Source organism: Amycolatopsis sp. TNS106, from assembly GCF_019330265.1.
GTDB classification, from domain to species: domain Bacteria; phylum Actinomycetota; class Actinomycetes; order Mycobacteriales; family Pseudonocardiaceae; genus Amycolatopsis; species Amycolatopsis lurida.
Genome location: NZ_CP024972.1, coordinates 6,957,448 through 7,014,301, shown reverse-complemented (window position 1 = coordinate 7,014,301; position 56,854 = coordinate 6,957,448). Strand labels below are relative to the sequence as shown.

Sequence of the window (56,854 nt, the reverse complement as noted above, 5' to 3'; positions counted from 1 at the left end):
TCGACCGACGTACCGCGCTCAAGGGCGGCCTGACGGCAAGCGCCGTCGGGCTACTGGGGACAGCAACGATTTCCGCCGCCGACGCGGCGTCCGGGGTGACAGAACCGAAGATCCACGGCACGGCCGCGTGGAGCGCGCGGCCGCCGAACGGCGCGATCGAGGTGCAGAACCACAAACCGACGTACATCGTCGTGCACCACACGGTCGAGCCGGGGAACGTCACCGACTACACACTCGAACACGCCTTCTGGGCGTCGCGCTCCATCCAGAACTTCCATATGGACACCCGTGGCTGGATCGACACCGGCCAGCAGTTCACGAACAGCCGCGGCGGGCACATCACCGAAGGACGGCATCGCAGCCTGGAAATCCTGCGTGGCGGGACCCAGCACGTGCTGGGCGCGAACGTGGGCAACAACAACAGCACCTGCATCGGGATCGAGAACGAAGGCCTCTACAGCACAGAGGACGTCACGCCCGCGCTCTGGGACTCGCTGGTGAAGCTGGTCGCGTACATGGCTTCGCAGTACGGGATCTCGCCGGAATTCATCAAGGGCCACCGCGACTTCAACTCCACCGAATGCCCGGGCACCGTGCTGTACAACCGGCTTCCGGAGCTGCGCACCGAGGTCGGCAAGCTGCTGGGGACCTCGTCGCCGAAGGCTGATCTGCCGGAGTGGCCGCTGCTCAAACCCGGCGACAGCGGGCCGCGAGTGCGGATGGCACAGGAACTCCTGCGGGCACGCGGTTTCGCCGTGCCGACCGACGGCCTGTTCGGACAGTCCACAAAGGACGCGGTCGCCGCCGTGGCGGCACGGCACGGGCTGGAGCGCGACACCTGCGGCGCGACCGCGGCGACCGACGAGACCGGTTTCCTCGGCTCCGACGTCTGGCCGCTCATCGTCGGGTCCGGCACCGATCTCCGGGCGCTGAAAGCACGACTCGCCGGCTGAACAGCAGCGGCGACAAGATCACCAAGGCGGCACACCAAGGGAGCAGCCCTGTTCCCAGCGGCAGCAGCAGGCCGCCGATGAGCGCGCCACCGGCGACGGCGCCGTTCCAGGCCGCGATCGTGAGCGACTGGGCGGCGTCGGCCGTGGGGCCCGCGAGCAAGGCGGTGACGGCCTGGAAAGCGGTCGGCGCGCCGCCGAACCCCAGGCCCCACAGTCCGGCGGCCATCAGCACCAGACCGTGGACACCGTCGCTGATCCCCAGCAGGACGACGGCGGCGGCGGTGACGGCGGTGCAGGACAGCAGTACCGCGCGCGGATGGCTGTCGAGGGCGGAGCCGACCGCGGCCATCCCGCCCACCGCGGCACAGCCGAACACCAGCAACACCGCGCCCAGCAACGATTCCGCGTCCAGACCGGCGAGCACCGGTCCGACGTAGGTGTAGGCCACGTTGTGCCCGAACGAGAACAGCGCCACCGTCGCGAGCACGGGACGCATTCCCGGCAGCCGTGACGCGGCCAGCGGGCGGGTGGGACCTGCCGGATCGGCGGGCACAGCGGGCACCGCGACGAGCACCCAGACCAGCAGCGGCACGGTGATCAGCGCCATCACGGCGAACGCCCAGCGCCAGTCGGCGAGTTCGCCGAGCGCGGTACCGGCGGGCACACCCAGGGCGAAGCCGACCGGCGTGCCGGACATGGCCACGGCCAGCGCCCGTCCGGTGAGTCCCGGCGGGGCGAGACGCATCGCGTAACCGGCCACGAGGGACCACATCACCCCGGTCAGCGCCCCGGACACGACCCGCGCCGCGAGGATCACCGGGTACGACGAGGACACGGCGATCACCAGGTTGGTGACCAGGAAGCCTGTGATCAGCGCCAGTAGCAGGCGTTTGCGCGGTACCCGGAGGGTCGCGCCGGTGAGCGGAACGGCGGTGAGCGCGGTGGTGATCGCGTAGACCGTCACCAGCTGCCCGGTGGCCGACGGGGAAACACCCAGATCCTCGGACATGCCCAGCAGCAACCCGGCGGGCAGCACTTCGGTGAGGCAGCCGAGGAAGACCGTCGTCGTCAGCGCGAGCAGCGCCGGGAGGGGCAGCATGCCTCGACGATCTCCTCCCTCTCGCGGCACGCGATAGTCCCTGGCGGGTATGCCGAGGGGTTATCGGCCGGGATAACCCGGCGGCATGACCGGCTGGCAGTGCCGCGCGCGGCGGGCACGTACGCACGATGACCGGACATCCTCCCCCTGAGAGAGAAGGCTCGTTCATGACAGTGCGGCTTCGGTGGCAGGAGCCACTGTGCACCGCGTTGCTCGCCACCACGATGATCGGCGCCTGCCCGGCTTCCGCGGCGGCCGAGCCGGCACCCGGCAGCGACGGATACGTGCACGTCTCGCCCGACGGGACCGTCCTCGGCCCCGATCCTTACTACCCGGAGGACGGCAACGGCGGTTACGACGTCGGAAAGTACTCACTCGCGCTGCAGTACGCGCCGTACTCGATGCTGCTGAGCGGCAGGGCGACGATCACCGCGACGGCTACTCAGGACCTCAGCCGGTTCGACCTCGATCTGCGCGGGCTCACCGTCCGATCGGTCACCGTCGACGGCGTGGCCGCCACGTTCCGGCGGGCGGGCGAGCACGAGCTGGTGATCACCCCGCGGACCCCGGTGGCCGAAGGCAGGCCGTTCACCGTGGTGGTCGAGTACGACGGCCGGCCGGAACCGATCCCCACCGCGCGTGGCCGGGTCGGCTGGCTCGCCGCTTACGGCGATTCCGCCGTGGCCACCGGGCAGCCGCGTTCGGCGATGACCTGGTTCCCCGTCAACAACACCGAAGCCGACAAGGCGGCCCTGCACGTCTCCGTCACCGTCCTGAACGAATTCTCCGTACTGGGCAACGGTTCCCAGGTCTCCGACGTACCCGCGGGCCCGGGACGGCACACCGTCACCTGGTCGGAGGAGACCGCCCTCGCGCCGAGCACGGCGATGCTCGGCATCGGGCGCTGGGAGGTCGAGCGGATCACTCTTCCCGGTGGCCGGACGGCGGTCAACGCCTACCACCCCTGCGCCGTGGACAAACGGCAGATCGGCGGGCGGCTGCCCGAGGTCCTGGAATTCCTCACCGGGAAGTTCGGCGACTACCCGCAATCGGCGGCGGGCGGGCTGTTCCTCGACCGCTCCCTCGGCTACACGCACGGCGCGCAGACCCGGCCGGTGTACGGCCGCACGGCCACCATCGCCGATCTGGTGTACGCCGTCGCGTACCAATGGTGGGGAGCCGGGGTGAGCGGCAAGATGTGGCGCGACGCACTGATGCCCGAATCCGTCGCGCGGTACGCCGTCTGGCTGTGGGACGAGGCCAAGAACGGTGCCGACCTGGATCGCCGCTACCGGGAGAGGGTGGCCGAGGTGCGCGACGACCCGGCCTTCTGGGCGCCCAAGCTCACCGATCCCGGCAAGGGTGCCGAATTCGCGCCGACGGCCAAGGCGGTGCTGATGGTGCACGCGCTGCGCCGTCACATCGGCGACGACGCGTTCTTCCAGATCATGGCGGGCTTCCCGATGATCAATCCGCAGGGAAACCAGAACTGGCACGACTTCGAGCTCTACGTCTCCGCGATGACGCAGCGCGAGCTCGGCGAGTTCAACCAGGCCTGGCTGGACGGCACGGTGCGGCCGCCGGACGAACTCCTGTTTCCCGGGATGTAAGGCCTCGTGAGTGGTAAGGACGGTTCTAACCGTCCTTACCACTCACGAGTCTTCGTGGCTCTGCCGGTCCGTTCGCCCAGCAGGTCACGCGTTTCCGTCCAGGTACTCGGCGTAGACGGGCGCGGTCCTCGCTTCGGCCCAGTACGCTTCGACCACGGCGGAGAGCAGTTCCTCCCGCCGTCCCGCTACGAAGGTCTCCCTGTTCCACGCGAGAATGTGCCTGCGCGGCAACACGTCCCCGCGCAGCGGCCGGGGCACGATGCCGTGGTTCCCCGGATCGCAGATCGGTTGTGACAGCCCGATCGCGCCCGCCTTGACCACCAGCAGCGCCACCTGCTGCGAAGTCACCTGATGGGTGAACGACGGGCTGAAGCCGTGCCGCGCGCAGGTGTCGGCGAAGTACTTGGTGAACGTGGCCGCCGACGAATCGGACACCGTCACCCACGCTTCGTCCCGCAGGTCACGCAGGTCGACGACCTTCTCGCGCGCCAGCGGATGGAACTCCGGCAGCAGGACGAAGGTCGGCTCCGTCACCACCACCGCGGTGTCCACGTTCGCGGGGATTTCGAGCTCGTATCCCGGATAATCCTTGACCAGCCCCAATTCCGCGCGCCGTTGCGCCAGCAGCGGCAGCAGTCGTTCGGGGTGGTCGTCGTGCACGACCTGCACCTCGGAGACCTCGGGCCACAATCCGGTCACCAGCGAGGGCAGACGCGCCACCAGCGCGCTGGCCACCGCCACCACCCGGACCACGTCGGGCGGACCGCTGGGGCAGACGCGCTGCTCGATGTCTTCGAGCAGTTTGTCCAGCTGTGGCAGCAAAGCGGCGGTGCGGCGTAACAACAGTTCGCCCATCGGCGTCGGGGTCACGCCGCCCTCGCACCGGTCGAACAACCGGTAGCCCAGCATGTTCTCCAGCCGTTTGAGCTGCGCGGAAACCGCGGGCTGGGTGACACCGAGCGCGATCGCGGCCCGGGAAAGGCTTCCCGTGTCCGCGATCGCCCTGATCACCCGCAGGTGGTGGACATCCAGCTGTACGACGTCGAACTCCTTGGTCACGAACGGGTTTTCGACCCGCCGGAAGAAGTCATGGCCGTGGAGGACACCGCGGCCGCGGTCCGTCTGCCGAGCAGAATATACAGGAGGAAAGCACCCAAAACGGAGTTCACGGTGGGGATTCCCCACGGCAGCCAGGCCCCCACCGCCGCCCCGGCCACCCAGCAGATCAGCGCGGACGGAACCCAGGACGGGCAGGTGGACGGCAGCTCTCCGGACGCGCGGGTGGCGTCCAGCTCCGGTTTCCAGCGACGGACCACGTAGTACTCGGCGATCACCACCCCGGCCACCGGTGGCGTGAGCACGCCGACCCACGTCAGGAAGGTGGTGAAGTGGTCGAGGATGCCGATCGCGGAGAGCACCGTGCCGAGACCGCCGAGCAGCAGGGTCGCGGTGGTGCGGTCCAGCCGCCGGGACAGCAGCACCTGCACGGTGTTCACCAGCCCGAGCGAGGACGAATAGAGGTTCCAGTCGTTGATCTTCAGGATCGCGGTGACCAGGATCAGCGTGCCGAGCACACCGGACGACGAGGTGATGATCCCGACCACGTCGGCGCTTTTCGCCGCGTGCGCGAGCAGGACCCCGATCAGGCCGATGAGGTACTGGCCGAGGGTGACGCTGACCAGGGTCTGCTTCACCACGTCGGACGCGGTCCGGTTGAACCGGGTCATGTCCGGCGTCATGATCGCGCCCATGATGAACGCCCCCGCCACCAGCGTGGTGCCCTGTGCCAGCGACATCGACGGTCCCGGCGGTGGCTCGGCCATCAGCGCGGGCAGCGAATGATCACCGAGGGCCGAGACGATCGAAAACCCCGCCAGCGCGAGGAAAGCGGGCACCGTCAGATAGGCCGTCCAGGCCATCGCGTGAAAGCCGAACACGACGATCGCGGTGACCAGCGCGCCGCCCGCGAGCGCCCACACCCACACCGGCGGGCCGCCCATCAAGGCATGGAGACCGTGGGCGAAAACGTCGTTCTGCACGCCGAACCAGCCGGCCAGGCTCAGTGTCATCAGGAGACCGACGAGCGAGGACCCGCCGGTGCCGAATCCGGTCCAGCGCGCGAGTACCGACGTCGAAAGCCCCTCCCGGGTGCCCGCGACGCCCATCAGGATGGTGATGATCTCCAGCAGCACCGAACCGATCGTGATGGCCAGTACCGCTTCCCAGAAGGTCATGCCGAAGCCGAGCACCGCGCCGAGCAGGAACTGGTGGAACGAGGACACCTGCCCGAATCGCTGCAACGCGACGGAAATCCAGGAGTAGCGGCGGTCGGCGGGTACCCGGCGGAGGGAGAAGTCGTCGTGTTCCACGGTCACTCCACTCGTTCCGGGACGGCTTGTTCGAGGACGACGAAACCTTGGCCGGGCAGCGGCCGCCACGAGAGTTCGCCGCGGTAGAGCCGTTCGAGGAAGGCGACCCGCTGGTGATAGGCGAACACGGAGCTGCCGACCCCGGCCACGGCGACGGTGCCGACGAACATCGGCAACTCGGCGAGGAAGTACCGGACCGCGCTGCGCAACTGGTCGCGCGTGGGATGTTCGCCCTCGGGCAGCCGCCGGTCCAGCACCCAGCCCGTGGCGCCGAGGCACTGCTCGGCGAACTCCGGGTCGGTGGCGAATCGGTGGTGTGCCTCGGAAAGCAGGCCGAGGTACGCGCTGTCGGCTTCGAGCGCCGCTGCGTCCAGGATCAAGGCGTGCGGATCCGGCACGCAGATCTGCCCCAGCGCGCGGACGATCTTGTTCCGGGTGTAATTGCCCTGTCGCTGTGCCTTTTGCGCGGCGCGCACCGGGTCGTAGCCGAGCGCTTCGAGGGTGAAGGCGGACGGGCCGTCGGGGACGAAGAAATGGAAACCGCGAAAGGCCGACATGGCCCAGCGGGCGAGATCGGCGATACGGTCCACCGTGAAATGGCTGTTGAACGGGCTGACACCCAGGCAAACGTGTTCGGCTCGCGCCAGCGGATCAGCGCAATGCTCCGTGAGCGGCAATGGTCGCGGCAAGACGGCTCCTGATTCGCGTGATATGCGGGGCGTCGACCGAACGTAGCCACGGCCGGCTGGCACGGGTATTGCCACCGAATGTTGTCACCGGGTTATGAGAAATCGGGTGTCTCGACTTTCGGGGGTGCCGGGCGCGAACGGGTCGCGGTATACGAAGTCATGGAGATTCAGGTTCGGCATCTTCGCGTGATCTGTGAGATAGCCGCCTCCGGCAGCCTCAACCGGGCCGCGGCCGGGCTGGGGCTCGGGCAGCCCGCGCTCAGCCACCAGCTGCGCCGGATCGAGCGCATGGTCGGCGGCCCGCTGTTCCACCGCGACCAGCACGGGGTGCGGCCCACCGAACTCGGCGCCCTGATCCTGCGGCGGGCGCGGGCGATCGTGCTCACCTTCGACGAACTGGAGCACGACTTCCACCGGCAGGAACCCGAGACGGGCGAATCGATCAGGATCGGCTGGAACGACAGCGCCATCACGGGTTCGCTGCTCGGCGGACTGCGCGACCTGCGCCCGGGCGAGCCGTTCCGCACGCGCGCGGACACCTCCCGCACGCGGCTGCTCGCGCAGGTCGCGAACCGCGGCATCGACCTCGCGCTGATCATGATCTGCGGCGGACGCGGCCTTCCGGTGCCGCCGGAAGTGCGGACCATGACGCTGGTGGAGGAGCCGTCGTTCGTGGCGATCCCCGCGGAGCACCCGCTCGCCGCCGAAGAGGAGATCGAACTCGCCGAGCTGGCAGGCGAGGACTGGATCGTGTCGAGCGGCGGCGACGGCTGCCGGGTGGTCTTCCGCGAAATGTGCCTGGCGCACGGTTTCGACCCCCGGATCACCCACGACGCCGACATCGACACCACACGGGAGGACCTGGTCAGCGGCGGATACGGCGTCGGGCTGATCCAGCCGACCCGGCCGTCGGCGGACGGGCTGGCCATCCGGCCGCTCGTGGGCGCGCCGATGAGCGTGCGGCATGTGCTGGCCTGGCGGGAGGACGGCCGGTGCGCGCCCGGTGTCCCGGAACTCGCCGCTTCGGCGAGGGCCGGATATTGGCGGCTCGCCGGGCGGACGGCGCCGTACCGAGCCTGGTTGCACCGCCACGGCAGGCTGACCGCCGGATAACCCTTCGGCATGCCGATGCGGCACTAGAGCGTGTCCCGCGAGCGCCCCGACGATGGGAATCGTCAATCACGGTCGCCGAAAGAAGGGGCACCATGCTGCCGTTGATCACCCGTACGGAACTGCTCTCCCGGATGGAGTCCGGATCGGTGGTCGTGGTGGACACGATGCCGGTCGCCTATTTCTCGAAGGAACATCTTCCGGAGGCACGCAACATTCCGGGTTTCCCGTACGAACGGGCGGCCGAATTCACCGATCGGCTGGCACCGGAAGTGCTGCCGGACAAGGCCGCCGAGATCGTCGTCTATTGCGCGAACACGCCGTGCCGCAACAGTGAATTCGTCGGGCGGCGGCTGCTGGAGCTCGGGTACACGAACGTCCGCAAATACCGCGAAGGCATCGAAGACTGGGTCGCGAACGGCTTGCCGACCTGGTCTTCGTCCTGAAAGGAGATCGTCTTGTCCAAGTGCAAACGGTTCGTCTGCGTGCTGGCCGGCGTGCTGGCGCTCATCACCGGTTTCGGCAATGGCGTGGCTTCGGCCGCGCCGGCGGCGGAAAACGTGATGACGGTGACGTCGGCCAACTACGCCGAGGTCATGAACATCTCGCGGCAGAAACTGGTCATCATGGACTTCGGCGCGACCTGGTGCCCGCCGTGCCGCCAGATGAAGCCGGTGATCGAACGGCTCGCCGGTGAATACGGCGGCCGGTTCCTGCTCGGTGAGGTCGACGTCGACCAGAGCCGGGACCTGTCCACCCGGTACAACATCCGCTACCTCCCGACGCTGGTCGGAGTCCGCAACGCCGCCGAGCTGCCGTCCTCGCGGAACATCGGCTACCCGGGCGAGGCGCGGCTGCGCGCCTGGATCGACGCTCAGCTCGCGAAGGGCTGACCGAGGACGTCGGAGAGGAACGCTTCGACCGCACCGAGGTAGGTCTCCGGCGCTTCGTCGTGCACCACGTGCCCGGCGCCTTGGACGACGATGTGCCGTCCGAGGCCGCCGGGCACGCGTGCGGCCAGCTCGGCCTGCTGGCCGTGGGGCATCGCGGTCCGTTCGCCTTCGATCGCGAGCAGCGGGCATTTCACGCGTTCGACGAATTCCCAGAAGTCGCGCCTGCCCCATTCGGCCGCGATCTCGTACAGGTCCGGGAGGGACGCGATCAGGTGGTAGCCGTCTTCGCGCTCCTCGACGCATTCGATGAAGTAGTCGCCGGTGTCGCCGAAGAACTCGCGAACGTGGGCCAATGAGCGGAACGGGACCGGCCACGATTCGAAATACCCGCGCCAGGTGTCCACGGTCCGGCCGCGCTGGTCCGGCGCGAAATCCTCGCAGACCACGGCGCGGACGAGCTCGGGATACGTGGCCGCGGTGACCCAGGCGTGCAGGCCACCCATCGAATGTCCGATCAGGACGGCGGGTTCGCCGAAGGTCCGCAGCACCGCGGCGACGTCGTCGGCGAACCGCTCGGTGCGCCATGGCCCGCCGCGCGGACCGCGCCCGTGACCTCGCGCGTCGAGACCGTGGACACGCCCGTACGGCTCGAGCCTTCGCGCGACCCGCCACCACGTCGTCGCCCTGCCCATCAACCCGTGCAGAAGGACGATCGGCGGCCCGTCACCGCCGAAAGTGATCAACCCGTCGCGCTGGATCACCACTAAGCTCCCCTCCATGCGCAGCCGTGTCCCCGCCGCCGGTCTGGTACTGGGGGCCGTCTGCGCCCTGATTATCGGCTGCACCGCCGATCCGCCGCCGGCCACGCCCCCACCGCCGCCGCCGATGAACCCGGCTCCCGGCGCTTCCGGCGCGGGCGACCCGTACTACCCGATGGACGGGAACGGCGGTTACGACGCGACCGAATACCAAGTGGGGATCACGTACGACCCCGCGAAAGGGCGGCTCGACGGCGACACCACGGTGATCGCGAACGCGACCCAGGACCTCGATCGGTACAACCTGGACTTACGCGGCTTGACCGTGCAATCCGTCGAAGTGGACGGGAAACCGGCGAAGTTCGCGCGCGAGGGCGAATTCGAACTGGTGGTGACGCCCGCCGAGCCGATCCGGAACGGGACCGTCTTCCGCACGAAGATCGTCTACGGCGGCGACCCGTCGGCGACGCCCAAGGCGGGCGGCAGCGAGAACGGCTGGCAGAAGTCGAAGGACGGCGGCGCGTTCATCGTCGGCGAGCCGCATTCGGCGTCGTTCTGGTATCCGGTCAACGAGACCCCGCGCGACAAGGCGATGTTCACCCTCACCGCACGGGTGCCGGACGGCTGGACCGTCATCTCGAACGGGCGTGAGATCCAGAAGACCGCGGCCAACGGCTGGACCACGACGTCCTGGCAGGAGCGCACGCCCGTGGCCTCCTATCTGACCACGGTGGCGATCGACAAGTTCACCGTCGACCGGATGGCGCTCCCGGACGGGACCCCGGTGGTCAACGCGTACGCGCCGGGCGCCGAGGACCGGCGCGACACCGGCAGGCGGCTGCCGGAGATCATCGGTTTCCTGAGCTCGAAGTTCGGGCCGTATCCGGTGGACGCGGCGGGCGGCATCTATCTCGACGAGGACATCCATTTCTCGCTGGAGACCCAGACCAGGCCGACCTACGCGAAATGGGCCGACCTGATCACCGTGGTGCACGAAACCGCGCACCAGTGGTTCGGCGATTCGGTGACGCTGAAATCGTGGTCCGACATCTGCCTCAACGAATGCCTCGCGTCGTACGCGCAATGGCTGTGGCAGGAGTCGCGGGACAACGAGAACCTGGACGACCGCTACCGCGCCGCCCTCGAGATCATGCGCGGCAGCCAGGATTTCTGGACCCCGAAACTGGTCGGCATGGGGGCCGGGCAGGAGTTCCATGGCGTCTACGACAAGGGGATCCTGGCCATCCACGCGCTGCGGCGGAAGATCGGCGAAGGAGCGTTCACGCGCCTGCTGAAGGAATGGCCGGCGGCGTACCGCAACGCCAACGCCTCCTGGGCGGACTTCGAGGCGTTCACGATCAAGCTTTCGGAGCAGAACCTGCGGCCGTTCTTCGACGCGTGGTTCCACGGCACGACGATCCCGCCGGACGCCGAGCTGCTGCCGGGGACCCTGCGAGGCTGACCCCCACGCATTTAGTCACCTAAATGCGTCCGGCGCGGTCGCTCCCGACGCGAGAGCGTTGCGAAAGCCACTTTCGCAACGCTCAAGGTTGCGAAAGTGGCTTTCGCAACCCTTCCCGGTTCGCACGCTGGGGGCGGGACACTGGATGTCGCGAAAGCCACTTTCGGGACATCCAGCGTCTCGAAAGTGGCTTTCGCGACACGGCCCGCGGGGCGATCGTGTGCCCGGCCCCGCGTTTAGTCACCTAAATGCGAGAGGCGGGGTAGTCCGGCAGGTCGATGCCGTTCACCACGTCCCGCATCTTCCGCGACGCCAGCGCGGCGAACGGCTTGAGCCGCATGACCCGCATCATCACGTAGCGCATGCGCAGCGCGGTACGCGATTTCGCGAAAATCGACTCCGCGTTCTCCCGCCCCATCTCCTGCGTCTTCTCGACGAACTCGCGCATGACCGCCTCGTAGCGCTTGAGCCCGGTGTCGAGACCGGCGGCGAGTTCCCCGGCGAGGACGTACGCGCCGACGAACGCCAGGCTCGTGCCCTGCCCGGAAAGCGGCGAGGGGCAGAAAGCGGCGTCGCCCAGCAGCCCGACGCGGCCACGCGACCAGGACTCCATGATCACCTGGGCGCACGAATCGAAGTAGAAGTCGGGGGCCTCGTCCATCCGGTCCAGCAGCCAGGGCGCCTCCCACTCCATCCCGGCCGCGAACTCGCGCACCAGCGCCTTCTGCGCCTCGACGTCGCGATAGTCGTAGTCCACCTTCTCCGCGGCGAACCCGAAGTAGGCCATCGCCTCGTCGCCGTCGCGGATGGCGCGGATCCCGGCGGACCGGCCGACGTCGTCGTAACCGACGGCCCAGTTCCGCAGGCCCAGCCGGTTCGGCACGGTGAAGAACGCCAGGTAGGAGCCCAGATGCCGGACGAACCTGGACTCTTCGCCGAAGGCCAGCGCCCGCACTCCCGAATGCAGCCCGTCCGCCCCGATGACCATGTCGTAGGTCCGCCGGGCACCGACGGCGAAGGTGACGTCGACGCCGTCGGCCCGCTCGTCCAGCGCGGTGATCCGGTCGCCGAAGACGTACTCCGTCGTCTCCTTGGTCGCCTCGTAGAGCACTTCGGTCAGGTCGCCGCGCAGGATCTCGATCTCGGCGACGACGCCGTCACCGTCGAAGTCGTCGGCGCGGATCGTGGCCCTCGTGCGGTTCTTCCGGTCGACGAGCGTCTCGCCCTTCGTGTCCGTGCAGGCGGCGCGGATGCGTTCGTCCAGGCCCATCCGGCGCGCGACCTCCTTGGCCGTTCCGCGCAGGTCGACGGCCTGGCCGCCGGGGCGCAGCGAAGGCGCGCGCTCCACGACGGTCACCTGGAAGCCGTACCGGGCTAGCCAGAAGGCCAGTGCGGGCCCGGCGACGCTCGCCCCGGAGATGAGGATCTTGGTGTCAGCCATCCTCTGGAAGGTCCCACGCATCACATCGCGGCGCAAAAGAGTTTCGTCGTAGGCTGGCGGCATGGCTGTCGTGAAGATCAACGCGATCGAGGTCCCCGAAGGCGCAGGCCCCGAGCTGGAGAAGCGGTTCGCCGCGCGGCTGCACGCCGTCGACAATCAGCCCGGCTTTCTCGGCTTCGAGCTGCTCCGCCCGGTCTCCGGCGAGTCGCGCTACTTCGTCTACACCAAGTGGGAGTCCGAAGAGGCGTACCAGGCGTGGGCGTCCGGCCCGGCGCGTGAGGCGCACGCGGGCGAGCGCGCGAAGCCGGTCTCCACCGGCGCGAATCTGCTGGAATTCGAGGTCGTCCAGGCTTCGAAGCCGGGTGAGTGAGCTCGAACGAGCCGCGGAACTGATCGACGGCGCCGGCGCGCTGCTCGTCTGCGCCGGTGCCGGGATGGGTGTCGACTCCGGCCTGCCCGATTTCCGGGGCGACGAAGGTTTCTGGAAGGCGTATCCGCCGTACGAGCGGCTGGGCATCAGCTTCGTCGAACTGGCCGACCCGCGGCATTTCGCCGAAGACCCCGAGCTGGCCTGGGGTTTCTACGGGCACCGGCTCGCGCTGTACCGCGCCACCGTCCCGCACGACGGGTTCCGTCTCCTGCGGTCCTGGGGAGCGCGCACACCGGGCGGCACGCGCGCGTTCACGTCCAATGTGGACGGACAGTTCCAGAAGGCGGGCTACTCCCGGGTCGCCGAGGCGCACGGGTCCATCCACCACCTGCAGTGCCTCGCCAGGTGCACCAAGGAGATCTGGCCCGCGGACGACATCGACGTCCCGATCGACGAGGACACGATGCGCGCGCCGGAGCCGTTGCCGTCCTGTCCACGCTGTGGCGGCCTCGCCCGGCCCAACATCCTGATGTTCGGCGACTACGACTGGCTCGGTCAGCGCAGCCAAGCCCAGCTCGACGAGCTGAACGCGTGGCGTCGCGAGCATCGCGACCTCGTGGTGGTGGAACTCGGCGCCGGACAGGCCGTGCCGACGGTGCGGCGGTACTCGGAGCTGGCCAGCGCCGCGACCGGCGCGCTGGTCCGGATCAACCCGCGCGAGCCAAAGGTCCGGCACGGCCGCGGCGTTTCACTGGCAGGCAACGGCCTGGAAACGCTCAGGGCGCTGGACGCGCTGCTCAGCTAGGGCGGATCCACAGGTCGCGGTCGCCTTTCAGCATCACCCGCCCGTCGTCGAGGGTCGCCGCGGCGATGAGCCGATCCGCCGGGCAGCCCAGCTCACCCCGCTGCCAGCCGCCGTCGGCGACCCACACCACCAGGCACGACCGGTTCGAGGTCCGGGCCCGGTCCCACTCGGTGCGGTCGCCGAACAACACCGGCTCACCCGCCTTGTCGACGGTTCCGCCGAGGATCCGGCCGTCCCCGAGGGAAACGGTCTCCCAGGCGCCGGGCTCGCCGGTCACGATCAGCGCCCCGGCCGCGGAACCCCCGGCCAGCAGCCATTTCCCGCCTGTCCGGAGCACCGTGGAAAACCAGAGGTCGCTTCCCCGCACGTGCACCGGCGACACCGTCCAGGAAGTGCCCGCGTCGCCGGAGGCCCATACCCGTACGTCGCCGCCGAGGGCTCCGGCCACGAGAACCCGATCGCCGTCGGCCGCGATCGCCGCCGGCGCCCAATGCCCCGGCCTGTCCTGCGGCAGCACGATCTCCCGCACACTGCGGCCTTCGTCCCCGGACACCCAGGCGATCGGTTCCCACCGGCTTTCCCCGGGGAACTCCCGGAAGCCGACGCCGATCACGTTCCCGCCCGCGCGGGCCAGCGCCACTCCGGTCCGGCCGGGCCCCGGCCGGAACAGCCGCTGGATCTCGGTGACCGGGTCCTGGAGGCCGAGGGACCGTGCCTCACCGGGCCGGGCGGCGAAACCCAGCGCGCTCTTCGCCTCGGACGGTGGCAACTGCCCCGGGACGCACGCCGCGACCAGGGAAAGCGCGAGCACTCCCCAGAGCTTCTTCATGAGCGGGAAGCCTGCCAGCGGAAGGTCACTTTCCGGGCAGGACGATTTCCGCGTAGACGGCGTCGTGATCGCTGCCCGGCGTCTCCAGCACCTTGAAGTCCGCGATGGCCGTCCGTTTGTCCGCCAGCACGTGGTCGATCGGCACCGGCGGCACCAGCCCGTTCGTCCAGGTCCCCGCCAACGCCTTCCCCAGCTGATCGGCCGCGTCCACGTATCCCCTGGTCAGCAGCTCGCGGAAGAGCGCGTGGTCGAGGCTCGCGTTGAAGTCGCCCGCCAGGATCCGGATGTCGTGCTCGGCGTCGGCGTACGGCAGGTCCTTGGCCTCGCCGACCCACGCGTGCCGATCCCACATCGGCGCCGCCGGATGGACCGCGACGACCTCGATCCGGACGCCGTCCCCGAGGTCCACGCTCGCGCTGGGCTGCTTGTAGTCCGAATTGCCGCTCAGCTTCAGCGGTGTGAGGGGATACCTCGACACCAGCCCGGAGCCCGACGCCCACTCGGCCGGGTGCAGCACGTGGTAGGGCAGGACCTGGAACAGCCCGGCCCGTTCGAGCCCGGTGATCGCCTCGGGCGTCATCTCGGTCAGGCTCAGGACGTCGACCCGGTGCTCCTTCACGTAGCCGACGATCCGGTCCGGGTCCGCCTGCCCGCCGAGCATGTTCGACGCCAGCACGCGCACGTGTTTCCCGTCGAGCGCCTTCTGTTCGTTCGCGAACGCGCGGGGAAGGACCAGGGCCGCGATCGTGCAGGTCAGCACCAGCGCGACCACTCCGGTCCACCAGCGGCGGAGTCCCAGCGCGAGGACGCCGAGGATCAGCGTCGCGATCCCGGCGTACGGCGTGAGCGCGAGCGCCGCGATCGTGTACGTGTTGCCGTCGTAGCCCACCAGCCGCAACGCCGTCAGCACCGCGAACGGCACGACCGCCCCGATGAGCAGCCCGCTGACCAGCTTTCGCCCGGCGCCTCGGGGCACCACGCGTTCTTCGATCACCATGCCGTCGAGTATGCCGATCAAGAGCGTCTTGGCGGCCGTCTCCACAACACCTTCACAACCTCCTCACACCGCGTCTACCAGCGCTTATCAGGTCCTGTCAGCCGCTGCCAGCGCACTGTGCGCGGTCTGCCAGGCACCGGGTGCACCTTGGTCGGCGGGGCGAGATCCACAGGAGGAAACGATGACTCACGCGATCAGGGCCGAGGGCCTGGTCAAACACTATGGGGAGACGAAGGCGCTCGACGGGGTCGATCTGGAGGTCCCGGCGGGCAAGGTGGTCGGGGTGCTGGGGCCGAACGGCGCGGGGAAGACGACCGCCGTCCGGATCCTGGCCACCTTGATCCGGCCGGACCGCGGCCACGCGAGCGTCTTCGGGTACGACGTCGTGAAGAACCCGATGGCGGTCCGGAGCATGATCGGGCTGACCGGGCAGTACGCGTCGGTCGACGAGGACCTTTCCGGTACGGAGAACCTCGTCCTGCTCGGCAGGCTCCTGGAGTTCTCGCGAGCGGACGCGAAGAAGCGCGCGGCCGACCTGCTGGAGCGGTTCGAGCTGACCGGCGCCGCCGGCCGCGCGATCAAGACCTACTCGGGCGGGATGCGGCGGCGGCTCGACCTCGCCGCGAGCCTGGTCGGGCGTCCCAAGGTGCTGTACCTGGACGAGCCGACCACCGGGCTCGACCCGCACGCCCGCAACGAGGTCTGGGCCGTGGTCCGGACGCTGGTCGCCGACGGCACGACGGTGCTGCTCACCACCCAGTACCTGGAGGAGGCCGACCAGCTGGCCGACACGATCACCGTGTTCGACCACGGGCACGTCGTGGCGAACGGGCGCGCCGACGAGCTCAAGCGGCGGACCGGCGGCCAGACGCTGCAGGTCCGGCCGTCCGCGCTCGCCGACCTCGACGCCGTCGAGCGCATCCTGGCCGGGCTCACCGGCGTCCGGCCGAACCGGGACGACGACACCGGGCTGCTCACCGCGCCCGTCGCCGACCCGGTCCTGCTGTCCACTTTGGTCCGCAAGCTGGACGAGGCCGGGATCACCGCGGACGAGCTGGCGCTGCGGCTGCCCAGCCTCGACGAGGTGTTCCTCGCGCTGACCGGCAAGAAGACCGACGAGTCCACAAAGGACACCACTCCGGAAGGGAGCCTGGTATGACGACCATCGCGATGCCCGCGCCACCACGGCGCGTTTCCCCGTCGAGCAGCGTGCGGCACGGGCTTTCCCTTGCCTGGCGCGGTGTCCTGAAGATCCGCAAGAACCCGGAACAGCTGGCCGACGTCACCATCGCGCCGATCATCTTCCTGGTCATGTTCGTCTATCTGTTCGGCGGCGCGCTCGCCCCGAGCATCGACGACTACCTCCAGATGATCGTGCCCGGCATCATGGTGTTCAACATCCTGCAGGCCAGCATGACCGTCGGCGTTCAGCTGAACACCGACGTCACGAAGGGCGTGTTCGACCGGTTCCGCGCCATGCCGATCGCGCGGTCCGCACCGCTGATCGGCGCCGTACTGGCCGACATCGTGCGGTACCTGGTGTGCCTGGTCGTCCTGATGGTCGTCGCGACGATCATGGGCTACCGGATCCAGACCGGACCGGCCGAGTTCGCGCTGGCGATCGTGCTCGTCATCGCGTTCGCGCTCGCGTTCTGCTGGGCTTCGGTGTTCGTCGGGATGCTGGTGAAAAGCCCCGGCGCGGTGCAGGGCCTGATGTTCGTGGTGCTGATGCCGCTGACCTTCGGCAGCAACGTGTTCGTGGGGACGAGCACCATGCCGGGCTGGCTGAAGGCGTGGGCGGACATCAGCCCGGTGACGCAGATGTCCGACGTCCTGCGCGGGCTGATGAACGGCGGACCGGTCGCCGGGCCGCTGACCGGGGCGCTGATCTGGATGGCGGCCGCGGTCGCGGTCTTCTTCCCGCTCGCCACTTGGGCTTACCGGAAGCGCGTCTGACGGGGGTCAGGGGAACGCGCGTGAAGGCCCCCTTCCCTCGGCTGAGCCGAGGGAAGGGGGCCTTCACGCGCTCGCTTCCTGGCGGATCCAGGCGACCAGGTCCGGTCGCGACAGGCCGGCGTCCTGGACGAGGAGTTCTTCGTAACGCTGCTCGCCGAAATGCTCGCGAAGGTCGTCGATGAGCTGGCGGATGCCGGGTTCGCCGAGGTCCAGCCTGCCGCGCAGCAGCTTCGCCGCGCCGAGCAGCCGGACCGCCGTCTCCGGCTTTCCCTGCCGGAATCGGATCAGGCCGCAGACCTCGACGATCCGGCCCAGATCGGGCATGTCGCCGCGTTCCGCGGTGGACTTCACGACGATCGCGGCACCGCGCTCCGCCCCGTCCAGATCTCCGGCGGCCAGCGCGATCTCCGTGTCGATGTACCCACCGAACTCGTCGCCGAACATCCCCGGCATCGGCACCGTCGCCATGAGCTCACGGAACCGGGCGCCGACCGCGCGTGCCTCGTCGATCCGTCCGGCGCGGCTGAGCAGATCCGCCTTGCCCACCAGCACCATCACCGCGAGCTGGTCGTTGCCCGTGTCGATCGCGTAGCGCTCCGCGTCGCGCATCTCGCGCATCGCCGTCTCGAGGTCCCCGGCCCGCGCGTACTCCGTCGCGAGCCGCCAGCGCTGCTGGATCACGTCGTCCTGCGACCCCAGTTCGAGCGCGAGGGCCAGGCCTCGCCGGTACAGCGCGAGCGCGGCGTCGTGATCGCCCGACATCGAGATGTCGCTCGCCTTCATGCCCACGGCCATCGCGGTGCCCCAGCGGTCGCCCACGGCCGTGAACCCCTCGTAGGCCTTGTCCCTGGCCCGGTCCGCGCCGTCGAGGTCGCCGTCGTCGGCGAGGATGAAACTGTGCGCCCACGACCCCGCCGACCTGGCCCACGGGTCCGGGCTCGCCAGCGCCCGTTCCGCCTCCCGGTGCGCCAGTTCCTTGTTCTGGCTGAAGAAGGCCAGCATGGGCAGGCCGATCGCCAGCCCGGCGAACCGAGTGTGCGCGTTCGTCCGCACACAGTCGTCGACGAGCTCCCGCACGGCGTCGGGATCGCCGACGCCCGGCACGATGCCGGTGATCGCCCGCATCGCCCGGAACGCGGCCGCGAAGTCGTCGTCCAGGCGGTCCCCGAAGGTGAGCACTTCGTCGACGAAGGACTCGCCCCGGTCGCTGTCGCCCTTGACCAGCCAGTACCAGAAGGTGCTGCCGAACAGTCGCGACGCCATTTCCACGTCGTCGCCGTCGATGGCCTGCCGGAGCGCTGTCACGATGTTGCCGTGTTCCGCGTCGTAGCGTGAGATGGCGACGAGCTGCTCCGCCGTCCGCAGCATCGGCTCCAGCCGTTCGACGAGCTGGGCGTAATAGCGGTGGTAGGCCTTCGTCAGCGGTTCCCGCTCCCCGGCCTCGTCGAGACGTTCCGCCGCGTAGGCGCGGATGGTCTCCAGCATGCGGTACCGCGGCTCGCCGTGGTCTCCGGCGACGGCGTCCACAATGGACTTCTCGACGAGCGAGCCGAGCACGTACAGGACGTCTTCGGCGGGCAGGGCGTCACCGGCGCAGACGCTTTCGACCGCTTCCACCTCGGCACCGGCCCCGAAGACCGAGAGCCGCCTGGCGAGCACGCGTTCGGCGTCGTCGAGCAGGTCCCAGCTCCACTCGACGACGGCCCGCAGCGTGCGCTGCCTCGGCAACGCGGTCCGGCTGCCGGAGGTCAGCAGGCGGAACCGGTCGTCCAGGCGCTGCGAGATCTGCGCGACGGTCATCGACCGCAGCCGCGCGGCGGCCAGTTCCAGCGCCAGCGGCATCCCGTCCAGCCTGCGGCAGATCTGCGCGACGCCGTCCACAGTGGACTCGTCCAGCACGAAGTCCGGGCGGACGGCCACCGCCCGGTCGACGAACAGCCGGATCGCGCCGGCCTCGGCCGCCTGGGAAACGGTCGGGGTGCCTTCCGGGACGGACAGCGGCCCGAGCGGGCACAGCGTCTCGCCGTCGATGGCCAGCGCTTCACGGCTCGTCGCGAGGATGCGCAGAGCCGGCACGCGGCGCAGCAGGGTGTTCGCCAGCTCCGCGGCCGCGTCGACCAGATGCTCGCAGTTGTCCAGCAGCAGCACCGATTCACCGGCGCCGAGCGTCTCCACGGCCCTGGCCAGCGCGTCCACCGGGCGGCGCATCGGATCTCCGCCGTGCGAAAGACCGAGATCCCACAGCTCCAGCGCGGCGAAGACCGCGCCGGGCAGGTCGCCCGGGTCGCGCACGCCGGCGAGCGGCACGAACCAGACGCGACCGCGCGCGTGCGCCGGATGCCGCGTCGCGACCTCGGTGGCCAGCCGCGTCTTCCCGGCGCCGCCGGGCCCGACGAGCGTCACCAGCCGCGCCCCCGCGAGAAGTTCGGCGACCAGCTTCAGCTCGTCGTCGCGGCCGACGAAACTCGTCAGCCGGACCGGGAGATGATCGGCGACCGCGGGCGGCGGGCCGAGTTCACCGCGCAACGCGGCGAGATGGATCTCCCGGAGCTCGGCCGACGGGTCGACGCCGAGCTGATCGGCCAGCGCCGCCCGGACGTCCTCGTAGACGGCGAGGGCGTCGGACTGCCGGTCCGCCGCGCACAACGCCCGGATCCACAGCCCGGCGAGCCGTTCACGCAGCGGGTGCCGCGTGGCCGCCTCCTTGAGATCCGCGAGCACCCGGTCGTGCCCGCCCGACCGGATCTCCGCCTCGAAACGGTCTTCGGCGGCTTCCAGGCGCAGATCCTCCAGCCGGGTCGCCGGCGCCTGCGCGAAAGGGGCTTCGAGCACGTCGGACAGCGCCTGACCACGCCAGAGACCGAGAGCTTCGGTGAGAATGGCGGCCGCACCGGCGTCCCGTCCGGCCGCCAGTTCCGCGCGGCCCTCGGCCGCCAGCCGCTCGAAACGGAACACGTCGACGTCCTCGCGAACGAGGTCCAGGCGGTAACCACCAGGCCCGGAGCCGAGGGCGACGTCGTCGGCACGCAGGACCTTGCGCAACCGCGAGACCAGGGACTGCAGCGCGTTCGCCGCGTCGGCGGGCGGCTCCGCGCCCCAAAGACCGTCGATGAGGGCCGTCGCCGGGACGGCGCGGCCGGGCTCCAGCGCGAGCCTGGCCAAGAGCATGCGGAGGCGGGCACCGCCGATGTCGACCGGGGTGCCGTCACCGGCCTCCGCTCCGACCGGGCCCAGCAGCGTCACACGCACGACCCCCAGCTTTCCAGAAGCCACGAACGGATAGCCCGTCCAGGCTGTGTCTCTCAGAGCGTGCTCTCGGACTCCGGACCCCGTTCAGGCGACGGAAGTGGGGATTATCCGGGCACGAAGGATCTTTCCGGGCGGACGGCCCAGGTCACGGCGCTACGTTCGTGACCGAGTCACCGCCGATCGACTGGGAGCGTGAATGAGGTACCGGAGTACGGCCGTCATCGCCGCCGTTCTGGCCGCGAGTGTCCTCGGGGGCGGGACCGCCCTCGCCGGCACCGGGACACCCGGCGCCGACGGCGCGGGCGACAGCTACTACCCGCAGGACGGCAACGGCGGCTACGACGTCGCCGACTACAACCTGAAAATCGGCTACGCGCCCGCCACCAAACAGCTCACCGGCCTCCAGACGATCACCGGCCGGGCCACCCAGGCGCTGAGCTCGTTCAACCTCGACCTGCACGGGCTGACCGTCGACTCGGTCAAGGTCGGCGGGCGGAAGGCGACCTTCACCCGCACCGGTGACCACGAACTCGTGATCACCCCGGCGCGTCCGCTGCGGAACCACGAGCGGTTCACCGCCGAGATCGCCTATCACGGTGTCCCGCAGCCGATCGAGGATCCGGCGCTGGGCGAGAACGGCTGGCAGTACGCGAAATCCGGCGGCGCGTTCGTCGCGGGCGAGCCGAGGTCCGCGACCACCTGGTATCCGGTCAACGACACCCCGCGGGACAAGGCGACCTTCCATCTCGCCGTCACCGTCCCCTCGGAATGGGGCGTCATCTCGAACGGCCGCGAGCGCGGGAAGTTCGCTTCGGGGAAGGACACCACCTACGTCTGGGCCGAAGAGACCCCGGCCGTGCCGTACATGACGACGGTCGCGATCGACAAATGGGAGTTCGAGCGGACGAAACTGTCCGACGGCACCCCGGTCGTCAACGCCTACGCCCCCGGCACCCCCGCGTCGACCAAGCAGGCCGAGGCGCGGCTGCCGGAGATCACCGACTTCCTGGCGTCGAAGTTCGGGCGCTACCCGGTGGACGCGGCGGGCGGCATCTTCCTCGCCGAGCCGATCGGGTTCTCGCTGGAGACGCTGAGCAGGCCGATCTACTCGGGCGCGGCGGGCAACGTCCCGACGATCGTGCACGAGAACGCCCACCAGTGGTGGGGCGACTCGGTCGCCGTCGACAAATGGAAGGACGTCTGCCTCAACGAATGCTTCGCCTCGTACGCGGAATGGCTGTGGTCGGAGGCGAAGTCGGGCCAGGACCTCAAGGCGCGTTACCTGAACGCCGTGCAGAAGGCGACGGACCGCTTCTGGGCCGGGAAGCTGTACGACATGGGGCCCGGCAACGAGTTCACCTACGTGTACTCGAAGGGCCCGGTGGCGCTGCACGCGCTGAAGAACTACATCGGCGCGGCGGCGTTCGACCGCATTCTGAAGACGTGGCCCGCCCTCCACCGCGACGGCAACGCGAGCCTGCCGGAGTTCCAGAAGTTCGCCGAACGCGTCGCGCACAAGAACCTCCAGGGCTTCTTCGACGCGTGGTTCTACGGCAACACCAAACCGGCGCCCGAGTTCCTCTACCCGGGGGACCTCAAGCCGGCCGCCTGAAGCGCGTCACACGTTAGGGTGAGGGCATGACGTCAGTGCTCCTCACCGGTTTCGAACCGTTCGGCGGTGAGCGGGTGAACCCGTCGTGGCAGGCGGTTTCCCTGCTCACCGGCCGTCGGCACGACACCGTCGCCGTCGAACTGCCGTGCGTTTTCTCGCGTTCGCTGGTCACCCTGCGCGACGCGATCGACGAATACCGGCCGGAACTGGTGATCTGTGTCGGGCAGGCGGGCGGGCGTCCCGACGTCACCCCGGAGCGGGTCGCGATCAACCTGATCGACGCCCGGATCCCGGACAACGCGGGCTCGCAGCCCGTCGACGTCCCGGTGATCCCCGGCGGGCCCAACGCGTACTTCACCACGCTGCCGGTGAAGGCGTGTGTCACGGGGATCAAGGCCGCAGGGCTTCCGGCGTCCGTCTCGCACACCGCCGGGACCTACGTGTGCAACCAGGTCTTCTACGGGCTGATGCACTTGCTGGACAACGACTTCCCGGGCGTGCGCGGCGGTTTCGTGCACGTGCCGTACACGCCCGAGCAGGCCGCGCGGACGACCTCGCCGAGCCTGGCCGTGCACCGCGCGGCCGAGGCGCTGGAGATCATCGTGGAGACCGCGCTTTCGGTGACCGAGGATCTCTCGACCCCGGCGGGCACCCTGCACTGATCAAGGCTTGAGCTGCGCCGTGAAGAACTCGACCATCTCCGCGGTCGTCCGTGCGGAGCCGTCGCTGCGGGTCGAGACGAGCATCGCGCTCAACGGCGCGTCTTCGGTGCCGAAGAGCACGATGCCGCTTCGCGTGCCCACCCCCGCCAAGTAGCGCCCCCGGAGCCCGTCGGCCGCCCAAGTGCCCTCTACGGGCTTGCCCCTGGTCATGCGCTGCCGGACGCCGTCCTCCAGGCCGGTCATCGCGACACCCTGGTAGTAGTTGATCGCGTTCGACCCCTTGCCGTCCTTGAAGACGCAGGTGACCGCCGAAGCCGCGCCCACCGTGGCGGCCGCGTCCGGTGCGTCCCGGCAATCGTCCCGCTGCGGGATGACGGCAGCGATCCGGCGGAGACAGTCCGTGAACCCCTGCGCGTCCTTCGCTCCCGGCTGAGCGCAGCCGCCCGGTTTCGCCGGCGCCGGTCCGGCGACCGGCTCGTCTCCGCCGCCGCTGAGCAGGACGATCGTCGTCACGATCGCCGCGAGAGCGAGCACGACGACGCCGTAGGCCGTGGGCTTCTGCCAGTTCCGGCCCGGCGGTGGCGGTGGCGGTGTCCAACGCGGTGGTTGCGGGCGGCGCGGCGGCTGTTGTTGCACCGGTTGTTGGGCCGGCTGTTGGTGCACCGGCGGCGCGACCGGCGCGAAGGCGGGCACCGTCAGCTGGGAATCCTCGCCACCGGCCGGCACGTGGAGCAGCCCGAACGCGACCGCCGTCTCCGGCTGGTCCTGCGTCGTCGGCGCGATCCTGAGCTGATTCGCCAGCAGGCTCGCCAGCAACGGCATCCGGCTCGGCCCGCCGACGAGGTAGACGCCGCCGAGGCGGTCCGGGGACAGCCCGGCACGGCGGATCGTGGTGGCCAGAAGCTCGGCACTGCGCAGGAAACTCGGCCGGACGAGCGCCTCGAGCTCCATCCGCGTCACCCGCACGTCGCCGAACGGCTCCGGCATCGGGATCTCGGTCTGCTGGTGGCGGGACAGGCTTTCCTTGGCGTCACGGACGTCCTGCAGCAACGACCGGCGCGTCCGGCGGTCGCTGACCGACTGCGGGCGCAGGATCCGTTGCCAGCGCGCGGGTTCGGAATGCGAAACCTCGCGGCCGATGTGCACCAGGAGTGCCTGGTCGATGTCGAGACTGCCGAGATCGGGCAGGCCGTCCTCGGCCAGCACGGCGAACCCCTGCGCGCTGACACCGACCACCGCGCAGTCGAAGGTGCCCGCCCCGAGGTCGTACACCGCGATCGGGCCGGGCGGCCGGTGACCGTTGCCGAGGGAGGCGTAATGCGCGGCGGCGGCGACCGGCTCGGGAATGAGCGTCGCCGTACCGAAACCGGCCTTGAGCGCGGCGTCGCGGAGGATCTGCTTGCGATCGGGGCCCCAGCCCGCGGGATGCGAGATGCGCACCTGGGCGGGCGGACGCTGCAGGAGCAGCTCGGCCTCTTCGCCGACCCGGCGCAGGACCGCGGCGAAGGCGTCGGCGATCGGAAGCGAGACGTCACCGAGCTGGAGGGCGCCCTCGTCGATGCGCCGCTTCGGATTCGCCTCGAACCGGCTCGGATCCAGCCGGGCCCGGCGCTCGGCGTCACGGCCGACGAAGACCGTGCCGTCCTTGTCGGCGTAGATCGCGGACGACATCGTCACCGACCCGTCGATCTCGACGACCTGCGTCCCCCTGCCGTGGATCGAAAGCACCCCCACCGTGCTGGAGGTACCGAAATCGATCGCCAGAACGTCCACCTGACCCCCTCCCGGACCCGAACGCATCGTCTCACGCCCCCGATCACGCGAGTTCCGCGCCCAATCACGCGAGTTACGTCCCCAGCCACGCGAGTTACGCCCCCGATCACACGAGTTCGCCGTGCAATCACGCGTGCCGTCCGTCTGAGCACGCGAGTCGTCCGTCCAGTCACGCGAGTTCGCCATCCACGCACACTGGCTCCCTGTGCGGAAACGGCGCCCTCGCGTGGTCAGGGCCGGAACTCGCGTGATCGGGGACGTAACTCGCGTGATCGAACGCGTAACTCGCGTGATTGAACGCGTAACTCGCGTGATCGGAAGGCGAACTCGCGTGATCAGACGGACGACTCGCGTGATTGGACGGACGACACGGTGCCCGGACGCGAAAGTGCCCGCCGCGGGCGAACCGCGACGGGCACTTTCGGAACCGAGAGGGACTTACTCGCCCTCGGCTTCACCGTTCTCTTCGGTCGAGCCGGCGCCGATGCTGACCGGCGGGGCGTCCGGGACCGACGAGGGCCGGGCTTCGCCGCGGAAGACGAAGTGCGCCTTGTCGTCCTTCTCGCCCTCTTCGTCGTTCCAGCCTTCGACGTCGACCAGGATGATCTGGCCGGGCTGGACCTCGCCGAACAGGATCTTCTCCGACAGCTGGTCCTCGATCTCGCGCTGGATCGTGCGACGCAGCGGCCGCGCGCCCAGCACCGGGTCGAAGCCGCGCTTGGCGAGCAGCGACTTGGCCTTGGGCGTGAGCTCGAGCTCCATGTCCTTGGCCTTGAGCTGCGTCTCGACCCGGGCGATCATCAGATCGACCATCTGGATGATCTGGTCCTTGGTCAGCTGGTGGAAGACGATGATGTCGTCGATCCGGTTCAGGAACTCGGGCCGGAAATGCTTCTTCATTTCCTCGTTGACCTTTTGCTTCATCTTCTCGTACCGGTTGGCGGTGTCGCCGCCGGACGAGAACCCGAGCGAGACGGACTTGGAGATGTCCGAGGTACCCAGGTTCGAGGTGAAGATGAGCACGGTGTTCTTGAAGTCGACCGTACGACCCTGGCCGTCGGTGAGACGGCCGTCTTCGAGGACCTGCAGGAGCGTGTTGTAGATCTCCTGGTGGGCCTTCTCGATCTCGTCGAACAGCACCACCGAGAACGGCTTGCGCCGCACCTTCTCGGTCAGCTGGCCGCCCTCTTCGTAGCCGACGTAGCCCGGAGGGGCACCGAAGAGCCGCGAAGCGGTGTAGCGGTCGTGGAACTCGCCCATGTCGATCTGGATGAGCGCGTCGTCCTCGCCGAACAGGAACGCCGCGAGCGCCTTGGACAGCTCGGTCTTACCGACACCGGACGGGCCGGCGAAGATGAACGAGCCGGAGGGGCGCTTCGGATCCTTCAGGCCGGCCCGGGTACGGCGGATCGCCTGGGAGACGGCCTTGACCGCGTCCTCCTGGCCGATGATCCGCTTGTGCAGCTCGTCCTCCATGCGGAGCAGACGCGTGGTCTCCTCCTCGGTGAGCTTGAACACCGGGATACCGGTCCAGTTGGCGAGGACCTCGGCGATCTGCTCCTCGTCGACCTCGGCGACGACGTCGAGGTCGCCGTCCTTCCACTGCTTCTCCCGCTCGCCCTTCTGGCCGAGGAGGGTCTTCTCCTCGTCGCGGAGGCGGGCGGCGCGCTCGAAGTCCTGCGCGTCTATCGCGGACTCCTTGTCCCTGCGCACGTCGGCGATCTTCTCGTCGAACTCGCGCAGGTCCGGCGGCGCGGTCATGCGGCGGATGCGCATCCGGGCGCCGGCCTCGTCGATCAGGTCGATCGCCTTGTCCGGGAGGAAGCGGTCGTTGATGTAGCGGTCCGCGAGGGTCGCCGCCTGCACCAGCGCGCCGTCGGTGATCGAGACGCGGTGGTGCGCCTCGTACCGGTCACGGAGACCCTTGAGGATCTCGATCGTGTGCTCGAGCGACGGCTCGCCGACCTGGATTGGCTGGAAGCGGCGCTCCAGCGCAGCGTCCTTCTCGATGTACTTGCGGTACTCCTCGAGCGTGGTCGCGCCGATCGTCTGCAGCTCACCACGGGCCAGCATCGGCTTCAGGATCGACGCGGCGTCGATCGCGCCCTCGGCGGCACCCGCGCCGACGAGCGTGTGCAGCTCGTCGATGAACAGGATGATGTCGCCGCGGGTCTTGATCTCCTTGAGCACCTTCTTGAGGCGCTCTTCGAAGTCACCGCGGTACCGGGAACCGGCGACCAGGGAGCCGAGGTCGAGGGTGTAGAGCTGCTTGTCCTTCAGCGTCTCGGGCACCTCGCCCTTGACGATGTTCTGCGCGAGCCCTTCGACGACGGCGGTCTTGCCGACGCCGGGCTCGCCGATCAGGACCGGGTTGTTCTTGGTGCGCCGCGACAGCACCTGCATGACCCGCTCGATCTCTTTGCCCCGGCCGATGACCGGGTCGAGCTTGCCTTCGCGGGCCTGCACGGTCAGGTTGCGGCCGAACTGGTCGAGCACCAGCGACGACGACGGGGTGCCTTCACCGCGTCCGGAGCCGGTCTCGGTCGACTCCTTGCCACCCTGGTAGCCCGACAGCAGCTGCAGGACCTGCTGACGCACCCGGTTGAGGTCCGCGCCGAGCTTGACGAGCACCTGTGCGGCGACGCCCTCACCCTCGCGGATCAGCCCGAGCAGGATGTGCTCGGTGCCGATGTAGTTGTGGCCGAGCTGCAGCGCTTCGCGCAGGGACAGCTCAAGCACCTTCTTGGCCCGCGGGGTGAAGGGGATGTGCCCGCTCGGGGCCTGCTGCCCCTGGCCGATGATCTCCTCGACCTGCTGGCGGACGCCCTCCAGCGCGATGCCCAGCGATTCCAGCGCCTTGGCGGCGACACCTTCACCCTCGTGGATCAGACCCAGGAGGATGTGCTCGGTGCCGATGTAGTTGTGGTTGAGCATCCTGGCCTCTTCTTGGGCCAGGACGACCACCCGCCTCGCGCGGTCGGTGAACCTCTCAAACATGTGCACTCCCTCGACTGCTGCGACGGCGGCCCGTTTCCATCGTGCTTTCACCGCGATGGATTCAGCACCGTGAGACCACTCTAGTAGCCATGCGGTCGCGCTGGCGTACCACTACGGCTGATTGCGGCCCGTTCGCGCCCGGTCCGTTCTCCGGCCGTGCGCTCTTTCATCTTCCGGTTGCCCTGCACCTTTACGTCAAGCCCAACGTGCGAACGCGCGCTCGGATTCCGCCGGACGAGGGTTGTCCGCTGAGCGCGAACACGGGTCTGCCCAGTGGTTGGACACCCGTCCGGAGTAGTCACGGATCGTATGTAAGGTAAGGCGTACCTAATGACGGGAGGTCGGCGTGTCGCATCCTCGGACGCTCGCGTCACCCGAAGGCGGACTCGGGGCCTCCCTCTCCAGGATGCCCGAGGACGCGCGGCTCCGCTCCGACGTCCCGGCGGACGAGCCGGGCTGGGTCCGCTGCGGCGACCTGCTCGGTGAACCGGCCCGGCTCGTGCGGTGGCGGGAGCGGCTCACCGGCTGGCTGGCCGAGACGTATCCGGAGGCGCCCGTGATCCCCGAGCGGACTCCGGCGAGCTGGATCCTGTCCTGGTACCTGCACGTCCCGGCCCTCGCCGGCGCGATGCTGCTCCATCACGCACGCCGGGTCCCGTCACTGGCGCCGTCCGCGCTGGCGTTCCGGATCGGCGCCGACCGGCCCCATCCCGACTCCGTCGCCGTCCTCGACCCGGATCTCCGCGGTTTCCACTGCCTGCCGACCGATCCGGGCTCGGCCCATCCGCGAGCCTTCGTGGTCCCGGACGAGCGGGCGCTGGCGACGGTGCTGCGGGGCAGGTTCGTCGCCCACGCGAGCCGGTTCATCGACGTCTACGGGCCGCTGACGAGGCTCGGGCGACGGCAGTTGTGGGCGGCCGCCACGGACGCGCTCGACAACGCGCTGTGGTCGGCGGGGCGGCTGGGCGGGACGCCGGAATCCGAGGGCGCCGGCGTGGCGGACGCCGCCTTGGTCCTCGAAGCCCGGTTCCCGCCGCTGACATCGCCGTCGAAGCTGACACTGGCCACGGGAGCCGACGGCCGCCGCGAATGGACGAGAAACCGCGAAGGCTGCTGCTTCAACTATCTGCTTCCCGCGGAATCGGAATGCGGAGGTTGCCCGAGAGTGCGCTAAGGCGTCCAGCCGGGATCACGTCCCGAGGCGCCCAAAGCGCGCTCGAACGGCGTCGCGTCGTCCGCGACGGCCACCTCTTCGCCGTACACCTTCATCGCGCGCGCCTGATCACCGATCTCCAGCGCGATGGCGTACACGGCGTCGGCGACTTCGGGGAGAACGGCGAACTCGGCGCCGGTCGCCCTCGCGAGGTCCCAGCCGTGGAAGACGAACTCGTCCAGCACCATGTACCCCGCCATCGACGCGGGCATCGGGTTGCCGCCGAAGGTCGTCTGCCCCTGCCACGCCTCCGGCGCCCCGAAGACGTCCACGAGCCGCGCGGTCTGCTTTTCGATGTCGGCGAGCCATTCGCCGCCGACGAGATCCGCCTCGGTCTCGCCGGTGGACACCTCGGGCGGCGCCGTCTTGCGCCCGGCGGCTTCGAGCCACGGGCCCCAGTAGAGAAGGTGGTTCAGCAACGCGCGGACGTCGTATTCGGCGCACGGGGTACGGGCGGAGAGGTCGGACGCGCCGATCCCGCGCAGGATTGCGGCGAATTCCGCGGCGGCGGGGGCGATCAGGGCAGTGTGTTCGGACATGAGGGCATCAGTTCACGGGAACCGGCGCGCTGTCTTGAAGAAACGCGACAAGGTTAGGTTGATCCGGTGAGCGGGCACCGGATCCCGGCGGGGATCGTCAACGCGCGGCAGGCGAAGTTCAGCCTCGTCCGGCATCGCCCCGCGCCGGAACTGCGCCCGTTCGTCGAGCACCACTGGGTGCTGCGCTGGAACCTGAGCGGCCGTCCGCCCCAGGAACAGGTGGTTCTGCCCAATCTCGCGGTGAACGTCACGTTCTTCCGCGACGCGGCGGGCGCGTTCGGCCCGGGGAAACGACCTTTCCGGTACACCGTCGCGGGCATGGACCACGGTATCGGCGTGCGTTTCCGGCCGGGAGCTTTCCGGGCATTCCTCACCGGTCCGGTCTCGATGATCTCCGATGGTTCCGTTCCGCTCACCGATCTCTTCCCCGGCGCCGGACCGGTGACGGAATCGGTACGGAATGCGACGACCGACTCCGAAATGGTCCGCCGGTGCGAGGAACTGCTCCTCGCGAAAGATCCCGTGCTCACCGCCGCGGCCAGGACGGCCGTCGACGCGGTCGAAACAATCGCGGCCGATCCGGCCATTACCAGAGTCGGTGAGCTGTCAAGCCGGACGGGCCTGTCTCACCGGAGCCTGCAACGCCTGTTCGCCGAACATGTCGGCGCCGCCCCCAAATGGGCGATTCAGGTATACCGCTTGAACGAAGCGGCGGCACGGATCGCTACCGAGGAACGGCCGGACTACGCGGAACTGGCGTTCACGCTGGGCTATAGCGACCAAGCGCACTTCATCCGGGATTTCCGCACCGTGACCGGATGGGCGCCCGCCGAGTACGCCCGCTTGAACCGTGTACAAGAACAAGAAAGCCGCCGGGAACGGATTCCCGGCGGCCGTCAGGTCTGAAAGACCTCAGTTCTTCTTGTGGTAGGCCTCCACGACCTCGGACGGGATACGTCCGCGGTCGGAAACCTGGAAGCCGTTCTTGCGGGCCCAGGCACGAATGGCCTGGTTCTGCTCGCGGTCCACGGTCGCGGGACGGGCGGCGGCCTTCACGCCGGCGACCGGACGAATGGCGGTGCGCTTACGGCCACCCGCGCGACGGGCGTGCTCCACATACTGGGCCAGCGCGTCACGAAGCTCTTCCGCGTTTTCCGCGGAAAGGTCGATCTGGTAGCTCACACCGTCCAAACCGAACTCGACGGTCTCTTCCGCCTCAGTGCCGTCGAGGTCGTCGACGAGCGAGACGAGCACCTTCTGTGCCATCTGTTTCCTCCTGCTGGGGGCTTACACGAATGATCTGGTACGGGGCATGCCCCGGACAGAAGACTTTGTCTAGCGACATTAATACCCGCTACCGAGACATAACGCAAATCTTGTTTACGAGAACGATCGAGGTATCTGTCACGCGGACGGGTTATTCGGGTCGGACGAGCGGGAACAGGATGGTCTCCCGGATACCAAGGCCGGTCAGGGCCATCAGCAACCGGTCGATCCCCATTCCGACACCACCGCTCGGCGGCATTCCGTACTCCAGCGCACGGAGGAAATCCTCATCCAGGTTCATGGCCTCACTATCACCCTGCGCACCCAGCCGAGCCTGTTCCACCAGCCGCTGACGCTCCACGACGGGATCGACCAGCTCGGAGTATCCGGTGGCCAGTTCGAATCCGCGCACGTACAGATCCCACTTCTCGGCGACCCCCGGCTTGCTGCGATGTTGCCTGGTCAGCGGGGATGTCTCGACCGGAAAATCACGGACAAAAGTAGGTTCGTGGAGATGATCGCCGACGAGATGTTCCCAAAGTTCTTCGACGAGTTTGCCGTGGCCTAACTTTGGGTCGAGCTCCAGCTGTCGTGCTTCGGCATAGGAACGCAGCTTGTCCGCCGATGTCTCGGGAGTGACCTCTTCCGACAACGCCTCGGACAACGACTCGTACATTCCGAGTGTGGTCCACTCGCCGGACAGGTCGTACTCCGAACCGTCGGCGAGAGTGACCACCTGAGTACCGAGAACGTTCTGCGCCGCCTCCTGGATGAGCTGGCGCGTCATCACCGCGTTGGAGTCATAGGTCGCATACGCTTCGTAGTACTCGAGCATGGCGAACTCGGGCGAGTGCGACGAGTCGCTGCCCTCGTTCCGGAAGTTCCGGTTGATCTCGAAGACCTTCTCGATACCGCCGACCACACAACGCTTGAGGTACAGCTCCGGCGCGATCCTCAAGTAGAGGTCGAGGTCGAAGGCATTCGAATGCGTGACGAATGGCCTGGCCGCCGCGCCGCCGTGCAGCGTTTGCAGCATCGGGGTCTCGACCTCGAGGAATCCGCGGCCGTGAAACGAGTCACGCAGGGAACGCAGGACACCGGCGCGGGTGCGGACCACGTCCCGCGCCTTGGGACGCACGATCAGATCGACATAACGCTGCCGGATCCGCGTTTCCTCGGCGAGATCTTTGTGTGCCACGGGCAACGGGCGCAATGCTTTCGACGTGATCCGCCACGAGTCGGCCATCACGGAAAGCTCACCGCGCTTGGAGGTGATGACCTCGCCGGAGACGAATACGTGATCACCGAGATCGACATCGGACTTCCACGCCGCGAGCGCGTCCTCGCCCACCTTCGCGAGGCTGAGCATCGCCTGCAACTCGGTGCCGTCGCCTTCACGGAGACTCGCGAAACACAGTTTGCCGGTATTGCGCATGAACATGACCCGGCCGGTGACACCCACGATCTCGCCGGTGGCGGTGTCCGAGGGAAGACCGGAATGCTTCTCGCGCACTTCGGCCAGCGAGTGCGTCCGGGGCACCTCGACCGGATACGGATCGATACCCTCCGCGATTATCCGGTCGCGCTTGTCCCGGCGCACCCGCATCTGTTCCGGCAGGTCTTCGTCGGGGCTCACGCCCTCGGATGCGGGGATTTCAGTCATGGCGCACAGCGTACGAACCCGCCGGTTCCCTACGCCAACCGGATTACCTTTTCCGGGTCCGGACCGGCCGGTTTTCTCTCCATTAACCTGGATCCCGTGAACTCATCCACACCCGGCATCGAACCCGAACTGCACGCACGCCGCGCCGCCTCGTTCGGCGCGAAGGCCGCCGCCTATGCCGAGCATCGGCCGGATTATCCGGAAAAGGCACTGGCCTGGGGGCTGGACGGCGCCCGGAACGCGCCGGAACGGGTGCTGGACCTCGCGGCCGGGACCGGCAAGGTCAGCGAAGGGCTGCTCGCGCTGGGAGTCGAGGTCACCGCGGTGGAGCCGGACGACCAGATGCTCGCGGAACTGAAGAAGGCACTCCCCTCCGTGACCCCGCTCATCGGCACGGCCGAGGAGATCCCGCTGCCCGACGGTTCCGTGGACGCCGTGGTCGTCGGCCAGGCCGTGCACTGGTTCGACCTCGACCGGGCGTATCCGGAGATGGCCAGGGTGCTGAAGCCGGGAGGCGTCGTGGCCGCGCTGTGGAACCACGACGACGAGTCGGTGGAGTGGCTGGCCGAGTTGAACGACCTGATCAAGTCGTCGATGAGCCGTCGCTGGCTGAGCGACTACGAATCGCTGCCGGAACACGAAGCCTTCGAGCCGTTCGAGAAGAAGACGTTCGGCCACAAACAGCCGAGGACTGCGGAGAGCCTGGTGGCGACTCTCGCCACCCATTCGCACATGCTGGTGGCCCCGGCGGAGGAGCGCGAAGCCAAACTTCGCACGGCGCGGGAATTCCTCGACCGGAATCCGGAAACCGCCTCGGGGGAATTCGACCTGCCGATCACCACCACCGTCTTCCGGGCGGGTAAGCGATGACCGACTGGAAGGCGACGTTCACCGCGACGTTCGGCGCTCCCGCGTCGGCGGTGTCCGCGCGGATCTGGGCCGAAGTGTACGGCGACGAGTACCCCGCCGAGCTGGACACCTACAGCTTCGTGACCCGGACGGACCTGCGCCGCATCGCGGCCGAAGCGCGGCTCGAACCGGGCGGGCGGCTGGCCGACATCGGCTGCGGGCGCGGCGGGCCCGGGCTGTGGGTCGCCGCGCGGACCTACGCGACGCTCACCGGCGTCGACATCGCGGAGACGGCGCTGGCGTCGGCGCGGCGACGCGCGGAACTGATGGACGTCGAAGCGACCGAGTTCCTGGTCGGCGATTTCCAGGACACCGGCCTGGACGACGCGTCGTTCGAAGCGGTGATGAGCGTCGACGCGCTGCTGTTCGCACCCGACAAGCGGCGTGCCTGCGCGGAGTTCGCGCGGATCCTCGTGCCTGGCGGACGGCTGCTCGTCACGACCTGGGATTTCGACGGGCAGCCGGTGAACCGGCCGCCCCAGGTGGCCGACCACCGGCCGCTGCTGGAAGCGGCGGGATTCGACGTCCTCTCCTACGAGGAGACGCCGGACTGGCGAGCGCGGCAGCGGCGGACGATGGAGCTTTCACTCGCGCAGGTGGCGGAACTCGCGGCGGAATCGGGGCAGGATCCGGCTCAGCTTCGGGCGAGCCTCGAACAGACGCTGCGGAACCAGGACCTCATGACGCGTCGCGTGCTGATGGTCGCTTCCCGTCGCAATTAGTCCTCTGGATGCGGTCCTTGCGTGTGCAACTACCGCATTCAGAGGACTAAACGCGGTGGTTCCGGTCGTAGACCAGCCGCAGGCCCAGCAACGTCAGATCCGGGACGTGCTCGGTGATCGTCTCGGACTCCTCCAGCACCAGGGGCGCGAGACCGCCCGTCGCGATCACCGCGACCGGCTCCGCCCCGGCGGGCGAGAGCTCGCGCTTGATCCGCTTCACCAGGCCGTCGACCTGGCCGGCGAAACCGTAGAGGATGCCGGATTGCAGGCATTCCACGGTGTTCTTCCCGATCACCGACCGCGGTGGCACCAGCTCCACCTTGCGCAGCGCCGCGGCCCGCGCGGCCAGCGCGTCGACCGAGATCTCGATGCCGGGCGCGAAGGCACCGCCGAGGAACTCGCCCTTGGCGGAGATGGCGTCCACATTGGTCGAAGTCCCGAAATCCACCACCACACAGGCGGTGGAGGGATGCAGATGGTGCGCGGCGAGGGTGTTCACCAGCCTGTCCGCGCCCACCTCCTTGGGGTTGTCGACCAGGAGCGGCACGCCGGTGCGCACCCCCGGCTCGACGACGATCTTCGGCACTTTGGCGTAATACCGCGAAAGCATGACGCGCAGCTCCCGCAGCACGGCGGGAACCGTGGACAACGCGCTGATCCCGGTGACCGCGTCCGCGTGCGAACCGAGGAGCCCGCGCATGGTCAGCGCGAGTTCGTCGGCGGTCATACGCGCGTCGGTGCGCATGCGCCAGTCGCTGATCAGCTCCGAGGTACTCTTTCCCGCCGAGGAGCCATCGGCACGAGCGTTTCCGGAGTACAGCCCGAGAACGATATTGGTGTTGCCGACGTCGACCGTGAGCAGCAAGGGCTCAGCTTTCGGCGTGCAGCAGCGCGTCGAGACGGCGGGCGTCGGCGGTTTCGGCGACCGGGAAGGTCATCGTGTCGTCGTCGGCCAGCGTCACGGTGCCGCTCAGCAGACCGGAACCCTCCGGCGCGTGCCCGGGGTTGGCGCCCTTCTCGACGATCCGGTTGTCCGCGTCGACGAAGACGACCCGCGGCCGGAACGAGGCCGCCTCGGCGTTCTCCATCTGCGCGTACGAAATCAGGATCACCAGGTCGCCGGGGTGCACCAGATGCGCCGCGGCGCCGTTGATGCCGAGCACCCCGCTGCCGCGTTCACCCGCGATCACGTACGTTTCGAGCCGTGCGCCGTTGGTGACGTCCACAATGGACACCTGTTCGCCCGGCAGCAGATCCGCCGCGTCCATCAGGTCCTCGTCGACGGTCACCGAGCCGACGTAGTGGAGGTCGGCCTGGGTGACCGTCGCCCGGTGGATCTTCGATTTCAGCATCGTGCGGTACATCGTGGACTCTCCCTATTCCCCTGCGTCCAGCGCGTGTTCCGGATGGTCGGCGGCGGCGCCGAGCACCACCGGGACGTTGTCGATCAGCCGGGTACTCCCCACCCTGGCCGCGATCAGCAACCGCGCCTCACCGTCCACGGGCGCGGGCCCGAGGTCGGTTCCCCTCAATTCCAGATAATCGACCTCGACCGCGGGACGCGCGGCGAGGGTCTGCCTGGCGGTCGCCAGCACGGCTTCCGCGCCGTCGCGTCCGACGAAGGCACCCGCGGTGAGTGCCGCCGACAACACGATCGCGTCCTCGCGCTGTTCCGGAGTCAGGTAGACGTTGCGCGAGGACAACGCCAGCCCGTCGCGTTCCCGGACCGTCGGCACCCCGATGACGCGGGTGTCGAAGTTCAGGTCACGCACCATCTTCTTGATCAACACGAGCTGCTGGTAGTCCTTCTCCCCGAAGAAGGCGTAGTCCGGCCGCACGATGTTGAACAGTTTCGCCACCACGGTCAGCACGCCGGCGAAATGCCCCGGCCGAACCGCGCCTTCCAGCTCGTCGCCGAGCGCCCCGGGATGCACCGTGACGGTGGCCCCCTCGGGATACAGATCCGACGCCTTGGGCAGGAAGCCCAGCTCGACGCCGTCCTCCTTGAGCACCTCGAGGTCCTTGTCCAGCGGACGCGGGTACGCCTCGAAGTCCTCGCCCTCCCCGAACTGCAGGGGGTTCACGAAGATCGACGTCGCGACCACCGTGTTGGGCAGCCGCTTCGCCCGGCGGATCAGCTCGCGGTGACCCGCGTGCAGGGCGCCCATCGTGGGCACGAGCGCGACCTTGCGGCCGACGCCGTGCAGGGCACGCGTCACCTGGCTGACCTGCTCGGGCGGCTGGAAGGTGTGCAGCGTGCCTCGGGCGAATTTCGGTGTGGTCACTGGTTTTGCTGCCCTTCGGCGGGATCTGCGGGATCACTCAGGAGTTCGGTGAGCTCGGCGGCGGCCGAAGCGTCCAGGAGCCCGGCGGCGTCGCCGCGAGCCAGCGTGCGCTTGGCCAGCGCGCGGTAGCTCGGGGCGATGTCGGGGCCACGTTCGGCCAACACCGCGAGATGCTTACGCACGGTGCCGAGATCACCACGGGCCACCGGCCCGGTCAGCGCCCGGTCCCCGTGTCGCAGAACATTATCCAACGCCGCCGACAACAACGGAGCCACCAGGCGTTCGGGCTGGGCGATTCCCGCCTCCCGCAACAGTTCCGCGCAGTCGGCGACCAGGGTCATCAGGTGGTTCGCGCCGTGGGCCAGTGCCGCGTGATAGAGCGCTCGCGCCTCGTCAGGGACCCGGACGGGCTCCGCGCCCATCTCCACGGTCAGCGCCTCGCCGACGTTCCACGCCGCTTCGTCACCCTCTGTCGCCGTGACGCCGATGCTGCAGGTGGCCAGCCTGTCGAGGTCTTCGGCGCGGCCGGTGAAGGTCATCACCGGGTGCAGGGCCAGCGGCAGGGCCCCGGCCTCGGCGGCGGGCGCGAGGACGTCGATACCGTGCGCGCCGGAGGTGTGCACGACGATCTGCCCCGGCCGGAGGGATCCGGTGGCGACGAAACCGTGCACCATCCCGGCGAGCGCGTCGTCCGGCAGGGCCAGGAGGACCAGGTCGGCGCGGCGGGCGACCTCGTCGGGCGGCAGGAGGGGCACGTCGGGGAGCAGTTGCTCCGCCCGGCGCACCGAAGCGTTGGAAAGGCCCGAAGCGGCGACGACCGTGTGCCCGGCCCTGGTGAGCGCGGCGCCGACGACACTGCCGACGCGCCCCGCGGAAACGACGCCGACGGCCAGGCGAGCGGGCCTCATCATGGCGTGCGCCAGTGGACGCTCATGGTCGAAAACTCCTCAACTCGTTCCAGTCCCGCTCTGCGGTCGCGGGTACCAGACGACGGCGCGAGAGTAACCCTCCGGTCCGCGTCTGAACCGGCCCCCGTGACCAGCTTCACCTGACAGTGGTCACCCGCGCGGCGCGCCGTCGGCCAGCCGCACCGCGTCGGCCCGCGAGGTCTTGAGCACCTGGAGCAGCTCACGTTGCCGCTGTTTCGCGTCGTCGGTGAGCTTCCGTCCGCGCCGGAGGAACGCGAGCTCGGTCACACTGGCCTGGTAGCGGGCGACGGCCTTCGCCGCCTCCCGTCCCGACTGCTTCCGCGCCTGCTTCCGCCACGACCGCCGCCCGGAGAGGCTGGCCAGCAACGAGACCTCGGACGGGGCGATCCAGCGCGCGTCGACCATCATCGGCAGGGCCGCCGCGACGATCCGCTGCTCACGGCGCCGCTGCATGACCACCACCGAGAAGACGCCGATGAACAGCGGCACCATGATCAGGAAGTAGACGTTCAGGAAGGTCTTCGCGCCGCCGAGCAGCGCGGCGCCGTTCCACAGCGCGTGCAGCAGCACCGCGACGACGTAGCCGCCGATGGGCGCCAGGATCCGCAGCGAGCGCACCTTGCTGCTCGCGGCGACACCGAGCCCGATCCCGGTCATCACGGCGAACAACGGATGGGTGAACGGCGAAAGCACGCCGCGCAGGAAGAACGCCGCGAGCACGCCGGCGCTCGTCCCGTCGCCGAAACCGTGCTCGGCGAAGGCGCGGCCGAAGTAATAGATGTTCTCGGTGAAGGCGAAGCCCGCCGCGGTGAACCCGGCGTAGACGATGCCGTCCACGACACCGTCGAACTCGATCGGGCGGCGCCACCACAGCAAGAGAATGAAAGCCGCCTTCGCGGCCTCCTCGACCAGCGGCGCGGAGACCAGTCCACTGATCTTGCCGCCGACGCCGGTGCCGAGCAACAGGTCACCGACGGCTTCGGCGCCGCTGTTGAGCAGCAGCGCGATGATCGTCGCGACGCAGGCGCCCCAGACGAAGGCCAGCAGGAGGAGCTTCGGCGGTTCCGGTTCCCAGCGGTCGACCCACAGGAACGCGGTGACCACCACGGCGACCGGGACCAGCGCCGCGAGCACACCGATCCCCACCGCGAGCGGGCCGACCTTTTCGGTCACCGTGCCGAAGACGAACAACCCGCACAGCGCGACGGCGATCAGCCCGAGCACCGGCAGCAGCACGGTGATCGACCGAGGCCGGCGGATCCGGTCGGGACCGGGCGCCGGGGAGGAAGGCTCGCTCACAGCGGGTCACCCTACCGTCGGTACGGGACACGGGCGGGACGTGGAGCTGAAGTCCGGCACAGCACCGGCCACACGCGTGAACACCGCGTCGATTTCACGACGGGCGCACCTATCCGGATACGGTCAGTCTTCGGCACGCCGCCTGCGCCGCGGAGTGGACTCGTTCGCGCCGTTGGCGGCGAGCAGATCCATCACCGACCGGCCGGACGCGTGGGAACCCGCCTCGGAAGTCTCCGGACGGCTGTGCGAGGACCCGGACGAGCCACTGCGGGACGGCGTCTCGTCGTCCGGCTTCGCCCGCCTGCCGCCGTGACGACCGCCGGTGGACTCGGTTTTCTGCCACGCCGGGGGCTCCCCGTCCGGACGACGGCGACGGCCGCCACCGGTGGGCTCGGGAACGTTCGGGGCCGGGGTGAGCGAAACCGAGGAATCTTCCGCCGCGCGGCGACGGCGCCCGCCGCCGCCGTTCTGCGCCAGGCGGATCTCTTCGGGCAACGTCGGGTTGACCGCGGGCGGCTCCTCGGCGGGCGGCGAGCTGTGCCGCGACGGCGCCTCGGCCGCCGGGCGGCGCACCGGCTCCGGCTCCGGTTTCCGCACGGGCTCGGCCCGGCGAGGCGGCTCGGACACGGCCGGGATCGACGGCGGCGTCGGCGGCTCCGGCTCACGGCGCGGCTCCGGCCTCGGCTCGGGGCGCGGTTCCGGCCGGGGCAGGGAGGCCGAGGGCTGGGGCTGCTGGGGTTTAGCCGGCGGCGTGGGACGCAGCCGGTCCTGGAAGTCGTCCTTCCTGGGGAACGCGGCGCTCAGGTCGGAGACCGGGCGCTCCTGCGTCCACGACGGCTTCCACTCGCCGGTGGCCTCCATCGGCTCCGGCGCGGCGGGCTTGTTCGCGGGCGGTGGCGTGCCACCGGCGGGCCGGGACCGCTCGACCGGCTTCATACCGGGACGGGTCAGGCCGAGCTCGCGGTTCGGGCGAGGACGATCCGGCTCGACCTTCTTGACCGGCTTCGCCTGCACGGGGGGCTTCACCGGCGGCGTCTGCTTCCGGGTCTGCTCTTCGGGCCGCGGCGCGGGAGGACGCTGCACGGTGCCGGCGTCGAGCCGCTGCTGCAGCGAAGGCTGCTGCGGGCGACGGGGCGGTTCGTTGCGCTGGGGCTGCCGGGCGACCGTGGGCATCGAGGGCTGCGAGACCTCCGAGCGCGACACACCCGGCATGGAGGGGCGGGACACCTCGGCCGGGGTCACCGGCGGCGGGGTCTGGCGCTGGGGGTCGACCCTCGGCATCGGCCGGGAGACCTCGGCGGGCGACATCCCGGGGTTCGACATTTCGAGCCGCTCGCGACGGGCGGCTTCGGCGGCGAGCGCTTCGGCCGCCTTCGAGGCGCGGGCGTCCGCCTTGCGCATACTGCGGCGAGTCGACTCGTCGACCGGCTTCGGCCGCTGGACCTGATTGTTCTGGCCGTAGCCGTTGTTGCCGTTGACCTGGCCGTTCGCCGGTTTGCGGCGGGCGGCGGGCGGCGTCCCGGCCCGTGTGGAGACGGGTTCGAGGACGCGGTCGATCATCTCGGTCGGGCGGTCGCGCTCACGCTCACGCTCGTCGACGTCGATCGTGGTGCTCTTGGCCGCCATGAGCTGGGGTTTGCCGTTACCGTTCTCGGACCCCGCGCTCATCAGCTGCTTGTTGTCGAGGGACCGCATCCGGGTGGCCTGCGCGGTGAGCGCGACGCGTTCGAGGAGGACCTCGCCACCGAAGAGCGACTGGAGGCTCTCACGCAGAGCGCTCACCTCGGCTCTGAGCGCTTCGAGTTCTTCCTGGGAGCGGCTCTCGGCGGCCTGCCGGGTCTCCGCCTCGATCTCGAGCTCGAATTCGCGGCGGGCGGCGATCTCGCGTTCCAGCTCCAGCTCGTAGACGGCCTGCGCCTCGGCGACGGCGTCCTCGCTCTGTGACACGTGCTTGCGGTAGCGGACCGCCAGGAACGCACCGATCAAGGCGGCCCACAGCGCCGCGACGATCCCCAGACGCAAGTAACGGAGGTCGTCGGAAAGCACCAATGCGAGAGTCGCGCCGACCGCGAGAACCAAGCCGACGACAAGCCACGGCCTACCCGCAAGGCGGCCGCGCGAGTCGTCACCCACCCCGGTCATGCCCAACACCGTACCTTCTAGTAATCCGAACGAGACCTAGTCGGTACTTCGAGCGGTGGCTCCCGAGCGTTAACCGGTCGGCTCGGGATCGCTGCCCCGATCACCGCCCTCAGGGGTCCGGCAACAGTGTTCGAGCCACAAAGCCGCAGCTACCAGCGCCGCCGAGCTGACGATCCCGACCGTCGCCGAGCGGAGATCACCGCTCGCCGCGAGGAGTTCGTCACGTCGCGGAAAAAGATACGCGAAAGCCGCGAGCCAGACGCCCGTCATGGCGGATCCGGCGAGCGAGGAGGCCTTGGCGAGGGCCACCGATCGGGCGACGGAGATCGCGGAGAGCACCCGGCCCTCCTTGATCCGCGATCGGATGATGAAGGCGAGCACGAACTCGCAGAGCGCGAGGACGAGCAGCGTGATTCCGGCGAAGAGCGGAAGCGCGGGGATGGATCCGTAGGCGACCTGGAAGAGCAGATAGGCCAGGACCAGACCCAGGAGGCCGGCCACCGCCAGCTCACGTGGCCGGGTGAAGTGCATGGTCCAACGCTACCTGGCAGGCTTGACTCTCCACCAACTGGAGAGTCGACGATGAGGCATATAGGCACCGCAGCGGTTTTCACCATCGGGGAGCTGGCCAAACGGACCGGCCTGCCGGTGAAGACCATCCGCTTCTACTCCGACGAGGGGCTTCTGCCCCCGACCGACCGCACTGATTCCGGCTACCGGCTCTACGACGCCACCGCGATGGCGCGCCTCGAACTGGTCCGGACGCTGCGGGAACTCGGGCTCGGCCTCGCCGACGTGGAACGGGCGCTGACCAGGGAAGCGACCATCGGGGACCTCGCCGTCCAGCACGTCGCCGCCCTGGACGAGCAGATCCGGCGGCTGAAGCTGCGCCGGGCGGTCCTGCGAGCGGTGGCCAAACGGGACTCACCACTGGAGGAGGTCGAACTGATGAACAAACTGGCGTCGATGTCGGACGAAGATCGCAAACGTTTGCTCGACGAGTTCTGGGCGGACATGGTCGAAGGGCTCGAACTGGACCCGGAGTTCTACGAGCGGATGCGCTCGGCGAAACCGGAACTGCCCGACGACCCGACGCCCGAGCAGCTGGAGGCGTGGATCGAGTTCGCCGAACTCGTGCAGGACGAGGAGTTCCGCGCGTCCATCCGCCGGATGAGCGAGTGGCACTCGCAGCTCCGAAAGCAGGACGGAGCGGACTTCGGCGCGAAGCAGCAGGAGCTGTGGATGGCGTGGAGCGCGAAGGCGACCGAAGCGCTCGAAGCCGGCCTCGCACCCGACTCGGCCGAGGGCCGCGAGCTGGCGGAGACGATCTTCACGCAGTCTTCGCGGAACGGCCGGGACCCGGCCGACCCCGCCTGGCGGAAGCGGCTGACCGACGGGATGGCGATCAGCTCCGACCCGCGCGCCGAGCGGTACTGGATGCTGCTGGGGAAGATCAACGGCTGGCCGTCGTTCCCCTCGCAGATGGCGCAGGCCGAGTGGATCATCGCCGCTCTGCGCTCCGCGCTGGGGTAGCAAGGGACCTTTGCTACCACCTCTCGCCGCTCCCGCAATTAGTCACCTGCTTGCGAGGCCGGTGGACCGCCGGGCGCGCGAGAGGGGGCGTTGCGAAAGCCGCTTTCGCAACGCTGAAGGTTGCGAAAGTGGCTTTCGCAACCTCGGCGGGTCGCCCACCCCCGCAATTCGTCACCTCAATGCGATGGTTCGGATTACGAACCACCGGGGGGGGTTGACCGTGACCGGGTGGATTTCGGGTCGTCAGGTGACCAGAAATCCACACGGTGCCCACGGGACCGGGCGCGAGGGGTGCGTTTCGTCCTCTGGATGCGGTGGTTCGCGATACGTATTACCGCATTCAGATGACGAAATGCGTGAGGCGGACGGAGTCGCGGTCCGAGGCGGGACGGGCGGCGAGGAGGTCGGCGACCGGACCGTGGCCGGGAAGCACCGCGCCGGGCTCGATCTCCAGCCAGGGGATCAGCACGCTCGCGCGCTCCGGCGTGCCGGGATGCGGAAGCAGCAACTGGGGGTCGTCGGAGCGAACCCCGTCCACGGTCACTATGTCGACATCCAGCGTGCGCGGACCCCACCGGAGTTCACGCACGCGCTCCGCCGCCCGCTCGGCGGCCTGCCCGGTGCGCAGCCAGTCCCAGTGATCCCGCGCCGGGTCGTCGACCAGGACGACGGCGTTGAGGAAGTCCGGCTGGTCCTCGACACCCCACGCCTTGGTCTCATAGACCGACGACACCGCGACGACGACGGGCCGGACCGCGTCGACGGCGGACCGGAGATACGCGAGCCGGTCCCCCAGGTTGGAGCCGAGCGAAAGCAGCGCGCGGCTCATCGCTCCCGCCGCACCGTGACGGCGACGTCGTCGAAGTTCAGCGGGATCGGCGCGGACGGCTTGTGCACCGTCACCTCGACGGCGGTCAGCCGCTCGTCGCGCAGCACCTCGTCGGCGATCTTCCCGGCGACACTCTCGATGAGGTCGTACGGTTCCCCCGCCACGATCCCGGCGGCCAGCTCCGCCAGTTCGCCGTAGTGCAGCGTCTTGGTCAGGTCGTCGGACGCGGCGGCCGGGCCGAGATCCAGCCACACCACGATGTCGACGACGAACTCCTGCCCGTCCCGCTTCTCGTGGTCGAAGACGCCGTGCCTGCCGAAGACCCTCAATCCGGTCAACGTGATCCGGTCAGACAACGGGACTCCCCTTCCGCCAAGCCGCCGCGACGGTCACGGCGTCGATACTCGCGCCGACTTCGTGCACCCGCACTCCCCAGGCACCGGCAGCCGCGGCGAGCGCGGACACGGCCGCGGTCGCGTTCTCGCGACCGTCCGGCGGGGCGGGCGTTCCGTCCTTTCCGGACAAAAGACGCCCGAGGAACCGTTTGCGCGAGGCGCCGACGAGAACCGGAAAACCCAGTGACAGAAAAGAATCCAGCCCGTTCAGCAAGGCCCAGTCGTGTTCGGCGTTCTTCGCGAACCCGAGCCCGGGGTCGAGCACGATCGCGCCGCCGTCGACCCCCGCGGCGAGCGCTTCGTCCACTCGGGACAGCAGTTCGGCACGCACGTCCGCGACGACGTCCTCATAGGACGCGAGCGCGTTCATGTCCTTGCTGTGCCCGCGCCAGTGCATCAGGACGTACGGGACACCGGTCTCGGCGGCGACCTTCGCCATGTTCGGATCGGCCAGCCCACCGGAGACGTCGTTGATGACGGACGCGCCCGCCTCGACCGCGGCGAGGGCTACCTCGGCCCGCGTGGTGTCCACGGACATCGCGACACCGTCGGCGGCGAGCGCGCGGATCACCGGCATGATCCGGGAGATCTCGGTCTCCGCGTCCACCCGGGACGCTCCCGGCCGCGTCGACTCCCCGCCGACGTCGATCAGATCCGCGCCCCGCGCCCACATCTCGTGCGCGTGCTCCAGCGCCTGCTCGACGCCCAGGTAGCGGCCACCGTCCGAAAAGGAATCCGGGGTGACATTCAGGATGCCCATCACCGCGCACCGGCCGGGCCGGGGCAGGGCGGTCATCGACGGCCCTTGATCAGGTCCAGCGCCTCCGCCCGCGAGGACGCCGAAGTCTGCAACAGACCGCGCACGGCGGACGTCGTCGTCCTGGCGCCGGGTTTGCGGATACCGCGCATGGCCATGCAGAGATGCTCGGCCTCGACCACGACGATCGCGCCGCGAGGCTCGAGTTTGCGCATGAGCGCGTCGGCGACCTGGGAGGTGAGGCGCTCCTGGACCTGCGGGCGCTTGGCGTAGAGGTCGACGAGACGGGCCAGTTTGGACAGACCGGTGACCTTGCCGTGGCCGTTCGGGATGTATCCGACGTGGGCGACACCGTGGAATGGCACGAGATGGTGTTCACAGGTGCTGAACATCGGAATGTCCGTCACCAGCACGAGTTCTTCGTGTGCCTCGTCGAACGTGCGGTCCAGGACGTGGTCGGGTTCGGTGTAGAGCCCGGCGAACATTTCCCGGTAAGCGCGAGCGACCCGGGCCGGGGTCTCCAAGAGACCGTCCCGGTCCGGGTCCTCACCACAGGCGAGCAGGAGTTCGCGTACGGCTTTCTCGGCCCGGTCCTGGTCGAAGACCGGGCTTGCGCCGTTACCGCTTGGTGTCGTCCTGTCCGTCGTCACGCCGTTGCTGTCCTTCGTCCTGCTGACCGCCGGGCTGGTCAGCGAACCAGCCGTCGCGCGGGCGGTCTTCGGCGGGACGCCAGGGCTGGTTCGGCTGGCCACCCGGCTGCGTGGCCGGGGTCCATCCGGGAGGAGCCCCGTAGTTCGGGGGACCGCCAACGGGTCCACCCTGGTAACCGCCTGCCGGACCGCCCGGCTGCTGCCCACCATATGCCTGGGGCCAGTGACCGGTGCCGTTCGGCCCACCGTTGGGGCGACCACCGTTGGGGTAGGCGCCCGGCGGCGGCGGAGCGTACGGGTTCGCGTTCGGGTCCGGCGGCGGAGCGGGCTGGCCGTACGGCGGGCCACCGGGAAGGTCGCCGCCGCCCTGCGCGGTGCCGACCGGGGTCGGCGCCGGCTGCAGCACCGGCTGCTCCTTCTTCTCCTCCGGCGGGGGCCACGGCTCGCCGCGCTCCATCGCCAGCTCGCCGGGGGTCTTGATCGGCGGCTTGTCGGACGGCTTGCGGTCGCCGAACTCGTTGAAGATGGTGATGTGCGGGCGCTTCTCGACGGTCGCGAAGATCCGCTCGAGGTCCTTGCGGGTCAGCGTCTCCTTCTCGAGGAGCTCGATGACCAGCTCGTCCAGCACGTCGCGGTAGGTGCTCAGCACGTGCCACGCCTCGGTGTGCGCGGTCTCGATGAGCTTGCGCACCTCCTCGTCGATCTCGTGCGCGACCTCCAGCGAGTAGTCCGCCTGGCGGCCCGCCGAGCGGCCGAGGAACGGGTCGCCCTGCTCCTGGCCGTACTTGACCGCGCCGAGCCGGGCGCTCATGCCGTACTCGGTGACCATCGCGCGGGCGATCTTCGTCGCCTGTTCGATGTCGGAGGAGGCACCGGTGGTGGGCTCGTGGAAGACGAGCTCCTCCGCCGTCCGGCCGCCCATCGCGAAGACCAGGCGCCCGATCATCTCCGAGCGGGTCATCAGCTCCTTGTCGTCCTCCGGGACAAGCAGGGCGTGACCGCCGGTGCGCCCGCGCGGCAGGATCGTCAGCTTGTAGACCGGTTCGATGTCCGGCATCGCCCACGCGGCGAGCGCGTGCCCGCCCTCGTGGTAGGCCGTGATCTTCTTCTCCTTCTCGGAGATGATCCGGCTCTTGCGGGCGGGGCCGCCGACGACGCGGTCGACCGACTCCTCCAGCGCGGCGTCGGTGATCACGTGCCCGTTCTGGCGGGCGGTGAGCAGCGCGGCCTCGTTGAGCACGTTCGCCAGGTCCGCGCCGGACATGCCGACGGTCCGCTTGGCGAGGCTGCTCAGGTCGGTGCCCTGCGCGATCGGCTTGCCCTTGGCGTGCACCTCGAGGATCGCCTTGCGGCCGCGCATGTCCGGCGCGGACACCGGGATCTGGCGGTCGAAGCGGCCGGGGCGCAGGAGCGCCGGGTCGAGGATGTCGGGACGGTTGGTCGCGGCGATCAGGATGATGCCGCCGCGCGCGTCGAAGCCGTCCATCTCGACGAGGAGCTGGTTCAGCGTCTGCTCGCGTTCGTCGTGGCCGCCGCCGAGGCCGGCGCCGCGCTGGCGCCCGACCGCGTCGATCTCGTCGACGAAGATGATGCAGGGCGCGTTCTGTTTGGCCTGCTCGAACAGGTCGCGGACTCGCGAGGCACCGACACCGACGAACATCTCGACGAAGTCGGAACCGGAGATCGTGTAGAACGGCACGCCCGCCTCGCCGGCGACGGCTCGCGCGAGCAGCGTCTTACCGGTACCGGGCGGCCCGTAGAGCAGGACGCCCTTGGGGATCTTCGCGCCGAGCGCTTGGTAGCGCGCCGGGTTCTGCAGGAAGTCCTTGATCTCGTACAGCTCTTCGACGGCCTCGTCGGCGCCCGCGACGTCCCCGAAGGTCGTCTTGGGCATGTCCTTGTTGAGCTGCTTGGCCTTCGACTTGCCGAAGTTGAGGACGCGGTTCCCGCCGCCCTGCGCGTTGTTCATCATCCACATCAGCAGGCCCAGCACCAGCGCCAGCGGGATGGCGAAGATCAGGATCTGGGTGAGGACATTCTGCTGGGTGACCTTGGTGGTGAACTTGACCGGATTGTCACCGCTCTTGAGGCCGATGAGCTGGCCGTAGATGGTGCCCGCGACGTTCGCCGGGTACTGCGCGATGATCTGGTCGACCTGCTGGCCGTCGACCTCGATCTTCTTGTTCAGCAGCAGCTTGATCTGCTGCTCCTTGTCCTCTTGCGAGGCTTCCTTGACGTTGTTCGCGGTGATCTGCTGGTTCGCGATCGAGATCGGCACCTGGGTGTAGCCACGATCACTGTCGAAGATCGTGTTGTATGCGAGAAACGCCAGTACCGCCGCGAGAATCCAGAGCACTGGGTTCTTGAGCACGCTCTTCCGGTTCATACGACTCGGCCCTGGTGGCCTCGACCCTTCCTGGTTGGGCGGCTCCTGTGATACCCGCCATCACGATCTTGACGACCCATGGTGCTCCGACACCCGCCCCTCAGGATACCGCCCGCCTGGACGGATGAGGGGGGTGAGCCTCTCGGACGTAAACGGCGGACGTCGCGCGAGGGTTCCCGGAGCGGAGGCCTAGCGTGTGTCCACCGCCACACCGGCGGCCATTTCACCCAGCCGCATCCGGATCGTCTTGACGTCGGCGGGTGAGACGGTGACCCACTCGCGTCCGTCCGGACCGGCCTGTGACGTGCTGAGATAGCGGCCGCTGGCGGTGTCGAACCAGCCGAGGACACGGGACCGCTGCTTGGCGCCCACGTGGGACCGGCTGTTCGCTGCCAGCTGACCGCCGCGCAGCCTCGGCTGGCCGGTGAGCTTGCCGAACGCCTCGCGCGGGTCCGCGGTGATGCGTTCGCTGAGCGAGACACGCGGCTTGTCCTTGCGGCGGCTCTTCGCCGCTTCGGGCTCCTCGGCCTGCTTCGTCGGGTTGATGGCGGCGCGGATCGGCTCGGTGCGGCGGGCGTCGTCGATCGGCAGCGTGACCGACGCCTCCGAGCCGCGCTGCCCGGGAGGCAGCAGGTCGACGACCGCTGTCGGGAGCCCGTCGGCGGGTGCCTCACGCAGCCAGATCCCGGACTGGTCCTGGATCGCGATCACCGCGTCACGGCCGTCGGTGGCACCGAGCACGGCGATGGTCGGGGCCTGGAATTCGGGGATGTGCAGGGCGTCGATGGTCAGCGAGCCGCGGGCGAGGAGGTACAGCCAGTCCTCGATCCGCCGCTCCAGCCTTCCCCGGCCGTCGCGGATGCCGCGGGCCTGGAGTTCGTTGTCGACGCGCTGGCGCAACGCCCGGCGTTCGAGCTCGGTCGCGCCGTGCGACCGGACGCGCAGCGGATATGGCAGGTCGCCGAGCTCGGCGGACTCCCAGAGGAAGTCGAACGCCATCGGTGTGAAGTGTTCCTGGTGCATTGTGCTCCGTGCCCTCCCGGCACCTCGGCTTCCTGGGCCTCGGGACGCCCAGAGGTTCACGATAGCGAAGGGGTACGACGGTCGGTGGCCGGATGGGCCTAGGCGCTGTCCTGTAAGTCGTGTTCGCCTGAGAGGTCAGTGCGCGGGTGAGGACTCGGCCGCGATCTTCCCCAGCAACTCCGTGAGCCGCTGCCGCAGCGTCGCCGGGTCCGCGGGCGCGACGGTGATCCAGTCGCGGCCGTCGGAACCGCGGGTGGCCTGGGTGAAGTACCGGCCGGACTGGGTGTCGAACCAGCTCAGCACCGAAGACCGGCTCCGCGTGCCGTGTTTGCTGCGCGCGTTCGCACCGAACTGGCCGCCGCGAAGCCGCGGCTGCGCCTGGAGCCTCGAGAGGGCCTTGCGGTCCTCGTCGGACGTCGCCGAGCCGTCGACCTGCGGCTGGCGACGCTGGAGGAAGTCCGCGCCCGAAGCGCCGACGAGCCCGTCCAGCGGGAGGGTGATCGACTTCTCCGTGCCGCGCGAACCCGGCGGCAGCAGGGAGACGATCGCGCTCGCGAGGCCGTCCGGGGCGATGGGGTGGAAGTGGAAACCGCGCGGGTCCTGCACTGTCAGCAGGCCTTGGCCGCCGAGCAGCGACGCGACCGCGAGCAGCGGTTCGGTGTTGGGATTGTTGAGCTGGACGCAGTCCAGGCTCAGGTCCGGCCTCGCGAGGACACCGAAGTAGTCCTCGATATGCGGCTCGGGCCTGCCTCGCTCGTCGGCGAGACGACGGTGGTTCAGCGACTGGAGCGTCTGCGTCCGCAGGGCGCCGCGCTCGTCCATGGTCGCCCCGTGCGAGCGGAGCCGCAGCGGGTACGGCAGCTCTCCGGCGTTCGCGGTCTCCCACAGGAAGTCCAGCTCGACCGGGGTGAGCAGTTCACCGTTCGCCATATCCGCCCCTAATGTCTGTTGGTGAACCCGCGTCCGCGATCGGCGTCGGCGGGACACCGGGTGGTCAGCTACCTCACGACCGCGGACAGGGTGTCCTGCCATGGCGCGCACAAGTCAGCGGGCGCGCGGCCGGATCGGCCGCGCGCCCGGTGAAAAACCGCTCTAGCGTTCGTCGTCTTCGGTCCAGGCGCCGATGACCGGCGGCGGGGTCGCCTCGTTGGCGCCGAAGGCGTCGTCCGGGTCCGGCTCGATGAGGAACGACGCGTGCGTGTGCTCCTCTTCCTGCTCGGCCTGGGCCCCGTGCGCGCCCATGCCCATGCCGCCGCCCATGCCGTGCATCGGCGGAGTGGCGCCACCGATGGTGCCGCTGGAGGACACGATGCCCTGCTGCGGAACGGCCTGGGACGCGGCGCTCTGCGCGGGCCCGCCCTTCTCGGTCGCGGCGGCGTCGGTGCTGTCGGTCTCCTTGGCGCCGGACTTGTTGCCCTGGCCGAGCGCCTTGGCGCCCGCGTAGCCGAGGCCACCGCCGAGCGCGGCCGCGGTGAGGGCCTGGCCGAGCCCGTTGCCGCCGCTCGCCGGGGCGTGCGGGGTCATCGGGGCACCGGCGCCGGACGCGACACCCGCACCCGGCGCGACACCGGCGGCCGGGCCGGCGGCGGGGCTGTAGCCGGCCTGCGAGAACACGCCCGAGTCCGGACCGGCGTGGACGGGAGCCGCACCGCTGCCCTGCGCGCCGCCGTAGCCGTGCGTGCCGGCGAAGACGGGGGTGCCGGAGACGGCGCCGGAGTTGAGGCCTCCGCCGCCGATGTTGCCGACGCCGCTGAACCCGGCGCTGTTGTGCGTCGCGGTCGGCTTCATGCCGAGGGATTCGGGGCCGAAGCTCGGAGTCGAGCTGTCGACCTCGCTCATCTCCTTGGTGTAGGCCTCGAGGAACCTGGCCTGCTCCGCCCGCACTTCCTTGTCCTGGTCGGCGAGGGGCTTCTGGTCGGTGATCATGCCGATCGGGCCCGCCGCCAGCGCCTGGCCCATGGCCTTCTCGGGGCTGTAGTCGGTCGGCTTCGGCATGAGCTTGACCTTGGTGGCGGCGTCGGCCTGCTTCTGCAGCCTGTCCGCCATCGTGTTCGCGGCCTCGGAGGCCTGCGAACCCGAGTTCGCGATGGCGACCAGCGAACCCTGCGCGGCCGCGGCGCCCTGTCCGATCCAGGCGGCGCCCAGTTCGGAGATCGCGTTGTAGAGGTCGTTCGACGCCTGGCTCAGCTTGCTGCCGTGCGAGCCCCAGGACTGGCTGATGGCGGTCGCCGTGCTGGGGTCGTTGCCGATGTTGGCCTGGTTCCACAGGTCCTGGCTGCTCGGCGCGCTCTCCCAGTTCGGCGGGTTGGTGATGGCGCGGTCGGCGCCGATGTCGAACCCGTCGGAACGGCCGCGCGCGGACGAGACGATGCTCTCGGCGTGCGAGTTGTCGCCGAGCTGGACGGGCGTGGTGCTGCTGCTGCTCTCGCCGTAAGAGTCGGCGCTGTGCTTCGGTGGCATGGCTTTCTGACTCCCCCTCAGACGTTACGGAACGGCTGGGCCGCGGCCTGGTCGATCTCGTGATAGCGGGCCATCGCGGTCACGATGCCGGACTCGGCGGCCTCGTACTGCTGGTAAAGGTTCTGGAGCGCGGCCGCGTACGAGTCGCCCCCGCCGTCGGCACGGTTCGCCACCTTCGCGGCGATCGCGTTGCCGACCGGGTTGTTGCCCAGCTTCGGCGCCTGCCCGAGGTCGCCGGCCCGCTGCAGGAGGGCCTCGATGGCGTCCTTGCCGGTGCGGATCTTGTTCAGGACGGTCTGGGCCGCGTCAGGGTCGATCCCGACCTGACCCTGGGCCGCGGCGTTCTTGAACGCGTTCGCGTCCGCCAAGCTGTTCCCCATCTGAGCTCTCTCCGTTTCCCCCGGGCCAGGCCACGACGGCTGCGTGGCAAAGGTCTTCGCATAGGTTAACGCACTCGATCGCAGCCTATGACGCGTTCTGCGTGCTCAGGGTTCCGTATTCCCGCACACCCGGGCAAGCGGTTCTCAGGACGTGTAGACGTGGGGATCCAGAGTTCCGATGTAGGGCAGGTCCCGGTAACGCTCCGCGTAGTCCAGGCCGTATCCGACTACGAATTCGTTGGGAATGTCGAACCCGATGTACTTGACCGGTACATCGACCTTGACCGCCTCCGGCTTGCGCAGGAGCGAGACGACCTCGAGCGACGCGGGGTTCCGGCTCGCGAGGTTCTTCAGGAGCCAGGACAGGGTCAGCCCGGAGTCGACGATGTCCTCGACGATGAGCACGTCACGGCCGGCGATGTCGCGATCGAGGTCCTTGAGGATCCGCACCACGCCGGACGACGACGTCGCCGAGCCGTAGGAGGAGACCGCCATGAACTCGAGCTGGCAGGGAAGGGGGAGCGCCCTGGCGAAGTCGGTCATGAACATCACCGCGCCCTTGAGCACGCCGACGAGCAGGAGGTCTCCCTGCCCGGCGCCGGGGCCGTCGGCCGGGTAGTCCGCCGCGACCTTTGCCGCCAGCTCGGCGATCTTGTCGTTGATCTGCTGCTCGGTGACGAGCACGGAGGCGATCTCGCCTTCGTACACGGGACGATCCCCTCTAGGTGGTGGACTGGGGTGCTTCGAGGGAGAGCCTGCCATGCGCCCGCGCGGCCACCAAGTCGCCGGGTAGCCAGACTCCGCCCTGACCCCGCCAGTTCCCCACGAGAGCGTCGACCGAACGCAGGTGGGCGTCGGTGAGTTCGCGGACGCCGGAGTCCAGCAGCCACCTGCGGAGGACGCGTCGCCGCAACGCGGGCGGTTCGGTGGCGAGCACCGCCACGTCGAGCCCTTCGCCGGTGAAGGCGCGCAGGTGGACCTCACCCGCGAGTGTGTCCAACGCCTCGGTGTCTTCGCGCAGTTGCGCCGCCGTGCGGGCGAGCGACGCCGCGACACCGCCGGACAGCACATCCTCCAGGAGGGGCAGTACTTCGGTCCGTAACCGGACACGGGTGAACCGCGGGTCTTCGTTGTGCGGGTCCTGCCACGGGTCGACACCGAGCGCCTGGCAGGCCCGCCGGGTGGTGGCACGGGTGACGCCGAGCAGCGGCCGTCCCCACGGCGGGTCGTACGGGCGCATCCCGGCCAGCGACCGCGGCCCGGAACCCCGGCCGAGGCCGAGCAGCACGGTTTCGGCCTGGTCGTCGAGGGTGTGGCCGAGCAGGACGACACCGCGTCCGTCCGGCAGCGCCGAGCGCAAGGCGCCGTAGCGGGCCCGGCGGGCCGCCGCTTCCGGCCCGCCCGCGCCCTCGACCCGCACCTTCAGGACTTCGGCCGTGTCGGCGCCCAGTTCCCGCGCGGTGTTCGCGGCGCGGGCGGCGGTTTCGGCGGAACCGTCCTGGAGGCCGTGGTCGACGACGAGTGCCCGCACCTTCAGTCCCGCGCGGCCGCCGGTGAACGCGGCCGCTTCGGCCAGCGCCAAGGAGTCCGCGCCGCCGGAGACCGCGACGCACAGCTCCTCGGCGGCACTCACCGACGTCAGGAAGTCCCGCACGGCCGTCCGCACGGCCGCGATCGCCGGATCCGGTCCGCTCACCCGTGCAGGCGCCGCACCCAGGCCGCCGGATCACTGATCTCGGCCCTGGTCGGCAGCGTGTTCGGCGACGTCCACACCGCGTTGAAGCCGTCCATGCCGACGGCGTCGACGACGTGCTTGGTGAACTTCGCGCCCTGTTCGTACTGGCGCAGCTTCGCGTCCACGCCGAGGAGGCTGCGCAGCACGCGGTCGATGAGGCCGCCGCCCTTGCGCCGGGCGGTGAACCGCGAACGGATCAGTTCGACACTCGGCACGACCTGCGGCCCGACGGCGTCCATCACGAAGTCGGCGTGCCCCTCCAGCAGCGTGGAGAGGGCGAGGAGCCGGTCGAACACCGCTCGTTCGCCCGGCGACTGCAGGAGTTCGGCGAGCCCGGCGCCGCCCGCCTTGCCCTTGCCGATCTGCTTGATGGTGTCCGGCAGGCGGCCGACCAGATCGCTCAGCCCGTCCGCGTCCCGGCCGGCGAGCCCGCCGATCAGGCGCTCGACCTCGTCGGCGAAGTAGTCGCGCAGCCAGGTGACCGCGGTGAACTGCAACCGGTGGGTGCATTCGTGCAGGCAGACCCACAGCCGGAAGTCGTGGCCGGGCACGTCCATCGCGCGCTGGGCGGCGACCACGTTCGGTGCGATAAGCACCAGCCGCCCGGCGCGGTCCGGCCCGCCGAACGGGTCGTACTGGCCGAGCACGCGGGAAGCCAGGAAGGCGAGCACCAGACCGGTCTGCACACCGGCGCCGCCGGCCAGCACGGGCGCCAGCGGACCGCCCTGCGCCTCCGGCAGCGCACGGCCGGTGAGCGCGTCGAGACCGGCCGCGGCCGAACGGACCCAGCCTGGCCGGTCGACGACTTCGGCGGGCAGCAACGGCAGATCGAGGCCGAGCCCGGTCAGCTCGCGGACGTGTCCCTCGGCCTCACCGGTCAGGTCACGGAGATCGGCGACGGCTTCTTCGGCCTCTTCGCGGTCGACCACCGGACCACCGCGCACCAGGAGGGCACCCGTCGAGGCGGCCAGGGACCAGTCGACCATCGAACGTGTCTTGGTCGGCGTTTCCTCAGTCACTCTTATGACGCTACCCGCTGGAAGACCGAATTCCGTCCCGACTTCCTCACGCTCCGATTCCGGTCGCTCACCGGATCATCTGCAGCCGCACTTGTGCAGGGTCGCGGCGACGACGTCGAGCGCGGCCCTGCCCTTGTTCTGGTCCGAACCGGACGACATCAACGCGAACACCAGCATCCGGCCGTCGGTGTCCAGCACCACGCCCGCCAAGGTGTTCACGCCGGACAGCGTGCCGGTCTTGCCGCGCACCCAGCCGCGGCCCGCGGCCGACGCCGGATCGCCGTAGCGCTTTTCCAGTGTCCCGCTGCCGCCCGCGACGGGGAGACCGGCCAGCAGCGGCCGCAGTTTCGCGGTCCTCGGGTCCTTGCCGTCCGGCGCCGCCGCGACCGCGAGGATCTCGCTGAGCACCTTCGCCGGGATCTTGTTCTGGTCGGACAGCCCGCTACCGTCGTTGATCTGGACGCCGGTGAGGTCGAATCCGGCCTCCTTGAGCACGTTCATCGTCGTGGTCGCGCCGCCGGTGAACGACGCCTCGGCGCCCTTCGCGAGCGCGAGCTGACGGGCGAGGACGTCGGCCATCAGGTTGTCCGAAAGCTGCATCAGCGAGTTGGCGAACTCCGCGAGCGGCTGGGACTTGACCTCGCCGAGCACCTTGGCGTCCTTCGGCGCCGTGGTCGTACCACCGGCTTGGGCTTCGAGCTTGCCCGCGATCTTCTGCGTCAGCGCGGCCGCCGGATTCGCGACGCGGGGCGCGTGGTCGTTCTTCGGGTCGGCGCGGCCGCCGTCGGCCATCACGGGGAGGACCGGCGCCATGTAGGTGTTCCCGGCGGCGGTGTCCTCCGGGTCCCAGCCCTTCGCGGACGTCGGCCCCTTGAACAGGCTGATGTCCAGCTGGACCTTGGAGATCTTGCCGCCCGCGGCCTTCTTGACCTGGGCGACGAGGTCGTCGACGTGGGCCGCGCCCGGGTACAGCGGCGAGTCCGTGCCCAGCGGCAGCGAGGTCAGCGACGGGTCTCCGCCCGCGACGAGCACGACCGTGCCCGGCTCGGCGCCCTGGACGATCTTCGTCGAGAACTGCGTGCCGTGGTCCATCGACAGGAGAGCGGCCGCGACGACGAGGATCTTCGTGGTCGACGCCGGGGTCAGCGGGGTGCCGGAGTTCTTGTCCCACAGGACTTCACCGGACGCCGCGTCCACGACGGTGCCGGTGAGCGTGCCCAGGTCCGGCGAACCGGCGGGGCCCGCCAGCGCGGCCGCGAGCCCTTCCTTCGTCGGCCCGGCGCCGTTGATGTCCGGCCCGTGCAGGACCCGGGTGATACCCGCGGGTTTGGGGATCTCGCCCTTCGGCGCGTTCGGCGCCCAGGGCAGGCCGAGGCGGTTCGACACCTTCGGCATCGCGGCGGCGCCGCCCATGCCGGCGAGCAGCAGGATGACGACCAGGGTCGAGATCAGCAGGACCTTGCGTTTGCGCTTGCGCTTCGGCGCGGGGGCGGCCTCGGTCGCCGGGGGTTCTTCGGAAGGCGGCTCGGGCCGCTGGATCCCGACGGTCGCTTCGGCGTCGAAACGCTCTTCGGCGGGCTCGATGCGGACCGGACGCGCGTGCATGGTCGCGGACGGGACCGGCGCGGGAGCAGGCGGCTCGACCCGGCTCTGCTCGGGACGGCGCGGCTGCTCCTGACGCGGGGGTTCCTGACGCGGGGGTTCCTGCCTCGGCTCCGGCCTCGGGGGCTCGGCTTCACGCGGTGGAGTGGCGGCGCCCCGGTCGAACTGGTCCCAGTCCGGTTCGTCCTTGTGCTGGGGCTGGACGGGCTTGACGAAGAGCGTCTTCGGCTCTTCGCGCTGCTCCGGCTCGACCGGCGTCACCGGTTCGAAGGCGGACCACTTCGGCGTCGGGGTCTCCGGAACGTCCGGTTCCTCCTCCACCTCGACGATCGGCTCGAACCAGGAGCCACTTTCGGGTGTGACCTTCGGCACTGACAGCTCTTCGGTCTTGCCGTTCGCCATCCCCGACATGGGCAGCCAGATCGTGGCCTCGCCCTCCCCCTTGGCGGCCTTGGGCTCGGCGGATGAGGTGTCCTTGTCGTCCGACGGCCACCGCGGGGCATCGTTTTCCGGCACTCAACGCTCCTTCGTCCACCGTCCGGGGAAGGGGCCAAGCTCACATACGACCACATCGATGCGACCGCCCGGGACCCCGTGGTCCACACTAGTGAAGACAAGACCATGAACTCGGTGAGCCGTCCGCGACGGCGGGGCGTACCAAAGACGAGAGCAGCGAGGCCGGCGTGGAATTCGACGTCACTATCGAAATCCCCAAGGGGGAGCGCAACAAGTACGAGGTGGACCACAAGACCGGTCGGATCAAACTCGACCGGACGCTGTTCACCGCCACGCAGTACCCCGCCGACTACGGGTTCATCGACGACACCCTCGGCCAGGACGGCGACCCGCTCGACGTGCTGGTGCTCGTCCAGGAGCCGACCTTCCCCGGCTGCCTGATCCGCTGCCGCGCGATCGGCATGTTCCGGATGACCGACGAGAAGGGCCCGGACGACAAGGTCCTCGCCGTGCCGACGAACGACCCGCGGCTGGAGCACCTGCGCGACATCCACCACCTGAACGAGTTCCACAAGCTCGAGATCCAGCACTTCTTCGAGGTGTACAAGGACCTGGAGCCGGGCAAGAGCGTCGAGGGTTCGAGCTGGGTCGGACGGTCCGAGGCCGAGGCCGAGATCAAGCGTTCGCTCGACCGTGAGACCGACCGGCTGGCCAAGGAGGCCATCGACGGTCCGGCGGCTCACTAGTCGCTTAACGCCGAAGGGCCCCTTCACCGCATCTCGTGCGGTGAAGGGGCCCTTCGTGTACGTCCGGTCCCCCGGCAAGTCCGTGAAGGCCTCCTTGAGGGACTCTGGGTCCCTCAAGGAGGCCTTCACGGAACGACCTACGCCGAGTAGCCCGGGATCGGGAACGGCGCCAGGAACTCGCGGATCTCGGCGGCGACGGTGTCCAAAGCGGACAGTTCTTCGCCTGCCGCCGCGGTGATCGTGCGGTCGATCCACTCCGCGACCTGCGCCTGGTGTTCCGGC

At 69.4% G+C, this 56,854-nt stretch carries 53 protein-coding genes (2 of these 53 running past the window's edge); 18 read left to right on the top strand and 35 right to left on the bottom strand.

Annotated features, from left to right (window positions below; genetic code table 11):
• A protein-coding gene (locus CVV72_RS32305; RefSeq protein WP_219147656.1) for an N-acetylmuramoyl-L-alanine amidase crosses the window boundary here: on the top strand, positions 1-953 show its 3' portion. Its footprint begins 10 nt before the window's first position; 953 of the gene's 963 nt are visible here — the last part of the coding sequence; its start codon lies beyond the left edge, outside the window; its stop codon occupies positions 951-953.
• On the opposite strand, the gene CVV72_RS32300 is transcribed toward CVV72_RS32305, so the two are convergent.
• On the bottom strand, positions 898-2,052 hold the full coding sequence (locus CVV72_RS32300; RefSeq protein ID WP_219147655.1) for an MFS transporter: 1,155 nt from the start codon (positions 2,050-2,052) through the stop codon (positions 898-900). The genes CVV72_RS32305 and CVV72_RS32300 overlap by 56 nt on opposite strands.
• A 167-nt stretch (positions 2,053-2,219) precedes the next feature.
• Between CVV72_RS32300 and CVV72_RS32295 the strand changes: the two genes are divergently transcribed.
• The gene (locus CVV72_RS32295; protein ID WP_219147654.1) at positions 2,220-3,662 is read left to right on the top strand and encodes a M1 family metallopeptidase; all 1,443 of its coding nucleotides are present in this window, start codon (positions 2,220-2,222) and stop codon (positions 3,660-3,662) included.
• Between the two features lie 84 nt (positions 3,663-3,746).
• Here the strand turns inward: CVV72_RS32295 and CVV72_RS32290 are convergent, their stop codons facing one another.
• The 3 genes from CVV72_RS32290 to CVV72_RS32280 are packed head-to-tail and all read right to left on the bottom strand — an operon-like array spanning position 3,747 to position 6,720.
• Positions 3,747-4,721 (bottom strand): LysR family transcriptional regulator, encoded by a 975-nt coding sequence (locus tag CVV72_RS32290; RefSeq protein ID WP_219147653.1) that lies wholly within the window; start codon positions 4,719-4,721, stop codon positions 3,747-3,749.
• On the bottom strand, positions 4,718-6,031 hold the full coding sequence (locus CVV72_RS32285; protein ID WP_219147652.1) for a cytosine permease: 1,314 nt from the start codon (positions 6,029-6,031) through the stop codon (positions 4,718-4,720). The genes CVV72_RS32290 and CVV72_RS32285 overlap by 4 nt, the downstream gene beginning before the upstream one ends.
• A 2-nt stretch (positions 6,032-6,033) precedes the next feature.
• Positions 6,034-6,720: a tRNA-dependent cyclodipeptide synthase gene (locus tag CVV72_RS32280; protein WP_034310123.1), complete on the bottom strand. Its 687-nt coding sequence runs from the start codon at positions 6,718-6,720 to the stop codon at positions 6,034-6,036.
• Positions 6,721-6,879: 159 nt separating this feature from the next.
• Here CVV72_RS32280 and CVV72_RS32275 point away from each other — a divergent pair, with 159 nt between their 5' ends.
• The 3 genes from CVV72_RS32275 to CVV72_RS32265 all read left to right on the top strand — a co-directional run bounded on the left by CVV72_RS32275 (position 6,880) and on the right by CVV72_RS32265 (position 8,723).
• Positions 6,880-7,833, top strand: coding sequence for a LysR family transcriptional regulator (locus CVV72_RS32275; RefSeq protein ID WP_219147651.1), 954 nt, complete (start codon positions 6,880-6,882; stop codon positions 7,831-7,833).
• Between the two features lie 92 nt (positions 7,834-7,925).
• The gene (locus CVV72_RS32270; protein WP_219147650.1) at positions 7,926-8,276 is read left to right on the top strand and encodes a rhodanese-like domain-containing protein; all 351 of its coding nucleotides are present in this window, start codon (positions 7,926-7,928) and stop codon (positions 8,274-8,276) included.
• A gap of 12 nt (positions 8,277-8,288) precedes the next feature.
• Positions 8,289-8,723: a co-chaperone YbbN gene (locus CVV72_RS32265; protein WP_034310116.1), complete on the top strand. Its 435-nt coding sequence runs from the start codon at positions 8,289-8,291 to the stop codon at positions 8,721-8,723.
• Here the strand turns inward: CVV72_RS32265 and CVV72_RS32260 are convergent.
• Positions 8,705-9,502, bottom strand: a complete 798-nt coding sequence (locus CVV72_RS32260) for an alpha/beta fold hydrolase (protein ID WP_219147648.1) — start codon at positions 9,500-9,502, stop codon at positions 8,705-8,707. The two genes, CVV72_RS32265 and CVV72_RS32260, sit on opposite strands and share 19 nt — an antisense overlap.
• Here CVV72_RS32260 and CVV72_RS32255 point away from each other — a divergent pair.
• Complete coding sequence (locus CVV72_RS32255; protein WP_255632327.1) at positions 9,501-10,943, top strand: M1 family metallopeptidase; 1,443 nt, start codon at positions 9,501-9,503, stop codon at positions 10,941-10,943. The two genes, CVV72_RS32260 and CVV72_RS32255, sit on opposite strands and share 2 nt — an antisense overlap.
• A gap of 244 nt (positions 10,944-11,187) precedes the next feature.
• Here CVV72_RS32255 and CVV72_RS32250 read toward each other — a convergent pair whose 3' ends face one another.
• Positions 11,188-12,384, bottom strand: coding sequence for an FAD-dependent monooxygenase (locus CVV72_RS32250; RefSeq protein ID WP_255632325.1), 1,197 nt, complete (start codon positions 12,382-12,384; stop codon positions 11,188-11,190).
• A gap of 61 nt (positions 12,385-12,445) precedes the next feature.
• Between CVV72_RS32250 and CVV72_RS32245 the strand changes: the two genes are divergently transcribed.
• Both CVV72_RS32245 and CVV72_RS32240 read left to right on the top strand, forming a co-directional pair.
• Positions 12,446-12,754: an antibiotic biosynthesis monooxygenase gene (locus tag CVV72_RS32245; protein WP_016337748.1), complete on the top strand. Its 309-nt coding sequence runs from the start codon at positions 12,446-12,448 to the stop codon at positions 12,752-12,754.
• Positions 12,747-13,559, top strand: a complete 813-nt coding sequence (locus CVV72_RS32240; protein ID WP_219147646.1) for a Sir2 family NAD-dependent protein deacetylase — start codon at positions 12,747-12,749, stop codon at positions 13,557-13,559. The genes CVV72_RS32245 and CVV72_RS32240 overlap by 8 nt, the downstream gene beginning before the upstream one ends.
• Here the strand turns inward: CVV72_RS32240 and CVV72_RS32235 are convergent.
• Both CVV72_RS32235 and CVV72_RS32230 read right to left on the bottom strand, forming a co-directional pair.
• On the bottom strand, positions 13,552-14,388 hold the full coding sequence (locus tag CVV72_RS32235) for a hypothetical protein (protein WP_219147645.1): 837 nt from the start codon (positions 14,386-14,388) through the stop codon (positions 13,552-13,554). The genes CVV72_RS32240 and CVV72_RS32235 overlap by 8 nt on opposite strands.
• Before the next feature lie 25 nt (positions 14,389-14,413).
• Positions 14,414-15,430 carry an endonuclease/exonuclease/phosphatase family protein gene (locus tag CVV72_RS32230; RefSeq protein WP_219147644.1) on the bottom strand — a complete coding sequence of 339 codons (1,017 nt, stop codon included), beginning with the start codon at positions 15,428-15,430 and terminating at the stop codon, positions 14,414-14,416.
• Positions 15,431-15,566: 136 nt separating this feature from the next.
• On the opposite strand from CVV72_RS32230, the gene CVV72_RS32225 reads away from it, so the two are divergent.
• Positions 15,567-16,544 carry an ATP-binding cassette domain-containing protein gene (locus CVV72_RS32225; protein WP_219147642.1) on the top strand — a complete coding sequence of 326 codons (978 nt, stop codon included), beginning with the start codon at positions 15,567-15,569 and terminating at the stop codon, positions 16,542-16,544.
• Positions 16,541-17,341 (top strand): ABC transporter permease, encoded by an 801-nt coding sequence (locus tag CVV72_RS32220; RefSeq protein ID WP_219147640.1) that lies wholly within the window; start codon positions 16,541-16,543, stop codon positions 17,339-17,341. Before CVV72_RS32225 ends, CVV72_RS32220 begins: the two co-directional genes overlap by 4 nt.
• Before the next feature lie 63 nt (positions 17,342-17,404).
• Here CVV72_RS32220 and CVV72_RS32215 read toward each other — a convergent pair whose 3' ends face one another.
• A complete protein-coding gene (locus CVV72_RS32215; protein ID WP_219147639.1) occupies positions 17,405-20,590 on the bottom strand; it encodes a BTAD domain-containing putative transcriptional regulator in 3,186 nt (1,061 codons plus the stop codon).
• Between the two features lie 196 nt (positions 20,591-20,786).
• Here CVV72_RS32215 and CVV72_RS32210 point away from each other — a divergent pair, with 196 nt between their 5' ends.
• Together CVV72_RS32210 and pcp are read left to right on the top strand one after the other, a co-directional pair.
• Positions 20,787-22,202, top strand: a complete 1,416-nt coding sequence (locus CVV72_RS32210) for a M1 family metallopeptidase (protein WP_219147638.1) — start codon at positions 20,787-20,789, stop codon at positions 22,200-22,202.
• Between the two features lie 26 nt (positions 22,203-22,228).
• The gene (pcp, locus tag CVV72_RS32205; protein WP_219147637.1) at positions 22,229-22,864 is read left to right on the top strand and encodes a pyroglutamyl-peptidase I; all 636 of its coding nucleotides are present in this window, start codon (positions 22,229-22,231) and stop codon (positions 22,862-22,864) included.
• Here pcp and CVV72_RS32200 read toward each other — a convergent pair whose 3' ends face one another.
• Positions 22,865-24,637 (bottom strand): Hsp70 family protein, encoded by a 1,773-nt coding sequence (locus CVV72_RS32200; protein WP_219147636.1) that lies wholly within the window; start codon positions 24,635-24,637, stop codon positions 22,865-22,867.
• Between the two features lie 438 nt (positions 24,638-25,075).
• Positions 25,076-27,634, bottom strand: a complete 2,559-nt coding sequence (locus tag CVV72_RS32195) for an ATP-dependent Clp protease ATP-binding subunit (RefSeq protein WP_219147635.1) — start codon at positions 27,632-27,634, stop codon at positions 25,076-25,078.
• 346 nt (positions 27,635-27,980) lie between these two features.
• On the opposite strand from CVV72_RS32195, the gene CVV72_RS32190 reads away from it, so the two are divergent.
• Positions 27,981-28,808: a (2Fe-2S)-binding protein gene (locus CVV72_RS32190; RefSeq protein ID WP_255632324.1), complete on the top strand. Its 828-nt coding sequence runs from the start codon at positions 27,981-27,983 to the stop codon at positions 28,806-28,808.
• On the opposite strand, the gene CVV72_RS32185 is transcribed toward CVV72_RS32190, so the two are convergent.
• Entirely contained in the window at positions 28,805-29,386 is a 582-nt protein-coding gene (locus tag CVV72_RS32185; RefSeq protein WP_219147633.1) for a TIGR03086 family metal-binding protein, read from the bottom strand. The two genes, CVV72_RS32190 and CVV72_RS32185, sit on opposite strands and share 4 nt — an antisense overlap.
• A 66-nt stretch (positions 29,387-29,452) precedes the next feature.
• Between CVV72_RS32185 and CVV72_RS32180 the strand changes: the two genes are divergently transcribed.
• Positions 29,453-30,292, top strand: coding sequence for an AraC family transcriptional regulator (locus CVV72_RS32180; protein ID WP_219147631.1), 840 nt, complete (start codon positions 29,453-29,455; stop codon positions 30,290-30,292).
• 6 nt (positions 30,293-30,298) lie between these two features.
• On the opposite strand, the gene CVV72_RS32175 is transcribed toward CVV72_RS32180, so the two are convergent.
• Entirely contained in the window at positions 30,299-30,652 is a 354-nt protein-coding gene (locus CVV72_RS32175) for an Lsr2 family protein (protein WP_005165380.1), read from the bottom strand.
• Positions 30,653-30,803: 151 nt separating this feature from the next.
• Positions 30,804-32,315: a lysine--tRNA ligase gene (lysS, locus tag CVV72_RS32170; protein WP_219147628.1), complete on the bottom strand. Its 1,512-nt coding sequence runs from the start codon at positions 32,313-32,315 to the stop codon at positions 30,804-30,806.
• 96 nt (positions 32,316-32,411) lie between these two features.
• Here lysS and CVV72_RS32165 point away from each other — a divergent pair, with 96 nt between their 5' ends.
• Positions 32,412-33,185, top strand: coding sequence for a class I SAM-dependent methyltransferase (locus CVV72_RS32165; RefSeq protein WP_219147625.1), 774 nt, complete (start codon positions 32,412-32,414; stop codon positions 33,183-33,185).
• The gene (locus CVV72_RS32160; RefSeq protein ID WP_219147623.1) at positions 33,182-33,946 is read left to right on the top strand and encodes a class I SAM-dependent methyltransferase; all 765 of its coding nucleotides are present in this window, start codon (positions 33,182-33,184) and stop codon (positions 33,944-33,946) included. The genes CVV72_RS32165 and CVV72_RS32160 overlap by 4 nt, the downstream gene beginning before the upstream one ends.
• 46 nt (positions 33,947-33,992) lie before the next feature.
• Here the strand turns inward: CVV72_RS32160 and CVV72_RS32155 are convergent, their stop codons facing one another.
• The 7 genes from CVV72_RS32155 to CVV72_RS32125 form a co-directional block, all read right to left on the bottom strand.
• Complete coding sequence (locus CVV72_RS32155; RefSeq protein ID WP_219147621.1) at positions 33,993-34,811, bottom strand: type III pantothenate kinase; 819 nt, start codon at positions 34,809-34,811, stop codon at positions 33,993-33,995.
• Positions 34,812-34,815: 4 nt separating this feature from the next.
• Positions 34,816-35,310 carry an aspartate 1-decarboxylase gene (gene panD / locus CVV72_RS32150; RefSeq protein WP_125683507.1) on the bottom strand — a complete coding sequence of 165 codons (495 nt, stop codon included), beginning with the start codon at positions 35,308-35,310 and terminating at the stop codon, positions 34,816-34,818.
• Positions 35,311-35,322: 12 nt separating this feature from the next.
• A complete protein-coding gene (gene panC, locus CVV72_RS32145; RefSeq protein WP_219147620.1) occupies positions 35,323-36,231 on the bottom strand; it encodes a pantoate--beta-alanine ligase in 909 nt (302 codons plus the stop codon).
• Positions 36,228-37,142 (bottom strand): Rossmann-like and DUF2520 domain-containing protein, encoded by a 915-nt coding sequence (locus tag CVV72_RS32140; protein ID WP_219147618.1) that lies wholly within the window; start codon positions 37,140-37,142, stop codon positions 36,228-36,230. The genes panC and CVV72_RS32140 overlap by 4 nt, the downstream gene beginning before the upstream one ends.
• Before the next feature lie 147 nt (positions 37,143-37,289).
• Positions 37,290-38,459, bottom strand: a complete 1,170-nt coding sequence (locus CVV72_RS32135) for a PrsW family intramembrane metalloprotease (protein ID WP_219147616.1) — start codon at positions 38,457-38,459, stop codon at positions 37,290-37,292.
• A 123-nt stretch (positions 38,460-38,582) separates the two neighbouring features.
• Positions 38,583-40,601 (bottom strand): DUF6779 domain-containing protein, encoded by a 2,019-nt coding sequence (locus CVV72_RS32130; protein ID WP_219147613.1) that lies wholly within the window; start codon positions 40,599-40,601, stop codon positions 38,583-38,585.
• Positions 40,602-40,670: 69 nt separating this feature from the next.
• Positions 40,671-41,132: a DUF3180 domain-containing protein gene (locus CVV72_RS32125; RefSeq protein ID WP_219147611.1), complete on the bottom strand. Its 462-nt coding sequence runs from the start codon at positions 41,130-41,132 to the stop codon at positions 40,671-40,673.
• A gap of 60 nt (positions 41,133-41,192) precedes the next feature.
• Here CVV72_RS32125 and CVV72_RS32120 point away from each other — a divergent pair, with 60 nt between their 5' ends.
• Positions 41,193-42,134, top strand: a complete 942-nt coding sequence (locus CVV72_RS32120) for a MerR family transcriptional regulator (protein ID WP_219154265.1) — start codon at positions 41,193-41,195, stop codon at positions 42,132-42,134.
• A 340-nt stretch (positions 42,135-42,474) separates the two neighbouring features.
• Here the strand turns inward: CVV72_RS32120 and folK are convergent, their stop codons facing one another.
• The 13 genes from folK to dacB form a co-directional block, all read right to left on the bottom strand.
• Positions 42,475-42,963 (bottom strand): 2-amino-4-hydroxy-6-hydroxymethyldihydropteridine diphosphokinase, encoded by a 489-nt coding sequence (gene folK / locus CVV72_RS32115; RefSeq protein ID WP_219147609.1) that lies wholly within the window; start codon positions 42,961-42,963, stop codon positions 42,475-42,477.
• On the bottom strand, positions 42,960-43,319 hold the full coding sequence (gene folB, locus CVV72_RS32110; RefSeq protein WP_020632060.1) for a dihydroneopterin aldolase: 360 nt from the start codon (positions 43,317-43,319) through the stop codon (positions 42,960-42,962). Before folB ends, folK begins: the two co-directional genes overlap by 4 nt.
• Positions 43,312-44,154, bottom strand: a complete 843-nt coding sequence (gene folP / locus CVV72_RS32105; RefSeq protein ID WP_219147607.1) for a dihydropteroate synthase — start codon at positions 44,152-44,154, stop codon at positions 43,312-43,314. Before folP ends, folB begins: the two co-directional genes overlap by 8 nt.
• Positions 44,151-44,765, bottom strand: a complete 615-nt coding sequence (gene folE, locus CVV72_RS32100) for a GTP cyclohydrolase I FolE (protein WP_219147603.1) — start codon at positions 44,763-44,765, stop codon at positions 44,151-44,153. Before folE ends, folP begins: the two co-directional genes overlap by 4 nt.
• Positions 44,734-47,151: an ATP-dependent zinc metalloprotease FtsH gene (gene ftsH / locus CVV72_RS32095; RefSeq protein WP_125683489.1), complete on the bottom strand. Its 2,418-nt coding sequence runs from the start codon at positions 47,149-47,151 to the stop codon at positions 44,734-44,736. The genes folE and ftsH overlap by 32 nt, the downstream gene beginning before the upstream one ends.
• Before the next feature lie 189 nt (positions 47,152-47,340).
• Positions 47,341-48,174, bottom strand: a complete 834-nt coding sequence (locus CVV72_RS32090) for an ESX secretion-associated protein EspG (RefSeq protein ID WP_219147601.1) — start codon at positions 48,172-48,174, stop codon at positions 47,341-47,343.
• 135 nt (positions 48,175-48,309) lie between these two features.
• Positions 48,310-49,104, bottom strand: a complete 795-nt coding sequence (locus CVV72_RS32085) for an ESX secretion-associated protein EspG (protein WP_219147599.1) — start codon at positions 49,102-49,104, stop codon at positions 48,310-48,312.
• Between the two features lie 162 nt (positions 49,105-49,266).
• A complete protein-coding gene (locus CVV72_RS32080; protein WP_219147597.1) occupies positions 49,267-50,634 on the bottom strand; it encodes a WXG100 family type VII secretion target in 1,368 nt (455 codons plus the stop codon).
• A gap of 17 nt (positions 50,635-50,651) precedes the next feature.
• Positions 50,652-51,014 carry a hypothetical protein gene (locus CVV72_RS32075; protein ID WP_219147595.1) on the bottom strand — a complete coding sequence of 121 codons (363 nt, stop codon included), beginning with the start codon at positions 51,012-51,014 and terminating at the stop codon, positions 50,652-50,654.
• A gap of 144 nt (positions 51,015-51,158) precedes the next feature.
• Complete coding sequence (hpt, locus tag CVV72_RS32070; RefSeq protein ID WP_034310045.1) at positions 51,159-51,722, bottom strand: hypoxanthine phosphoribosyltransferase; 564 nt, start codon at positions 51,720-51,722, stop codon at positions 51,159-51,161.
• Between the two features lie 13 nt (positions 51,723-51,735).
• Positions 51,736-52,710, bottom strand: coding sequence for a tRNA lysidine(34) synthetase TilS (tilS, locus tag CVV72_RS32065; RefSeq protein WP_219147593.1), 975 nt, complete (start codon positions 52,708-52,710; stop codon positions 51,736-51,738).
• Complete coding sequence (locus tag CVV72_RS32060; protein ID WP_219154264.1) at positions 52,707-53,735, bottom strand: zinc-dependent metalloprotease; 1,029 nt, start codon at positions 53,733-53,735, stop codon at positions 52,707-52,709. Before CVV72_RS32060 ends, tilS begins: the two co-directional genes overlap by 4 nt.
• A 108-nt stretch (positions 53,736-53,843) precedes the next feature.
• On the bottom strand, positions 53,844-55,886 hold the full coding sequence (gene dacB / locus CVV72_RS32055; RefSeq protein WP_219147591.1) for a D-alanyl-D-alanine carboxypeptidase/D-alanyl-D-alanine-endopeptidase: 2,043 nt from the start codon (positions 55,884-55,886) through the stop codon (positions 53,844-53,846).
• Between the two features lie 167 nt (positions 55,887-56,053).
• Here dacB and CVV72_RS32050 point away from each other — a divergent pair, with 167 nt between their 5' ends.
• Complete coding sequence (locus CVV72_RS32050; protein ID WP_034310036.1) at positions 56,054-56,572, top strand: inorganic diphosphatase; 519 nt, start codon at positions 56,054-56,056, stop codon at positions 56,570-56,572.
• 137 nt (positions 56,573-56,709) lie between these two features.
• Here CVV72_RS32050 and glyA read toward each other — a convergent pair whose 3' ends face one another.
• On the bottom strand, positions 56,710-56,854 hold the end of the coding sequence (gene glyA, locus CVV72_RS32045) for a serine hydroxymethyltransferase (RefSeq protein WP_219147589.1). Its footprint extends 1,124 nt past the window's final position; 145 of the gene's 1,269 nt are visible here — the last part of the coding sequence; the start codon falls outside the window, past its right edge; it ends in the stop codon at positions 56,710-56,712.

What these genes read in the sequence shown, in the direction of transcription:
- CVV72_RS32130 (WP_219147613.1), bottom strand. Translation starts at nt 40,601, where the DNA reads ATGACCGGGGTGGGTGACGACTCGCGCGGCCGCCTTGCGGGTAGGCCG.
- lysS (WP_219147628.1), bottom strand. Translation starts at nt 32,315, where the DNA reads ATGACTGAAATCCCCGCATCCGAGGGCGTGAGCCCCGACGAAGACCTG.
- CVV72_RS32255 (WP_255632327.1), top strand. Translation starts at nt 9,501, where the DNA reads ATGCGCAGCCGTGTCCCCGCCGCCGGTCTGGTACTGGGGGCCGTCTGC.
- CVV72_RS32075 (WP_219147595.1), bottom strand. Translation starts at nt 51,014, where the DNA reads ATGGGGAACAGCTTGGCGGACGCGAACGCGTTCAAGAACGCCGCGGCC.
- CVV72_RS32140 (WP_219147618.1), bottom strand. Translation starts at nt 37,142, where the DNA reads ATGATGAGGCCCGCTCGCCTGGCCGTCGGCGTCGTTTCCGCGGGGCGC.
- CVV72_RS32160 (WP_219147623.1), top strand. Translation starts at nt 33,182, where the DNA reads ATGACCGACTGGAAGGCGACGTTCACCGCGACGTTCGGCGCTCCCGCG.
- CVV72_RS32235 (WP_219147645.1), bottom strand. Translation starts at nt 14,388, where the DNA reads ATGAAGAAGCTCTGGGGAGTGCTCGCGCTTTCCCTGGTCGCGGCGTGC.
- panD (WP_125683507.1), bottom strand. Translation starts at nt 35,310, where the DNA reads ATGTACCGCACGATGCTGAAATCGAAGATCCACCGGGCGACGGTCACC.
- CVV72_RS32295 (WP_219147654.1), top strand. Translation starts at nt 2,220, where the DNA reads ATGACAGTGCGGCTTCGGTGGCAGGAGCCACTGTGCACCGCGTTGCTC.
- CVV72_RS32185 (WP_219147633.1), bottom strand. Translation starts at nt 29,386, where the DNA reads ATGTCCGAACACACTGCCCTGATCGCCCCCGCCGCCGCGGAATTCGCC.
- CVV72_RS32300 (WP_219147655.1), bottom strand. Translation starts at nt 2,052, where the DNA reads ATGCTGCCCCTCCCGGCGCTGCTCGCGCTGACGACGACGGTCTTCCTC.
- CVV72_RS32085 (WP_219147599.1), bottom strand. Translation starts at nt 49,104, where the DNA reads ATGGCGAACGGTGAACTGCTCACCCCGGTCGAGCTGGACTTCCTGTGG.
- CVV72_RS32090 (WP_219147601.1), bottom strand. Translation starts at nt 48,174, where the DNA reads ATGCACCAGGAACACTTCACACCGATGGCGTTCGACTTCCTCTGGGAG.
- CVV72_RS32270 (WP_219147650.1), top strand. Translation starts at nt 7,926, where the DNA reads ATGCTGCCGTTGATCACCCGTACGGAACTGCTCTCCCGGATGGAGTCC.
- CVV72_RS32275 (WP_219147651.1), top strand. Translation starts at nt 6,880, where the DNA reads ATGGAGATTCAGGTTCGGCATCTTCGCGTGATCTGTGAGATAGCCGCC.
- CVV72_RS32260 (WP_219147648.1), bottom strand. Translation starts at nt 9,502, where the DNA reads ATGGAGGGGAGCTTAGTGGTGATCCAGCGCGACGGGTTGATCACTTTC.
- CVV72_RS32175 (WP_005165380.1), bottom strand. Translation starts at nt 30,652, where the DNA reads ATGGCACAGAAGGTGCTCGTCTCGCTCGTCGACGACCTCGACGGCACT.
- CVV72_RS32210 (WP_219147638.1), top strand. Translation starts at nt 20,787, where the DNA reads ATGAGGTACCGGAGTACGGCCGTCATCGCCGCCGTTCTGGCCGCGAGT.
- folP (WP_219147607.1), bottom strand. Translation starts at nt 44,154, where the DNA reads ATGACCGCCCTGCCCCGGCCCGGCCGGTGCGCGGTGATGGGCATCCTG.
- CVV72_RS32250 (WP_255632325.1), bottom strand. Translation starts at nt 12,384, where the DNA reads ATGGCTGACACCAAGATCCTCATCTCCGGGGCGAGCGTCGCCGGGCCC.
- pcp (WP_219147637.1), top strand. Translation starts at nt 22,229, where the DNA reads ATGACGTCAGTGCTCCTCACCGGTTTCGAACCGTTCGGCGGTGAGCGG.
- CVV72_RS32125 (WP_219147611.1), bottom strand. Translation starts at nt 41,132, where the DNA reads ATGCACTTCACCCGGCCACGTGAGCTGGCGGTGGCCGGCCTCCTGGGT.
- CVV72_RS32225 (WP_219147642.1), top strand. Translation starts at nt 15,567, where the DNA reads ATGACTCACGCGATCAGGGCCGAGGGCCTGGTCAAACACTATGGGGAG.
- CVV72_RS32080 (WP_219147597.1), bottom strand. Translation starts at nt 50,634, where the DNA reads ATGCCACCGAAGCACAGCGCCGACTCTTACGGCGAGAGCAGCAGCAGC.
- CVV72_RS32195 (WP_219147635.1), bottom strand. Translation starts at nt 27,634, where the DNA reads ATGTTTGAGAGGTTCACCGACCGCGCGAGGCGGGTGGTCGTCCTGGCC.
- ftsH (WP_125683489.1), bottom strand. Translation starts at nt 47,151, where the DNA reads ATGAACCGGAAGAGCGTGCTCAAGAACCCAGTGCTCTGGATTCTCGCG.
- CVV72_RS32245 (WP_016337748.1), top strand. Translation starts at nt 12,446, where the DNA reads ATGGCTGTCGTGAAGATCAACGCGATCGAGGTCCCCGAAGGCGCAGGC.
- CVV72_RS32060 (WP_219154264.1), bottom strand. Translation starts at nt 53,735, where the DNA reads ATGGTCGACTGGTCCCTGGCCGCCTCGACGGGTGCCCTCCTGGTGCGC.
- CVV72_RS32220 (WP_219147640.1), top strand. Translation starts at nt 16,541, where the DNA reads ATGACGACCATCGCGATGCCCGCGCCACCACGGCGCGTTTCCCCGTCG.
- folK (WP_219147609.1), bottom strand. Translation starts at nt 42,963, where the DNA reads ATGAGCCGCGCGCTGCTTTCGCTCGGCTCCAACCTGGGGGACCGGCTC.